This window comes from Mesorhizobium sp. J428 (assembly GCF_024699925.1).
In the GTDB taxonomy this organism is placed as follows: Bacteria; Pseudomonadota; Alphaproteobacteria; order Rhizobiales; family Rhizobiaceae; genus Mesorhizobium_A.
The window spans coordinates 556,448-614,118 of the sequence record NZ_JAJOMX010000001.1; the positions used below are offsets into that span (position 1 = coordinate 556,448).

Annotated in this window: 45 protein-coding genes and 6 pseudogenes (2 of these 51 running past the window's edge); 20 read left to right on the forward strand and 31 right to left on the reverse strand. The window is 65.0% G+C overall.

Going from position 1 to position 57,671, the window contains the following annotated elements:
• The 6 genes from LRS09_RS02895 to LRS09_RS02920 form a co-directional block, all read right to left on the reverse strand.
• Positions 1-212, reverse strand: the start of a protein-coding gene (locus LRS09_RS02895; protein ID WP_257804147.1) for a fumarylacetoacetate hydrolase family protein. The gene continues 640 nt to the left of window position 1, outside the view; the window shows 212 of its 852 coding nt (coding positions 1-212); its start codon is at positions 210-212; its stop codon lies off the left edge, out of view.
• Between the two features lie 44 nt (positions 213-256).
• Complete coding sequence (locus LRS09_RS02900; RefSeq protein ID WP_257804149.1) at positions 257-1,237, reverse strand: VOC family protein; 981 nt, start codon at positions 1,235-1,237, stop codon at positions 257-259.
• 57 nt (positions 1,238-1,294) lie between these two features.
• Entirely contained in the window at positions 1,295-2,308 is a 1,014-nt protein-coding gene (locus tag LRS09_RS02905; RefSeq protein ID WP_257804150.1) for a TRAP transporter substrate-binding protein, read from the reverse strand.
• 97 nt (positions 2,309-2,405) lie between these two features.
• On the reverse strand, positions 2,406-2,690 hold the full coding sequence (locus tag LRS09_RS02910; RefSeq protein WP_257804151.1) for a TRAP transporter large permease subunit: 285 nt from the start codon (positions 2,688-2,690) through the stop codon (positions 2,406-2,408).
• Between the two features lies 1 nt (position 2,691).
• A complete protein-coding gene (locus LRS09_RS02915; protein WP_257804152.1) occupies positions 2,692-3,708 on the reverse strand; it encodes a TRAP transporter large permease in 1,017 nt (338 codons plus the stop codon).
• 26 nt (positions 3,709-3,734) lie between these two features.
• Positions 3,735-4,274: a TRAP transporter small permease gene (locus LRS09_RS02920; protein ID WP_257804153.1), complete on the reverse strand. Its 540-nt coding sequence runs from the start codon at positions 4,272-4,274 to the stop codon at positions 3,735-3,737.
• Between the two features lie 99 nt (positions 4,275-4,373).
• On the opposite strand from LRS09_RS02920, the gene LRS09_RS02925 reads away from it, so the two are divergent.
• Positions 4,374-5,171, forward strand: coding sequence for a helix-turn-helix domain-containing protein (locus tag LRS09_RS02925; RefSeq protein ID WP_257804154.1), 798 nt, complete (start codon positions 4,374-4,376; stop codon positions 5,169-5,171).
• On the opposite strand, the gene LRS09_RS02930 is transcribed toward LRS09_RS02925, so the two are convergent.
• From LRS09_RS02930 to LRS09_RS02950, 5 genes are all read right to left on the reverse strand, one after another.
• Positions 5,090-5,890 (reverse strand): FAD-dependent monooxygenase, encoded by an 801-nt coding sequence (locus tag LRS09_RS02930; RefSeq protein ID WP_257804155.1) that lies wholly within the window; start codon positions 5,888-5,890, stop codon positions 5,090-5,092. The genes LRS09_RS02925 and LRS09_RS02930 overlap by 82 nt on opposite strands.
• Positions 5,781-6,401 (reverse strand): FAD-dependent monooxygenase, encoded by a 621-nt coding sequence (locus LRS09_RS02935; protein WP_257804156.1) that lies wholly within the window; start codon positions 6,399-6,401, stop codon positions 5,781-5,783. Before LRS09_RS02935 ends, LRS09_RS02930 begins: the two co-directional genes overlap by 110 nt.
• Positions 6,373-6,699 (reverse strand): FAD-dependent monooxygenase, encoded by a 327-nt coding sequence (locus LRS09_RS02940; RefSeq protein ID WP_257804157.1) that lies wholly within the window; start codon positions 6,697-6,699, stop codon positions 6,373-6,375. The genes LRS09_RS02935 and LRS09_RS02940 overlap by 29 nt, the downstream gene beginning before the upstream one ends.
• Positions 6,700-7,236: 537 nt before the next feature.
• A complete protein-coding gene (locus LRS09_RS02945) occupies positions 7,237-7,752 on the reverse strand; it encodes a hypothetical protein (protein ID WP_257804159.1) in 516 nt (171 codons plus the stop codon).
• Between the two features lie 67 nt (positions 7,753-7,819).
• Positions 7,820-8,419 (reverse strand): TetR/AcrR family transcriptional regulator, encoded by a 600-nt coding sequence (locus LRS09_RS02950; protein ID WP_257804160.1) that lies wholly within the window; start codon positions 8,417-8,419, stop codon positions 7,820-7,822.
• A 178-nt stretch (positions 8,420-8,597) separates the two neighbouring features.
• Between LRS09_RS02950 and LRS09_RS02955 the strand changes: the two are divergent.
• From LRS09_RS02955 to cysG, 13 genes and pseudogenes are all read left to right on the forward strand, one after another.
• Positions 8,598-9,537 (forward strand): annotated as a pseudogene (locus LRS09_RS02955) (LysR family transcriptional regulator).
• 138 nt (positions 9,538-9,675) lie between these two features.
• The gene (locus tag LRS09_RS02960) at positions 9,676-11,574 is read left to right on the forward strand and encodes a bifunctional sugar phosphate isomerase/epimerase/4-hydroxyphenylpyruvate dioxygenase family protein (RefSeq protein WP_257804161.1); all 1,899 of its coding nucleotides are present in this window, start codon (positions 9,676-9,678) and stop codon (positions 11,572-11,574) included.
• 178 nt (positions 11,575-11,752) lie between these two features.
• Positions 11,753-14,135 (forward strand): annotated as a pseudogene (locus LRS09_RS02965) (phosphoketolase).
• Between the two features lie 81 nt (positions 14,136-14,216).
• The gene (locus tag LRS09_RS02970) at positions 14,217-16,022 is read left to right on the forward strand and encodes an acetate/propionate family kinase (protein WP_257804162.1); all 1,806 of its coding nucleotides are present in this window, start codon (positions 14,217-14,219) and stop codon (positions 16,020-16,022) included.
• Between the two features lie 55 nt (positions 16,023-16,077).
• Complete coding sequence (locus LRS09_RS02975; protein WP_257804163.1) at positions 16,078-16,677, forward strand: ANTAR domain-containing response regulator; 600 nt, start codon at positions 16,078-16,080, stop codon at positions 16,675-16,677.
• 2 nt (positions 16,678-16,679) lie between these two features.
• On the forward strand, positions 16,680-17,918 hold the full coding sequence (locus LRS09_RS02980; protein ID WP_257804164.1) for a CmpA/NrtA family ABC transporter substrate-binding protein: 1,239 nt from the start codon (positions 16,680-16,682) through the stop codon (positions 17,916-17,918).
• 347 nt (positions 17,919-18,265) lie between these two features.
• Entirely contained in the window at positions 18,266-19,579 is a 1,314-nt protein-coding gene (locus LRS09_RS02985; RefSeq protein WP_257804165.1) for a CmpA/NrtA family ABC transporter substrate-binding protein, read from the forward strand.
• A gap of 60 nt (positions 19,580-19,639) precedes the next feature.
• The gene (gene ntrB / locus LRS09_RS02990; RefSeq protein WP_257804166.1) at positions 19,640-20,533 is read left to right on the forward strand and encodes a nitrate ABC transporter permease; all 894 of its coding nucleotides are present in this window, start codon (positions 19,640-19,642) and stop codon (positions 20,531-20,533) included.
• A 10-nt stretch (positions 20,534-20,543) separates the two neighbouring features.
• A complete protein-coding gene (locus LRS09_RS02995) occupies positions 20,544-21,341 on the forward strand; it encodes an ABC transporter ATP-binding protein (protein ID WP_257804167.1) in 798 nt (265 codons plus the stop codon).
• A gap of 5 nt (positions 21,342-21,346) precedes the next feature.
• Positions 21,347-23,798 (forward strand): annotated as a pseudogene (gene nirB, locus LRS09_RS03000) (nitrite reductase large subunit NirB).
• A gap of 3 nt (positions 23,799-23,801) precedes the next feature.
• Entirely contained in the window at positions 23,802-24,131 is a 330-nt protein-coding gene (nirD, locus tag LRS09_RS03005; protein ID WP_257804168.1) for a nitrite reductase small subunit NirD, read from the forward strand.
• Entirely contained in the window at positions 24,128-26,809 is a 2,682-nt protein-coding gene (locus LRS09_RS03010) for a nitrate reductase (protein ID WP_257804169.1), read from the forward strand. The genes nirD and LRS09_RS03010 overlap by 4 nt, the downstream gene beginning before the upstream one ends.
• Positions 26,781-28,190: pseudogene (cysG, locus tag LRS09_RS03015) on the forward strand (siroheme synthase CysG); the annotation flags it as partial. The gene LRS09_RS03010 and the pseudogene cysG, both read left to right, overlap by 29 nt.
• 159 nt (positions 28,191-28,349) lie before the next feature.
• On the opposite strand, the gene LRS09_RS03020 reads toward cysG, so the two are convergent.
• On the reverse strand, positions 28,350-29,333 hold the full coding sequence (locus LRS09_RS03020) for a zinc-dependent alcohol dehydrogenase family protein (protein ID WP_257804170.1): 984 nt from the start codon (positions 29,331-29,333) through the stop codon (positions 28,350-28,352).
• A 148-nt stretch (positions 29,334-29,481) separates the two neighbouring features.
• Between LRS09_RS03020 and LRS09_RS03025 the strand changes: the two genes are divergently transcribed.
• Both LRS09_RS03025 and LRS09_RS03030 read left to right on the forward strand, forming a co-directional pair.
• Positions 29,482-30,312, forward strand: a complete 831-nt coding sequence (locus LRS09_RS03025; protein ID WP_308240271.1) for a universal stress protein — start codon at positions 29,482-29,484, stop codon at positions 30,310-30,312.
• 98 nt (positions 30,313-30,410) lie between these two features.
• Positions 30,411-31,952, forward strand: a complete 1,542-nt coding sequence (locus LRS09_RS03030; protein WP_257804171.1) for a bifunctional aminoglycoside phosphotransferase/ATP-binding protein — start codon at positions 30,411-30,413, stop codon at positions 31,950-31,952.
• Between the two features lie 19 nt (positions 31,953-31,971).
• On the opposite strand, the gene LRS09_RS03035 is transcribed toward LRS09_RS03030, so the two are convergent.
• From LRS09_RS03035 to LRS09_RS03075, 9 genes and pseudogenes are all read right to left on the reverse strand, one after another.
• Positions 31,972-32,313 (reverse strand): phasin family protein, encoded by a 342-nt coding sequence (locus LRS09_RS03035; RefSeq protein WP_257804172.1) that lies wholly within the window; start codon positions 32,311-32,313, stop codon positions 31,972-31,974.
• 122 nt (positions 32,314-32,435) lie between these two features.
• Positions 32,436-34,119 (reverse strand): annotated as a pseudogene (locus LRS09_RS03040) (PHA/PHB synthase family protein).
• A gap of 191 nt (positions 34,120-34,310) precedes the next feature.
• Positions 34,311-35,237: a nitronate monooxygenase family protein gene (locus LRS09_RS03045; RefSeq protein ID WP_257804173.1), complete on the reverse strand. Its 927-nt coding sequence runs from the start codon at positions 35,235-35,237 to the stop codon at positions 34,311-34,313.
• A 58-nt stretch (positions 35,238-35,295) separates the two neighbouring features.
• A complete protein-coding gene (locus tag LRS09_RS03050; protein WP_257804175.1) occupies positions 35,296-36,462 on the reverse strand; it encodes an ABC transporter substrate-binding protein in 1,167 nt (388 codons plus the stop codon).
• Between the two features lie 26 nt (positions 36,463-36,488).
• Complete coding sequence (locus LRS09_RS03055; protein WP_257804176.1) at positions 36,489-37,535, reverse strand: branched-chain amino acid ABC transporter permease; 1,047 nt, start codon at positions 37,533-37,535, stop codon at positions 36,489-36,491.
• A complete protein-coding gene (locus LRS09_RS03060) occupies positions 37,535-38,407 on the reverse strand; it encodes a branched-chain amino acid ABC transporter permease (protein WP_257804177.1) in 873 nt (290 codons plus the stop codon). The genes LRS09_RS03055 and LRS09_RS03060 overlap by 1 nt, the downstream gene beginning before the upstream one ends.
• Positions 38,407-40,251 (reverse strand): long-chain fatty acid--CoA ligase, encoded by a 1,845-nt coding sequence (locus LRS09_RS03065; RefSeq protein WP_257804178.1) that lies wholly within the window; start codon positions 40,249-40,251, stop codon positions 38,407-38,409. Before LRS09_RS03065 ends, LRS09_RS03060 begins: the two co-directional genes overlap by 1 nt.
• Positions 40,248-41,024, reverse strand: a complete 777-nt coding sequence (locus tag LRS09_RS03070) for an ABC transporter ATP-binding protein (RefSeq protein ID WP_257804179.1) — start codon at positions 41,022-41,024, stop codon at positions 40,248-40,250. Before LRS09_RS03070 ends, LRS09_RS03065 begins: the two co-directional genes overlap by 4 nt.
• Positions 41,021-41,809: an ABC transporter ATP-binding protein gene (locus LRS09_RS03075; RefSeq protein WP_257804180.1), complete on the reverse strand. Its 789-nt coding sequence runs from the start codon at positions 41,807-41,809 to the stop codon at positions 41,021-41,023. The genes LRS09_RS03070 and LRS09_RS03075 overlap by 4 nt, the downstream gene beginning before the upstream one ends.
• A 290-nt stretch (positions 41,810-42,099) precedes the next feature.
• On the opposite strand from LRS09_RS03075, the gene LRS09_RS03080 reads away from it, so the two are divergent.
• The 3 genes from LRS09_RS03080 to LRS09_RS03090 are packed head-to-tail and all read left to right on the forward strand — an operon-like array spanning position 42,100 to position 45,189.
• Positions 42,100-42,912: an enoyl-CoA hydratase/isomerase family protein gene (locus LRS09_RS03080; RefSeq protein ID WP_257804181.1), complete on the forward strand. Its 813-nt coding sequence runs from the start codon at positions 42,100-42,102 to the stop codon at positions 42,910-42,912.
• Positions 42,909-43,610: a TetR/AcrR family transcriptional regulator gene (locus LRS09_RS03085; protein WP_257804182.1), complete on the forward strand. Its 702-nt coding sequence runs from the start codon at positions 42,909-42,911 to the stop codon at positions 43,608-43,610. The genes LRS09_RS03080 and LRS09_RS03085 overlap by 4 nt, the downstream gene beginning before the upstream one ends.
• A gap of 40 nt (positions 43,611-43,650) precedes the next feature.
• Positions 43,651-45,189: a class I adenylate-forming enzyme family protein gene (locus tag LRS09_RS03090; protein WP_257804183.1), complete on the forward strand. Its 1,539-nt coding sequence runs from the start codon at positions 43,651-43,653 to the stop codon at positions 45,187-45,189.
• A 372-nt stretch (positions 45,190-45,561) separates the two neighbouring features.
• Here the strand turns inward: LRS09_RS03090 and LRS09_RS03095 are convergent, their stop codons facing one another.
• From LRS09_RS03095 to LRS09_RS03105, 3 genes are all read right to left on the reverse strand, one after another.
• Positions 45,562-46,374, reverse strand: a complete 813-nt coding sequence (locus tag LRS09_RS03095; RefSeq protein ID WP_257804184.1) for a hypothetical protein — start codon at positions 46,372-46,374, stop codon at positions 45,562-45,564.
• A gap of 381 nt (positions 46,375-46,755) precedes the next feature.
• Positions 46,756-47,571, reverse strand: coding sequence for an SIR2 family protein (locus LRS09_RS03100; protein ID WP_257804186.1), 816 nt, complete (start codon positions 47,569-47,571; stop codon positions 46,756-46,758).
• The gene (locus LRS09_RS03105; protein WP_257804188.1) at positions 47,564-48,112 is read right to left on the reverse strand and encodes a non-canonical purine NTP pyrophosphatase; all 549 of its coding nucleotides are present in this window, start codon (positions 48,110-48,112) and stop codon (positions 47,564-47,566) included. Before LRS09_RS03105 ends, LRS09_RS03100 begins: the two co-directional genes overlap by 8 nt.
• 68 nt (positions 48,113-48,180) lie before the next feature.
• On the opposite strand from LRS09_RS03105, the gene add reads away from it, so the two are divergent.
• The gene (add, locus tag LRS09_RS03110) at positions 48,181-49,092 is read left to right on the forward strand and encodes an adenosine deaminase (protein WP_257804189.1); all 912 of its coding nucleotides are present in this window, start codon (positions 48,181-48,183) and stop codon (positions 49,090-49,092) included.
• Positions 49,093-49,351: 259 nt separating this feature from the next.
• On the opposite strand, the pseudogene LRS09_RS03115 reads toward add, so the two are convergent.
• The 7 genes and pseudogenes from LRS09_RS03115 to LRS09_RS03145 form a co-directional block, all read right to left on the reverse strand.
• Positions 49,352-50,850: pseudogene (locus tag LRS09_RS03115) on the reverse strand (sugar ABC transporter ATP-binding protein).
• Positions 50,847-51,947, reverse strand: a complete 1,101-nt coding sequence (locus LRS09_RS03120; RefSeq protein ID WP_257804190.1) for a strictosidine synthase — start codon at positions 51,945-51,947, stop codon at positions 50,847-50,849. Before LRS09_RS03120 ends, LRS09_RS03115 begins: the two are co-directional and overlap by 4 nt.
• Positions 51,944-53,923: an SMP-30/gluconolactonase/LRE family protein gene (locus LRS09_RS03125; protein ID WP_308240272.1), complete on the reverse strand. Its 1,980-nt coding sequence runs from the start codon at positions 53,921-53,923 to the stop codon at positions 51,944-51,946. Before LRS09_RS03125 ends, LRS09_RS03120 begins: the two co-directional genes overlap by 4 nt.
• A 219-nt stretch (positions 53,924-54,142) precedes the next feature.
• Positions 54,143-55,168, reverse strand: a complete 1,026-nt coding sequence (locus LRS09_RS03130) for a sugar ABC transporter substrate-binding protein (RefSeq protein WP_257804191.1) — start codon at positions 55,166-55,168, stop codon at positions 54,143-54,145.
• Between the two features lie 28 nt (positions 55,169-55,196).
• Positions 55,197-56,168 carry an ABC transporter permease gene (locus tag LRS09_RS03135; RefSeq protein WP_257804192.1) on the reverse strand — a complete coding sequence of 324 codons (972 nt, stop codon included), beginning with the start codon at positions 56,166-56,168 and terminating at the stop codon, positions 55,197-55,199.
• 215 nt (positions 56,169-56,383) lie between these two features.
• Positions 56,384-57,391: a hypothetical protein gene (locus LRS09_RS03140; protein ID WP_257804194.1), complete on the reverse strand. Its 1,008-nt coding sequence runs from the start codon at positions 57,389-57,391 to the stop codon at positions 56,384-56,386.
• Positions 57,388-57,671 carry the 3' portion of a MaoC/PaaZ C-terminal domain-containing protein gene (locus LRS09_RS03145; protein WP_257804196.1) on the reverse strand. The gene runs 163 nt beyond the window's last position, so the window shows 284 of its 447 coding nt (coding positions 164-447); its start codon lies off the right edge, out of view; it ends in the stop codon at positions 57,388-57,390. The genes LRS09_RS03140 and LRS09_RS03145 overlap by 4 nt, the downstream gene beginning before the upstream one ends.

The following is a 57,671-nucleotide window of genomic DNA, read 5'->3' on the forward strand; positions in this document are numbered from 1 at the left end:
TCGATCGGTGGAAACAGCACGACGGTGTCGAGGGGAACCCTGGGAGATGCGGCCGCGGCGGCCGGCAGGGCGGCGAGCGCTCCTGCCGCCAGGGCGGCACGCAGGGTAGGAAATCTGTGCCTGAACGCCTCGCCGACATCCCTGACGGCGCCCCCTTCGACGAGGCCGTAGGACCTGACGCCGCCGTCGGCGACATACGAACTTATACGCATCTGAATGCTCCGGTTTTAGAATAAGGCTCGGGAGGCGGAGAACGTCATTCCTGCCTGACCACACTGTCGAACCAGGCGCAGCCGGTCGATGGATCGGGCGCCCGCATGCCTCGCCGCGCGGCGTCCAGTCTCATGTCGCGCGGGCGTAACCGGTCCGCGGACTCTTCGGGAAGGTAGAGGCGCTCATGGCCCCAGTAGCTTGGCCCGTCGAAGGTCTCGTGAGGTTTCCAGGTGGAAGGGTCGATCATGCGGGCGCCCCAGCCGTGCTCGACGAAGAAGCCGGAGGGGCTGTTGGCATAAAAGCTGATCATGTGATCGTTTGAGTGGCGCCCGAGCGTATAGGCAATTTGACCTTCAGTCTGGTTCGCGAGGTCGTAGCCCTGCCCCACATCGTCCAGGCTGATCAGTTCAACCATGAAATGATGCATTCCCTGACGACCGGTGCCGACCATAGCGAAACTGTGGTGACGGCCGTTGAGGTGGAAGAAGTAGAGTTTGAAGGGCTTCAGTCCATAGTCGGTCACGCGAAAGCCGAGCAGATCGCGATAGAATGGAAGCAGCAGGTCAACGTCGCGCGCGTGAAGCACCGCATGCCCCATTCCGAGAGATCCCGTCTTGAACCCTGAGATCGCCCTGCCCGGCAGGAATGGGTCACTCGCTATGGAGGGTCCGCAAAAGACCTCGATGCGATTGCCCTCGGGGTCGGAGAAAGAGATCAGCCGGATGACTTGGCGCTGGTCCGCCAGGATCATGGGCTCCAGGGTGACACTGACACCCGCGTTCTCCAGCCTCGAAGCCAGCAAATCCAGTGCTTCCGCCGAAGCGACCTCCCAGCCCATGAAACCGAGCCCCTCACCGGCGTCGTCGGTAACGACGAGCCGCTGCTTGCGGTCGTCCATCCGAAAGGCTCGCACACCTGCGCCGGCATCAACCTGCTGCATTCCAAGCAGGTTCGTAGCGAACGATTGCCATTCCGGGGTCCGCGTGGAGCGGATTCCGATATAGCCGAGGGAAGCAAGGGTCATGATTGCAGCCCGATCCTAGAGAGGGGCACCGCGCTCCATGGCGCGGTGCCATGCCGATCACCGCACAGCGGCCTTGTGTGCGGCGATAGCTGCGGAGAACGCGTCGTAGAGAGCCTGGCCGTCGGGATTCTGGGCGATCCAGTCGGCCTGGGCAACGCTGACTGCGTCCCTCCATTGGGTCAAGAGCGCCTCGTCGGGGTCAAGGATCTTGACCTTGGAGCTGGCCGCGATGCGTGCGCGCGTTTCTTCCATCGACTTGTCGAACAGCTCGCCGAACCGCTTGGAGAACGCAGCACCCGAGAACTTGTCGAGGGCCGCCCTAGCCTCCTCGGAAAGCGACTCGTACTTTGCCTTGTTCATGACCACCAGCATGGGCGTGGCCCCAAGCGGAACGGTGTTGTAGTTTGTGATCACATCCGCCATTCGGAATGTCTCAACGGCGCCCCATTGCGTCAGCGTGCCCACAATGAGACCCTTGCTGATGCTGTCGGCGATCGAAGGGCCCGTAATGCCACCGACTGGCACCGCGCCGATCGCCTTGATGGCGGTCAGCATCGTTGGCCCGGGGGCCCGGAAATTCACGCCCTGCAGATCAGACGGCTTTTCGACAGGCCGTGTCGCAGCGACGAAGTTGGGGAAGGACGTAAAGATACCGAGCACCTTCAGCTTATTGTAGTCGCCCTTCAACAATCCCTTTTCGTACATGTCCCACATTGCGGCCGAACCGGCGCTCGCGTTGGGAACCAGGAACGGCAATTCAGCAACGGTGCCCTCCTGGAACCTACCCGGCGAATAGCCGGGGATGACCCAGGCAATATCGGCGACGCCTTGTTCCACAAGCTGGAGCTGCTGAGCTGGATCTCGACCCAGTGACCCTCCCGCGAAAATCTGAACGTTCAGAGCGCCGTTGGACGCATCCGTAACGTCCTTTGCCCAGGGTGTGAGGATCTGCTTCGTGACCATGGCCACGGGAGGTTCAAAACTGGAGAAGCGTAGGGTTTCCGCAGAAACGACGTTGGTCGCGACAAAAATCGCCGCAGCCGCTGCCAGTAGACGAGGCATAAGTTTCATCGAAATCCTCCCTGGGTGATGAATGAACCGATGCTAGCTGGCACAGGATGCCCGGGCACGGCGGTTCCCGGTTTCGTCCATCTGATGGACATCACTCTCACCGGATCATCTGCGGCAGCCAGAGGGTGATTTCCGGGAACAGGGTCAGCAAGGTAAGGCGCGCGAATTCGGCGCAAAGAAACGGAAGGATGCCGACGTAAATTGTCCTCAGCGGCACCGATTTGTACATGGAATGGAGAACCATGACGTTTATACCGATCGGCGGAGCCAGCATGCCGATGCCGATGACGACGACGTTGATGATGCCCCACCAGACGAGATCGTAGCCGAACGACAGCACAAGGGGCACGACCATCGGCAGCGTGATCACCATGGCAGCCACTTCATCGAAGAAAGCCCCAAGGAAGATATACAGAACCAGTAGAGTGAAGATGATCGCCTGCGGGGGATGCTGGTAGTTGCGTGATTGCCGACACCAGGAAGGCGGCAGCGCCGGTCACTGCCATGAAGTAGGAGAAGATCGTCGCGCCGAAGACCATGACGTAGATCATCGCCGTGCCAGCGCTGGCTTCGGCGAGCACCTTGATGAAGCGCTGCCATCCGAGCCTGCGTCTGACCAGCGCGAACAGGAAGGCCACCATAACGCCGATAGCCGCGGCTTCATTGACCGTGAATATCCCGGAGTAGATGCCGCCGATCACCACCGCGAAAAGGATGTAGACTCCCCAGGCCTGCTTCACGGCCAGCCACCGCTCCATGGCGGTTGCTCGAGTTCCCCGCGGACCCGCTTCCGGGCTGATCATCAGCTTTACTTGTATCGCGACGACATAGAAGACGATCGCCATGATGGCGGGCACCACACCTGCGGCGAACAGGTCGAGGACCGACTGTTCCGTCAGGACGGCGTAGAGGATCATCATGCTGGAGGGAGGCACGATGATGCCGAGCGTGCCTCCTGCGGCAACAGACCCCGCAGCAAGATCCTCCCTGTAACCACGCGAGAGCATTTCAGGCATTGCCACCCGGCCGAATGTCGCCGTCGTGGCTACGCCGGAGCCGCAGATCGCACCGAAGCCGCCACTTGCGACGATCGTCGTCGTAGCCAGACCGCCCCGACGGTGCCCGATGAGGGCGTAGGCAAGATTGTAGACGTCGGATGCAAGGCCGCCTGCGGCAGCGAGGCTGCCCATCAGCATGAACAGTGGGATGACCGCGAGGTCGAGGTTCGCCATCGCCGATGCCGGTTCACTGGCCATCAGGGTCAGGGCTGGGCCCCATCCTGCGATCTGGGCGAACCCGACCATACCGACCAAGGCCATGGCGACGCCGATGGGGACGTGGAGGAGGATGAGGCCCATCATTGCGATGAACCCGAAAAGGGCAAGCAGCAGCGGGTCCATGACCACGTCCTCGCGATAAATCGAGATCAGAGGTGAGCGTCGGTGGCGACTGGGTCATCGTCTGGTTCCAGTGGACCATTGCCGCGCATCAGCGCTGCCAGATCGGCTAGGAACACGACCAGCTGTACGACGGCTGCGAGGAACATCATCACGCTCGCTGCCGTCCACCAGGGCCATACTGGCCATGCCAGCACCCATGTGCGGTCGCCGTTCGTACGCAAGCTGGCAGCATAGGGCACGAATTGCCAGGCAACGAGGACGATGAAAATCAGCGTAATGAGGCTCGCAAAGGCGCTCAGTGCGCTCTTTGCCCGACCACCCGCCAGAGATCCGAACACCTCTACGGAGATGTTCTGCTTCATAGAGAGATTGGCGGGGATGCTTGCTGAGATCACCACCGCCATGACGACCGCACTGATATCGTTTACGCCCTGGATGGGCGCTCCAGCCAACCAGCGCAGGAGCACATCAAGTGATGTCATGACTGCGAGCCCAAGCAAGCCGGCGAAACCGAGGAGGGCAAGTGTCTGGGATGCGGCACGAAGGCGCGCTTCAACCGATTTCAACGATGTTCCTCCCGTTGCCCCGAAAGGCGCGGGGTGAACTTGACGTGCGGAGGGTTGATTGCAATGTGGGTCCCCAAACTGTCCATCACGCGAACAGGGGTGGCTGCCATTTCGAACTTCGGAACAGTGCGTTCGCTGCAACGCGGTCTGGCAATCCTCCAGGCCGTGAACCGGCAAAATGGAGTGAAGGCTGCGGATGTCGCCAAAATGGCTGGGGTCCCACGCCCGACAGCCTATAGGTTGCTCGAAACCCTTGAGGGCCTCGGTTTCGTGGTCCGCGGTCAGTCCGGAGACATGTGGCGCCCTACCCTGCAGACCAAGTCCTTGAGTTCGGGCTTCAGGGACAAGGACTGGGTTGCTCAGATCGCCGTGCCGCAGATGATGAAATTGGGCCGTAAACTGTTATGGCCTCTTGATCTGGTCACGTTCCGCAACTTCCGAATGGAGATTCGGGAGTCCACACACAACATAAGTCCCTTTTCCGTCGACCACGGCATGGTCGGCCGAGGCCTGCCCGTTCTCGACACAGCAGGCGGTCGGGCATATCTGGCCTACCTGCCCGATGCCGAAAGGGAACAGGTCCTGCAGGCTCTGCGGGCGGAACTCGGCGAGGAGAAGGTCGGCTTCCACGAGGACGGTCCGCTGGAATTCATCCTCGATCGGACGCGCCAGCTCGGTCTCGGTTATCGGATGCGGGGCTTCAACGAACGTACCATGAGCATCTCTGCGCCGGTGATGGCCGAACATCGCCCCGTCGCGTGCCTGACCATGATCTGGATCGGGTCCGCGTTGAGGTTTGAAGACGCGGTGCGCACTCACGGAGATTCGCTCAAGGCCACCGCACGTTCGATTGCCGACGAACTCGCCAGGTTGTCCCTCGAGAACAACGACCTGTAGCGGCTCAGGCCGCCCACCAGTTCCTCGGGATCGAAGCTCGCCGCACAGTAGCGGTCCGGACGGACCAGCATGACCTGATCGCGATGCGTGAGGAGCGGCCGGGCAGACGGATCCTTCCGCATCCACGGAACGGAGCTGTCGAGATGCACATGCGCCATTGGTAGACCGAGCATCTCGTGACTGACGCCAGTTGCGACTGCCCTGGCCGCGGGTGACTGGGTGATGAGTGAAAATCCCGGCCCCAACTTCTCGTCCAGGAGAACGGTCCCTTGACCCGTCGGAACTCGCGGTTGGGGTATCATCTCGCCGACGAGTGACGCCTCGAAACAGGGGGCATCCAGATCGAGGAACAGGCCCGCACCATATCGTGGCCGAGGTTTGAACCTCATCTGGATCAGGTAGTCCCGGACGTTCGGATATGGTCCCAGTGCAGCGAGCAGGAGTTCCCTGAACCGCAGCTGTTCGGCATCGGCCGGCATTACGAAATTGCCCATGGTGACTGCGACCAGGATCATGTCCCATGCCGGCTTGCGCCGCTCGAGTTCGTAGCTGTCCAGGATCGCCGCTTCGGCGCCGCCCTTCACCGCGATTGCGACCTTCCAGGCTACGTTATGGGCGTCGCGGAGGCCCGCATTCATCCCTTGTCCGGCAAAGGGCGGGGTGAGATGTGCCGCGTCTCCAAGGAGGAGGATCCGCCCGGACCTGAACCTGTCGGCCATCCGAGCGTGGAAAGTACACGGTCTTACGCAGAACCTTGGAGCTATCGTAGTCCCGGAAAGGTTTTAGCAGGTCGGCGAGGAAGCTGTCCGCGAGCACGTCTTCCCGCTTTTCGCCAGGCAGCAGCATGAACTCGTATCGACGTCCTCCATTCGGCGCGGGCACGCTGACCGTCGGCCGGATGGAGCTGCAATAGAACTTCGAGAATCTGGAAGGATCTGGATCTTCGATCATGTCGAGAACGATCCAGTCTTGCATGTAGGTGTTGCCCGACATGCCGATACCAAGGCTCTCGCGGATCGGACTCCTTCCGCCATCGCACGCGAGAACCCATTCGGTTCTGATCTGGTGCTGCCTCCCGCTTTCGTCGGTGACGTTCACGACCGGTTCGCCGCTCACCTCCGAAACGAGCGTGACGTCCGAGGCGAAGAACAAACAGCCCGGTGCCTGTTCTTCCAGCCGCTGACGTAGAGCCAGCTCAAGCTCAGGCTGGTAAATGCTGTCTCTTGGCAAAGCCGTAGGTTTCGGGACCCGCGCCGGTCTCGGCGATGCAGTTGCCCGCATCATCGAGATACTTGGATCCGACCGCCTTCATCGTATGCGCGACGTAACTCCTATCCAGCCCGAAGACCTGGAGGGTTCGCGCGCCTTCGTCATCCAGAACGATGGCGCGCGGCAGATTCATCGGTCCCGGTTCGCGGTCAAGCACGACGAAATTCACGCCATAGGCCGCCAGAAGATTGGCCACCGTCAATCCCGTTGGGCCCGCACCGACGATCACGACCTGGGTGCGGGAGGGGTAAGTTGGCATGCCGCCGTGCTCCTTGTTCCAACAACTGCCGCAGATGAAAATACGGCGCGGTCTATGAAGTCTACGCGCTCGGCTGGGCCGTCCGGTGCACGGACAACGCGCGATCGACGCCGTTACGGGGTCAGGTACAAGCTAATGCGAAGGCCGGGTCCAAGGGATAGGATCCGCGCAACCTCTTCAAATCCTACGAGGCTTCGACGCCGATAGCTGGAGTAAGAACAGGGTTCTACGGTGCGACGCTGATAATCCAGCTTATGCGTGCAAATCGCGGCAAGCCACCGTGTACGGAACCAGCCATGGCGACGATCTAGGCGACACGACAGGCATCAGAAGCCCATCCCGTTGAGGCCGATCGGCCGGGACCTGCATCACGAAAGACGGTCGCAGCTACAAGGTCGCATGGCGAACGATCGTCGTCAGGCTTCGGCCATCTGATCGCCGACTACATTGAGGCCATGCACCAAATGATGCGCGAAGAACTGCAGCGGCGTCACGGCGACCATGTTGCCGTGACGCTGCATTCTCTTCCTACCTATTTCATTCGGCAGACGCCTTGCCCATCGCGGCTTTCGCCACGAGCTTGCCCTGACTGCGCAAATGAATGATTTGGGCGAGCAGTCCAACGATGAGAAGCACAAGCAGACTCGCCTGCGCCCCCAGGAGAAGTGGCGAATTCAGATCGGTGACGAACGGGTGTCCGTCTGGAACACGACGCAGGATTTCCGTCACGGTCGGCACCATCAGCAGAAACGCGGTCAGGCTGAGGAAGATTGTTTCAAGGTATTTGCCCGCGCGTCCAAAACCTGCGACGCGGTCAACACCGTATCCGAGGATCAGAAATAGGATCGTCACCAAGCCGATGACGTAGCTCACCGGCTGGTGCGCGACAAGGAGCGCCGTCGCCCCGCCGAATAGCATGAAAACGAAATAGGCGACCCCTGTGGCTGACCGAGGCACGATCCGCCCGTGCCGCGCAAACATATATGCAGCCAGCGGAATGGCTGGCAGGCTACCGAGCGTGTGCACCCAACCAAGTGCTGAAATTCCAAACATGCGTTTTATCCTTTCTACTAGAAGGTAGGTATTTGTGACGAACGTCGCGGAGCCATCACAGCCATGACTATCTGGCATCCAAGGCCGGAACCGGGGTAAGTCGCGCCAACAGGGAACTGGTCACGGCACTGAATATCTTCGGATCGCCATAAGCTCGCGCCGAAAGTATCGCGCCGTGAACCGTAGCCATGAACGCTTCGGCCTCGGCACGAGGGGTATTCGCCAGTCTAAGTTGGCCGCGCTGCGCGCCGCGCTCCATCACGGATGTCAGCCATTCCGAGAGGGAGCGGAAATGCGCCCGAACTTCCAAGCCAACTTCCTCGGGCAGCACCGGGAGTTGGCTCGCCAACAGCGCGCAGACGCAAAACGAAGTGCTGGCATCAGGGATGCAGGCCTCCCAGTATCCAACGTAGAGCCGAAGCTGATCGAACGGATCGGATACCTGAAGTTCGAGTTGTGCCAGCCCCTCTTCGGCTTCTTTCCGATATCGTGCAACCAGCGTTCGGACCAGATCGACCTTGCTTGGGAAATGGTGATGGATGCTCGCCTTGCGGATCCCGACCACCTCCGCGATGTCGGCATAGCTGAATCCGTTGTAGCCGCCTGCGACGATTAGAGAACGCGCGCAAGCAAGGATGTCGTCGGAGGTGGTGGATAAGTTGCTCATGCTGCTACCTACCTTCTGGTAGGAAGGTTGTCAAGCTCGGCCGCCGATGGGTCAGGGCTGCAACAGCTTTCTCTCAGGTGAGGTCGCGGCAAAGATGCAGGCGCTGGGCGTTCACAGCTCTTGCCGCTAGTCGGCGTGGCGGGTTGCGTCTGTCGCGGCAATGGTGGCAGCGTAAGCCATGCTCACGCTTCGCCAGATCGAGGTCATTCGCGCCATCATGGTGACGGGCAGCATCGCGGGTGCTGCCCGTCTGCTCAACGTCGCCGCACCCGGCATCAGCCGGCTGATGAAGTATTCCGAAGACAGCCTTGGGATCCGGCTGTTCGACCGCCGCGCGGGGCGCTACGTGCCGACGCCGCAGGCGCGCGACATCTTCGACCTGCTCGACACCGTCCACCGCAAGATCGAGGACCTGCAGTCGGCCGTCGAGGGACTCGGGCGCGGCAAGAGCCAGGAACTCCGCATCGCCTCCGTCCCCAGCATCGCCAACGTGATGCTGCCGCGGGCGATCGCGGCGCTGCGCAAACGCTATCCCGACCTCGGTCTCGACATCGGCATCCTCAAGATCGAGGAGGCGATCGACTACCTGCTGCTCGGCCGCGGCGAGGCGGTGGCGATGTCGTCGCGCTTCGACCATCCGCTGATCGAGTTCGAGCCGCTGGCGAGCGGCCGTCTCGTCTGCATCGTTCCGGAAGGCAGCGCGCTTGCAGGGCGGTCCAGGATTACGCCGGCGGAGATGGCGCAGCACCCGCTGATCGGCATCAACCCGAAGGACCCTTACGGTGCGATCATGGCGGCGATATTCGCCGATGCCGGCGTCAACTACCGCACGAACGTCAAGGCGCGCTTCGGCACCACTGTCTGCTCGCTGGTGGCCGCGGGCCTTGGCATCGCGATCATCGACGAGTTCACCGTCGCCCATGGCAGCTGTACCCGGCCTGAGGAGCATCGAGATCGACGCCGAGAGCACTTTCCAGACCTACGTCGCGCGTCGTCGCGACGTGCCCCTGTCCGCCTTCGCCGAGCGCTTCATCGAGCTTCTGCGCGCGGAGATGAACTCGGTCCATCCCGTCGCCGCGCCGGTGCCAAGCGTTCGAAAGGCGACAAGGCGATCGTAACATCATGTTACGCATCTCGCAGGTATTGATACGCGAAGCATGAACCGCCCGGCGCTATGAATCCCGCACCGGTTCGACGGGGGCGCTCTTGGCGCCCGCATGCCGAACGGAAATCCGGCTCGAGGGGAGGCGACGGCCATGAAGACGTCCATCGCGACAGTTTCCATCAGCGGCGACCTGCGGGAAAAGCTCGCGGCGATCGCGGGAGCGGGATTCGACGGCGTCGAGATTTTCGAGAACGATTTCCTGGCCTTCGACGGATCACCCGCGGAGGTGGGACGCATGGTGCGCGACCACGGGCTCGAGATCACGCTGCTCCAGCCTTTCCGCGACTTCGAGGGCCTGCCCGAGCCGCAGCGCAGCCGCGCCTTCGATCGCGCGGAGCGGAAGTTCGACCTCATGCAGGAGCTCGGCACCGACCTGATCCTGGTCTGCTCCTCGGTCTCGCAGGCCGCGCTCGGCGGCATCGACCGGGCGGCTTCGGATTTCCGGGAGCTCGGCGAGCGCGCGGCGAAACGCGGGCTGCGCGTCGGCTACGAGGCGCTCGCCTGGGGCCGGCATGTCAGCGACCACCGTGACGCGTGGGAGATCGTGCGCCGCGCCGACCATCCTAATGTCGGGCTTATCCTCGATTCCTTCCATACGCTGGCGCGCAAGATCGATGTCGGCTCGATCCGTTCGATCCCCGGCGATCGCATCTTTATCGTCCAGCTTGCCGACGCACCGCTGATCGAGATGGACCTGCTCTACTGGAGCCGGCATTTCCGCAACATGCCGGGCGAAGGCGACCTGCCGGTGGTCGACTTCATGCGCGCCGTCGCCGCCACAGGCTATGATGGGCCGATCTCGCTCGAAATCTTCAACGACCAGTTCCGCGGCGGCTCTCCCAAGTCGATCTCGGTCGACGGCCGCCGCTCACTGGTCAACCTCATGGACCAGGTCCGCCGCGCCGAACCCGCCCTCCAGATCAGGGTGCCGGAAATGCCGGACCGTATCGCGGTCGAAGGCGTCGAGTTCATCGAATTCGCGGCGAACGAGCAGGAAGCTGCCGAACTCGGTAAGGCACTCGCATCAATAGGGTTCAGCCTGGCAGCGAAGCACCGCACGAAGGATGTGACGCTCTGGCGCCAGGGTCGGGCGGGGGGCGGCATCAACCTCGTCGTCAACACCGAGCAGGAGGGCTTCGCGCACTCCTCCTACCTTATCCACGGCACCAACGCATACGCCGTCGGGCTTCGAGTTGCGGACGCAGCCGCGACGGTAGCCCGCGCACGCGCGCTGGGCGCCGAGACCTTCGAGCAGAAGCGCGGCCCCGGCGAACTGCCGATCCCGGCGATCCGCGGCGTCGGCGGCGGCGTCATTTATTTCATCGACGGCGCGCTGGCCAATGTCTGGGACGTCGAGTTCGAGCCGGTCGCCTCTGCCGCGGTCGCAGACGCCGGGCTGACCCGGATCGACCATGTCGCGCAGACGATGAACTACGAGGAAATGCTCACTTGGATCCTCTTCTACACTTCGATCTTCCGCGCCGCAAAGGCGCCCATGGTCGACGTGGTCGATCCCGCAGGCCTGGTGCGCAGCCAGGCGATCGAGGGGGAAGGCGGAGCGCTGCGCCTCACACTCAACGGCGCGGAGAACCGCAGGACGCTCGCCGGCCATTTTATCGCAGAGAGCTTCGGCTCCTCGGTCCAGCATCTCGCCTTCGCCACCGACGACATCTTCGCCTCCTCGGCAAGGCTAGACGCCCTCGGCTTCTCCCGGCTCGAGATAACTCCCAACTATTACGACGACCTCGAAGCCCGCTTCGGCCTCGAACCCGACTTCGCCGATCGACTCAAGGCGGCCAACATCCTCTACGACCGCGACGCGACCGGAGGCGAGTATTTCCAGCTCTACAGCCCGGCGATCGGCGAAGGCTTCTTCTTCGAGATTGTCGAACGGCGCGGCGGCTATGGCGGCTACGGCGCGCCCAATGCCCCGTTCCGCATCGCCGCGCAAAAGCGGCATATCCGCCCGGCCGGCATGCCGAGGGTCTGACTGCCCGGCACGTGGTGCCTGGCCTTCCGCGATTACGGACGGCCGGGTTTGATTTGCGTCATTGCCCTGTCACGCATGAGCGACGATTTTCACGGAAGCGGCCGGTCGGATGAAGTCGGCCGCGGAGGCAAAGGGTTGTCGTCAGCCCCTCCTGCCCTATCGTCGGCAGTGGGGCCGCATGCACAGGGAGACGCTGGTGGCGCTGGACAGGACTACACTCGAGCTCATGGACCGCTACTGGCGGGCGGCCAATTACGTCTCGGTCGGCCAGATCTACCTGCTCGACAATCCTCTGCTGCGCGAACCGCTGGCCGCGTGGGACGTCAAGCCGCGGCTGCTCGGCCACTGGGGCACGACACCCGGCCTCAACTTCATCTACGTCCACCTCAACCGCATCATCAAGGAACGCCACCTCGACGTGCTCTATGTCTGTGGCCCCGGCCATGGCGGGCCGGCAATGGTCGCCAACACCTATCTCGAAGGCACCTACAGCGAGATCTATCCTGAAATCGGCCAGGACGAGGAAGGTTTGCGCCGGCTGTTCAAGCAGTTCTCGTTCCCCGGCGGCGTGCCGAGCCACGTCGCACCTGAGACGCCCGGCTCGATCCATGAGGGCGGCGAACTCGGCTATGCGCTCGTCCACGCCTTTGGCGCGGCCTTCGACAATCCCGACCTCGTGGTCGCCTGCGTCGTCGGCGACGGCGAAGCCGAGACCGGCCCCCTGGCCGCGGCCTGGCACTCCAACAAGTTCCTCAACCCGAAGGTCGACGGCGCGGTGCTGCCGATCCTGCACCTCAACGGCTACAAGATCGCCAACCCGACGCTGCTTGCGCGGATGGACGACGCGGAATTGCGCGACCTCTTCTCCGGCTACGGCTACGAGCCGTTTTTCGTCGAGGGCCACGAGCCCTTCCCCATGCACGAGGCGATGGCGGCCACCTTCGACACCGCCTTCGACCGCATCAGGGAGATCCAACGCGCGGCCCGCCAGCCGGGCGCGGCCGCGACACGGCCACGCTGGCCGATGATCGTGCTGCGCAGTCCGAAAGGCTGGACCGGCCCGAAGGAGGTCGACGGCAAGAAGGTCGAGGACTTCTGGCGCTCGCACCAGGTGCCCGTCGCCAATGCGCGCGGCGACGCGGCGCACCGCAGGGTTCTGGAAGACTGGATGCTGAGCTACCGCCCGGGCGAGCTGTTCGACGGCGCCGGCCGGCTGCTGCCGGAGATTGCAGCACTCGCACCGGAGGGAAACAAGCGCATGGGTGCCCTGCCCCATGCCAATGGCGGACTCCTGAAGCAGGATCTCGTCCTGCCCGACTGGAAGAGCCTCGCGATCGACGTGCCACAGCCCGGCGGTCCGACCGCCGAGACGACCCGCTTCATGGGGGCCTATCTGCGCGAGGTGATCCGCCTGAACGTGGAAACGAAGAACTTCCGCCTGATGGGGCCGGACGAGACGGCCTCGAACCGGCTCGACGCCGTCTTCGAAGCCACCAATCGCGTCTGGATGGAGCGCATCGAGCCTTATGATGTCCAGCTCGCGCCGGAAGGCCGCGTGATGGAGGTTCTGTCGGAGCATCTGTGCCAGGGCTGGCTGGAGGGCTATTTGCTCACCGGCCGCCATGGCCTGTTCTCCTGCTACGAGGCCTTCATCCATATCGTCGATTCGATGGTGAACCAGCACGCCAAATGGCTGAAGACCTCGTCTGAACTGCCCTGGCGCAAGCCGATCGCCTCGCTCAACTACCTGCTCACCTCGCATGTCTGGCGCCAGGACCATAACGGCTTCAGCCACCAGGATCCGGGCTTCGCCGACTTCGTCGCCAACAAGAAGGCCGACACGGTGCGGCTATATTTCCCGCCAGACGCCAACACGCTCCTGTGGGTCACCGACCACTGCTTGCGCACCTGGAACCGCATCAACGTCATCACCGCCGGCAAGCAGCCGCAGCCGCAATGGCTGACCGCCAACGAGGCAGAGGCACATTGCCGGGCCGGCGCCGGCGTCTGGGACTGGGCCTGCACCTGCCCCGCCGGCGAGGAGCCCGACGTGGTGATGGCCTGCGCGGGCGACGTATCCGACGCTTGAGACCCTTGCCGCGGTGGACCTGCTGCGCACCGCCATCCCCGAGCTGAAGATCCGCGTTGTCAACGTCGTCGACCTGATGACGCTGCAGTCTCATACGGAACATCCGCACGGCTTCACCGACGCGAAATTCGACGCGCTGTTCACCAAGGATCGCCCGGTGATCTTCGCCTATCACGGCTATCCTTATCTCATCCATCGCCTCACCTACCGGCGGACCAACCACGACAATCTCCACGTTCACGGCTTCCGCGAGGAGGGAACGACCACCACACCCTTCGATATGGCAGTGATGAACGAGCTCGACCGCTACCATCTGGCGCTCGCTGCGATCCGTCGCCTCCCTGGCTTCGCCGGGCGGGCGGAAGCGGCCGTCACGGCGATCGAGCGCAAGCTCGCAGCGCACCATGATTATGTGCGCCAGCACGGCGAGGACATGCCGGAGATCCGCGATTGGCAGTGGCCGTCGAAATGAGCCGACGCGCCCCGGGCTTGACGTGCCGCCCCGCGTCGGGGAAATCGGCATTGTCGATCCCTCGACCCGAAGCGGAACCTCATGCACATCCTCGTCTTCAACGCCGGCAGTTCGAGCCTCAAATTCAGCGTGTTCCGCGCCGGGCGCGAAGAGGCTGAGGAACTGCTCAAAGGCTCCTACGAGCGATTTCGCGGTGGCGAGTGCGACTTCCGCTTCCGCCACGGCGAGACGGACGAACGTGGAACCGCCCCGATCGCCAATATCGATCAGGCGGTGGAGGCGATCCCGGCCGTCCTCGAACGCTTCGGCCTGACCGCGCTCGATGCGGTCGGCCATCGGGTGGTGCACGGCGGCGCGCGATTCTCGGCCGCTGTCGTTCTCGACGATGCGATCGTCGCCGAGATCGATGCGCTCACCCCGCTCGCCCCGCTGCACAACCCCGCCAATCTGGGCGCGATCCGTCTCTGCCGCAGGCTCTGGCCGGACGTGCCGCAGGTCGCCGTCTTCGACACCGCCTTCCACGCCACCAACCCGCCTTTCGCGACCACCTATGCGGTGCCGAAGCAGTGGCGCGATGCGGGACTGCGTCGCTACGGCTTCCATGGCACCTCGCACAAATACGTCGCGCTGCACGCCGCGCAGGAAATCGGCGTTCCCGCCTCTGACCTCCAGATCGTCAGCGTGCATCTCGGCAACGGCGCCAGCGTCTGCGCGGTCAACCGCGGCAAGAGCATGGACAGCTCCATGGGCATGACGCCGCTCGAAGGCCTCGTCATGGGCACCCGCTCGGGTGATGTCGATCCCGGCGCCTTCGGCTTTCTCGGCCGGCGGTTCGGCCTGTCGACACAGGAGATCGAAACCGCGTTGAACAACGACAGCGGGCTGAAGGGCCTCACCGGCTCGTCCGACATGCGCGACCTGGAGGACCGGGCGGCCAAGGGCGACCTCGACGCGCAGCTCGCCATCGAGATCTTCACCTACCGCGCGCGCAAATATGTCGGGGCCTATGCCGCCGCCATGGGCGGGCTGGACGCGGTCGTATTCACCGGCGGCATCGGCGAAAACTCCCCCTCGATGCGGCGGCGCATCTGCGACGGGCTGGAGTTCATGGGGCTCAGGCTCGACCACGACCGCAACCAGTCGGTCGATCTTTCGAACCGCGCCGCTCCGCAGATCCAGGCCTACGGCTCGCGCGTGCGCATCTTCGTCACCGAGACGGCCGAGCAGCTGATGATCGCGCGAGAGACGGCCGCGGCACTGTCGCTGCCCGCCCCCGTCAACGAAGAGATCCCGGTCGCCGTCTCCGCCCGCCACGTCCATCTCTCGGCTTCCGCGGTCGAGACCCTGTTCGGCCCCGGCTACCAGCTCACGCCTGCCAAGCCGCTGCGACAGCCCGGCCAGTGGGCGGCAGCCGAACGTGTCGCGCTTTCGGGGCCGAAGGGCCGACTGGAGCGGGTCGCGATCCTCGGCCCCTTGCGTCCGCGCACGCAGATCGAGGTGTCGCGCACCGACAGCTTCGCGCTCGGCATCGACGCGCCGGTGCGCGAGAGCGGCAAGCTCGACGGCACGCCGGTCGTGACCATCGCCGGCCCCGCGGGCAATCTGGTCACCGACGGGCTGATCATCGCCGCGCGCCACATCCACACGAATCCGGCGGATGCCGCCCGCCTTGGCCTGGAGGACGGCGAATATGTCGACGTGCGCATCGGCGATGCCGATCGCGGCCTCACCTTCGCCCGTACGCTGGTGCGGGTTGGCGCGAATTCCTTCACCGAGATGCACATCGACACAGACGAGGGCAATGCCGCGGGCATAGGCGTCGGCGACGGTGAGGAAGGCGAGATTCTCCAGGAGGCTGCCACGGTGCGCAGCCACTCGCCCGGTTGATCCGGTCTCCAGTTTGCCGCATTGCACAAATCGCGACGCCGGTCAGAATGCCGTCATGAGTTCAGCCCCCCTCAAGATCCTGGTCATCGACGAGAACCGCATTCGCGCGGCGATCATCGAGGAAGGCCTGCGCGAGACGGGCTATGCGCATGTGACGATCGTCCACGACGTCAACGGCATCGCGCGCCGGATCGCCGAGGTCGAGCCGGACGTGATCGTGATCGACCTGGAGAACCCCAACCGCGACATGCTGGAGAACATGTTCCAGCTCTCGCGCGCAGTGAAGCGGCCGATCGCGATGTTCGTCGACCGATCCGACACGGCTTCCATCGAGGCAGCCGTGGACGCTGGCGTCTCGGCCTACATCATCGACGGGCTGCGCAAGGAGCGCGTCAAGCCGATCCTGCAGATGGCGATCAGCCGCTTCAACGCCTTCTCGCGCATGGCGCGCGAGCTGGAAGAGGCGCGCGGCGAGCTCGAGGGTCGCAAGGTGATCGATCGGGCAAAGGGAATACTGATGAAGTCGCGGGGGCTCTCCGAGGAGGAGGCCTATACGCTCCTGCGCAAGACGGCGATGAACCAGAACCGCAAGCTGGCCGACGTGGCGCAGAGTCTCGTCACTGCGGCCGACCTGCTCGGGCCGGGAGGCCTCTAGGAATGGCGGACTACGAGATCAATGCCGGTTTCATGCCGCTGTTCGACAGCGCCGTGCTGGTGAGCGCCCGCGAGATCGGCTTCGCGGCGCGGGAGGGCATCGACCTGAAGCTCTCGCGAGAAACCTCCTGGGCCAACATCCGCGACCGCATTGCGATCGGCCATTTCGACGTTGCGCACATGCTGGGGCCGATGCCTCTCGCCTGCAATCTCGGCCTCACGCCGCTCGCCTCAGACACGATCGTGCCCTTCTCGCTGGGACTCGGCGGCAATTGCGTCACAGTCTCGAACGCCGTCTGGGACGGCATGACGGCGCATGGCGCACATCCGGACCTCGACCCGACCCGCAACGGAACGGCGCTCCGCGACTTGATCCGCGCCCGCGCCGCCGCAGGCGAGGCGCCGCTGCGCTTTGCCGTCACCCACCCGCATTCGGGGCACAATTACGAGCTGCGCTACTGGCTCGCCGGTTGCGGCATCGATCCGTCGCGTGAGGTCGAGATCGTCATCGTCCCGCCGCCGTTCATGGCCGATGCGCTGGCCGCGGGGCGCATCGACGGCTATTGCGTCGGCGAGCCCTGGAACAGCGTCTCTGTCGTGGCCGGCACCGGCCATATCGCCACGGTAAAGGCAGCCATCTGGCGCGCCAGCCCCGAAAAGGTGCTCGGCGTGCGCAAGTCCTGGGCGCGCGACCATCCGGACGCCCTGTCCGCCCTGCTGCGGGCTCTCCATCATGCGGCACGCTGGTGCCAGGACCCGGCCAATCACCGCGAGCTGACGGCGCTGATGGCGCAGCCCACCTTCCTCGGCCAGCCCGCCGAGATCCAGATGCGGGCACTGACGGGCCAGCTTGATGTCGGCGACGGGGTGCTGCGGCGGGTCGACGACTTCTTCCTCCCCTTCGACAAGGCGGCGAATTTCCCGTGGAAGAGCCATGCGCTGTGGTTCTACACCCAGATGGTGCGCTGGGGCGACGTCCGGCACACGCCGGCCAATGCCGCGATCGCGCGCGACTGCTACCGTCCCGACCTCTACCGCGCGGCGCTTAAGCCGCTCGGCGTCGCCCTGCCCGGCGCCAACGCCAAGGTGGAGGGCGCGCTGACCTCCGCGACGCCCGTCGGCTCTGCCGGCGCCAGCCTTGTGCTCGGTCCGGACGGCTTTTTCGACGGGCGGATCTTCGACCCCGATATGCTCGACGCCTATATCGAGGCCCAGGCTTCCGGTCTTCAGGCGGCAGACTGAAGTCATCCGAACCGGAGCGCGTTGCACACAAATTGTGCAACGCAAAATGGCTGATTGCCGTTCAGACAGTCAGTCTATCGTCGGTCGCCTCCCGCGCGGCCGCGCGTAAATCACTGAACTTCCAGCAAAAGCACTTCGGCAGCTAGACTGGCACGCTTCGTGCTTCCCTTATTGCGAGGCCGAAAGGCCACGAAATCGGCGTCCAAGGACGGGCGCCCCAAGGCAAAGCTGCCGATCAGGACTTCGCGCTCCCGGATGGACGGACGCGAGGATCTGGCCGGCAGCTTTTCTTTTTTCCGCATCCCGCAACCGCGCCGCCTCCCAGGCCGCAAGCACCGGAGACCGATATGACTGCAAGCCAGACCCCGAAGAAGACCTTCGCGCCAAGCCGCCGCCGGTTTCTGAAGGACGTCGCCGCAACAACCGCCCTTCTCGTCGCCGCGCGTCAGCTGCTGCCGCACGGCGCCTTCGCCGCCGCTGCCGGACCCGAAGTGACCGGCACCAAACTCGGCTTCATCGCCTTGACCGATTCCGCCCCGCTGATCATCGCCAAGGAGAAGGGCCTTTTCGACAAATACGGCCTGCCCGACATGGAAGTGCTGAAGCAGGCGTCCTGGGGCGCCACGCGCGACAACATGGCGCTCGGCACCGCAAATGGTGGCATCGACGGCGGTCACATCCTGCGCCCCAAGGTGCATCTCTATTCGTCCGGCGCGGTGATGCAGAACAAGCAGCCGCTGCCGATGTACACCCTGATCAACCTCAACGAGGATTGCCAGGCGATCTCGGTCGCGCAGGAATATGCCGAGACAGGCGTGCAGAAGGATGCTGGCGCGCTGAAGGAGGCGTTCGCCAAGAAGAAGGCCGCCGGCAAGGCGGCAAGCGTCGCCATGACCTTCCCGGGCGGCACGCACGATCTGTGGATGCGTTACTGGCTTGCGGCCGGCGGCATCGACCCCGACAAGGACGTCGAGCTGATCACCGTTCCCCCTCCGCAGATGGTGGCGAACATGAAGGTCGGCAATATGGATGCATTCTGCGTCGGCGAGCCGTGGAACGAGCAGCTCGTGCACCAGAAGATCGGCTTCACCGCGCTCACCACCGGCGAGCTGTGGTTCCGCCATCCCGAGAAGATCCTCGGCATGCGCGCCGACTTCGTCGACAAGAACCCCAAGGCCGCGCTCGCCATCATGATGGCCACCATGGAAGCCCAGCAGTGGTGCGACAAGATGGAGAACAAGCAGGAGATGGCCGAGATCATCGGCAAGCGGCAGTGGTATAATGTGCCGGTGCCCGACATCATCGGCCGCATCAAGGGCGACATCAATTACGGCAACAGCAGAACTGCCCAGGGCACGAACCTCTTGATGAAGTTCTGGGGCGAGAAGGGCGAGACGTCCTATCCCTGGAAGAGCCTCGACACCTGGTTCATGACCGAGAACATCCGCTGGGGCAAATTCTCCGGCACGACGGACGTCAAGAAGATGGTCGACGCGACCAACCGCTCCGACCTCTGGCTGGAAGCCGCGAAGGCGCTTGGCCTCACCGATCTTCCCTCAGGCGACAGCCGCGGCACCGAGACCTTCTTCGACGGCAAGGTGTTCGATCCCGCCAATCCGTCAGCCTATCTCGACAGCCTCGCCATCAAGGCGATGGTCTGACGCCAGCGGCCGGCGGCCCGCCCGCCGGCCTCCGTTCCCGACCCGGACAGAGGTGAACCCATGTCACTGCCCGCCGCCAAGAGCGACACCGTCGTCGCCGGCCCCTTCAAGAAACGCTCCGCAGCGATCGTGCCGCTCGCGGTCGAGCCTCGGCACTTCGACCTGCGCGGTCTCGCGATCAAGGTCGCGCAGGCGGTCCTGCCGCCGCTCGTCGTGCTCGCGATCCTCCTCGGCCTCTGGCAGATCGCCTTCTCGGATCCGGGTTCCTCGCTGCCGCCACCCTCGGAAGTGTGGGCGCAGAGCAAAGAGCTGATCGTCAGCCCATTCTTCGAATATGGCGACCAGGACATCGGCCTCGGCTGGCGCGTGCTGGTTTCGCTGGAGCGCGTGGCTTACGGCTTCGGGCTGGCGGCCATCGTGGGCGTACTCGTCGGCGCGCTGATCGGCCAGTCGGTCTGGGCAATGCGCGGCCTTGATCCGATCTTCCAGGTGCTGCGCACCGTGCCGCCGCTCGCTTGGCTGCCGCTGTCGCTCGCCGCCTTCCTCGATTCCCGTCCGTCGGCGATCTTCGTGATCTTCATCACCTCGATCTGGCCGGTGATCATCAACACGGCGGTCGGCATCCGCAACATCCCGCAGGACTACCGCAACGTCGCGCAGGTGCTGCGGCTCAACCATGTCGAGTTCTTCTTCAAGATCATGGTGCCGGCCGCCGCACCCTACATCTTCTCCGGCCTCAAGATCGGCGTCGGCCTGTCCTGGCTCGCCATTGTCGCCGCCGAGATGCTGACCGGCGGCGTCGGCATCGGCTTCTTCATCTGGGACGCGTGGAACTCGTCCCGTCTCGCAGACATCATCGTGGCGCTCGTCTATATCGGCCTCGTCGGCTTCATGCTCGACAAGCTGGTCTCGTTCATGGGCGCCGTCGTCACCCGCGGCACCGCGTCGAACTGAGGAGCCAGTCATGACCGCCTATCTCAAGCTCGACCATATCGGCAAATCCTTCACCCGCGGCTCGGCCACGACCGAGGTGCTGCGCGACATCCGCCTCACCATCGACAAGGGCGAATACGTTTCCATCATCGGCCATTCCGGCTGCGGTAAGTCCACGCTGCTCAACCTCGTCGCGGGCCTGACCAAGGTCTCCCAAGGCGCCGTGCTGCTGGAGAACCAGGAGGTCAACACACCGGGGCCGGACCGGGCCGTGGTGTTCCAGAACCACTCGCTGCTGCCCTGGCTTACCGTCTACGAAAACGTCAACCTCGCCGTTTCCAAGGTCTTCGGCCGCACCAAGACCAGAGCCGAGCGTCACGACTGGATCATGGAGAACCTGACGCTGGTGCAGATGGCGCACGCCGTTGACAAACGCCCGGCGGAAATCTCCGGCGGCATGAAGCAGCGTGTCGGCATTGCGCGCGCCCTCGCCATGGAGCCGAAGATCCTGCTGCTGGACGAGCCCTTCGGCGCGCTCGATGCGCTGACCCGCGCCCATCTCCAAGACCAGATGATGGAGATTCACGCCCGGCTCGGCAACACGATCATCATGATCACCCACGATGTCGACGAGGCCGTGCTCCTCTCCGATCGGATCGTGATGATGACCAACGGCCCCGCCGCCAACATCGGCGAGGTGCTCGATGTGCCGCTGGAGCGCCCGCGCAACCGCATCGCGCTGGCATCCGACCGGACCTACCTCAAATGCCGCGAGGCCGTGCTCAAATTCCTCTACGAGCGCCATCGCTTCGTCGAGGCAGCGGAGTGAGCGCCATGGCAGAGAAACTCGTCATCGTCGGCAACGGCATGGCGCCGGGGCGCATGCTGGAGCATCTCTTCGAAGAGGCTCCCGGCCGCTACGACGTCACCATCTTCAATGCCGAGCCGCGCGTGAACTATGACCGCATCATGCTGTCGCCGGTCCTGTCGGGCGAGAAGAGCTACGACGATATCGTCATCCATGGCGACGGATGGTACATCCAGAACGGCGTGACGCTCTACAAGGGCCATAGGATCGTCGCGATCGACCGCGTGGCGAAGACCGTGACGTCCGACCAGGGCGTCACCGAAAGCTATGACCGGCTGGTCATCGCCACAGGCTCCGTGCCCTTCATCATCCCGGTGCACCCGGCAAGGACCTGCCCGGCGTCATCACCTATCGCGACCTCGACGACGTCAACGCCATGCTGCTCGCGGCGCAATCGCGGGCGAAGGCGGTCGTCATCGGCGGCGGACTGCTCGGCCTGGAAGCAGCCGCCGGCCTCAAGGCGCGCGGCATGGAGGTAACGCTGATCCACGTCATGCCGACGCTGATGGAGCGCCAGCTCGATCCGGCCGCCGGTTACCTGCTGCAGAAGGCGATCGAGGCGCGCGGCATCGAAGTGCTGACCAAGGCCAACACCAAGGCGATCGTCGGCGACGGCAAGGTCGAGGGCGTCGAGCTCGCCGACGGCACGTTCATCCCGGCAAGCCTCGTCGTCATGGCGGTCGGCATTCGGCCGAACGTCGCGCTCGCCAAGGAGGCCGGATTGGAGGTCAACCGCGGCATCGTCACCGATGCCCGCATGGCGACCTCAGATCCGGACATCCTCTCGATCGGAGAATGCGCCGAGGTGGGCGGCCATGTCTACGGACTCGTCGCGCCGCTTTACCAGATGGCGCGCGTCGCCGCCGCCAGCCTGGCCGGCGGCTCGGACGACCGCTTCGCCCATTCCGACACGCCGACCAAACTCAAGGTGACCGGCATCGACCTCTATTCGGTCGGCGACTTCGCCGACGGCGACGACCGCGAGGAGATCATCCTGCGCGATGCGTCTGCCGGCATCTACAAGCGCGTCATCCTGCGCGACAACAAGGTGATCGGCACGGTGCTGTTCGGCGAAACCGCCGACGGCTCCTGGTTCGCCGACCTGCAGAAGAAGCAGGCCGACATTTCGGAGATGCGCGACACACTCATCTTCGGCCAGGCCTTCCAGGGGGTGCCGCTGCGGACCCTCTGGCAGCCGTTGCGGCGCTCTCGGATGATGCGGAGATCTGCGGCTGCAACGGCGTCTGCAAGGGCAAGATCGCCGGTGCGATCACCTCGAAGGGCCTGACCAGCCTCGACGACGTGCGCGCCCACACCAAGGCCTCAGCCTCCTGCGGGACCTGCACGCCATTAGTCGAGAAGCTGATGGTGCTCACCCTCGGCGACAGCTACAACCCGGCTGCGATCCAACCGATGTGCACCTGCACTACGCTCGGCCACGACGAAGTGCGCCGCCTGATCAAGGCAAAGAGGCTGAAGACCATCCCCGCCGTCATGCAGGAGCTGGAGTGGAAGACCTCCTGCGGCTGCGCCAAGTGCCGCCCTGCCCTCAACTACTACCTCGTCTGCGACTGGCCGGACGAATATGCCGACGACTACCAGTCGCGCTTCATCAACGAGCGCGTCCACGCCAACATCCAGAAGGACGGCACCTACTCGGTGGTGCCGCGCATGTGGGGCGGCGTCACCTCGGCGCAGGAACTGCGCGCCATCGCCGACGTGGTCGACAAGTTCGCGATCCCGACCGTCAAGGTCACCGGCGGTCAGCGCATCGACATGCTGGGCGTCAAGAAGGAGGATCTGCCGGCTGTCTGGTCCGACCTCGGCAAGGCCGGCTTCGTCTCCGGCCACGCCTACGCCAAGGGCTTGCGCACGGTGAAGACCTGCGTCGGCACCGATTGGTGCCGCTTCGGCACGCAGGATTCGACCGGTCTCGGCATCCGTATCGAGAAATTCATGTGGGGCTCGTGGACGCCGGCCAAGGTCAAGATGGGCGTGTCCGGCTGCCCGCGCAACTGCGCCGAGGCGACCTGCAAGGACGTCGGCGTGATCTGCGTCGACAGCGGCTACGAGATCCACTTCGCTGGCGCGGCCGGTTTGGACATCAAGGGCACGGAAGTGCTCGGCCAGGTCCGCACGGAGGATGAGACGCTCGAGGTTATCGTCGCGCTGACCCAGATGTATCGCGAGCAGGCCCGCTATCTGGAGCGCATCTACAAATGGGCCAAGCGCATCGGCCTGGACGAGATCCGCCGCCAGATCATGGGCGACCCGGAGCGGCGGAAGGCCTATTTCGACCGCTTCGTCTTCTCCCAGAAGTTCGCGCAGGTCGATCCCTGGTCGGAGAGGGTTTCCGGCAAGGACAAGCACGAGTTTCGCCCTATGGCGGCCGTGCCGTTCCAGCAGGCAGCGGAGTAGACGATGGACTGGCTCCAGATCGGACATATCAACGACATTCCGCCGCGCGGGGCGCGCTGCGTGACGACGCCGCAAGGCAAGATCGGCGTCTTCCGCACGGCGGATGACCAGGTCTTTGCGATCGAGGACCACTGCCCCCACAAGGGCGGGCCACTGAGCCAGGGCATCGTCCACGGCACGTCGGTCACCTGCCCGCTGCACAACTGGGTGATCTCGCTGGAGACCGGCCAGGCGCAGGGCGCCGACGAAGGGTCGGTGAGAACGATCCCGCTCAGGCTCATCGACGGCAAAATCCTGATGGCTCTCGGCGCACAGCTCATGGCCGCCGAATGAGCGCATCCGGAGATCCCACGGCGGCCGCGGTGAGGACGACCTGCCCCTATTGCGGGGTAGGTTGCGGCGTGCTGGCGGAGGTTGCCGCGGACGGCTCGGTATCCGTCCGCGGCGACCCGGATCATCCGGCGAATTTCGGCAAGCTCTGCTCGAAGGGCAGTGCGCTCGGCGAGACGACCGGCCTCGACGGCCGGGTGCTGCATCCCGAGATTGGTAGCAGGCAAGCGTCCTGGGACGACGCGCTCGACCTCGTCGCAAAGCGCTTCGCGGACACGATCGCCGCGCACGGTCCGGATTCTGTCGCCTTCTACGTCTCCGGCCAGCTTCTCACTGAGGATTATTACGTCGCCAACAAGCTGATGAAGGGCTTCATCGGCTCCGGCAACATCGACACCAACTCGCGCCTCTGCATGGCCTCGTCCGTCGCCGGCCACCGCCGCGCCTTCGGCGAGGACGTCGTGCCGGGCACCTACGAGGACTTCGAGCAGGCCGATCTCGTCGTGCTGACAGGGTCCAACACCGCCTGGTGCCACCCGATCCTTTACCAGCGCCTGCTTTCGGCCCGCCGCACGCGCGGCACCAAGATCGTCGTCATCGATCCGCGCCGCACCGCGACGGTGGACGAATGCGACCTGCACCTGGCGCTGAAGTCGGGCACGGACGTGCTTCTGTTCAACGGCCTGCTGACCCATCTCGCCCGCGCCAACGCGATCGACCAGAACTATGTGGCAGCATCGACCTCCGGTTTCGCCGAGGCACTGTCCGCCGCGATGGCCGACGCGCCGTCGCCGGCGAGCGTCGCGGCCGCCTGCGGCCTTGCCGACGCCGACGTGCGTCTGTTCTTCCAGCTCTTCGCCGAGACCCAACGCACTGTCACCGTCTACAGCCAGGGCGTCAACCAGTCGTCGCGCGGCACCGACAAGGTCAATGCGATCATCAACTGCCATCTCGCCACGGGCCGGATCGGCAGGCCGGGCGTGGGGCCGTTCTCGGTCACCGGCCAGCCCAACGCAATGGGCGGCCGCGAAGTCGGCGGCCTCGCCAACCAGCTCGCGGCCCATATGGGCTTCGAGAGCCCGGAAGACATCGACCGCGTGGCCCGCTTTTGGCGCGCGCCCAACATTGCCCGCAGACCGGGTCTCAAGGCGGTCGACCTGTTCCGCGCCGTCGGCGACGGACGCGTCAAGGCGCTGTGGGTGATGGGCACCAATCCGGCGGTCTCAATGCCCGACGCCGGCCGCGTGCGCGCCGCGCTTAAGAGCTGCGACTTCGTCGTCGTCTCCGACATCACGCGCACCGACACCACCCGCTATGCCGACGTCTACCTGCCGGCTGCTGGCTGGGGCGAGAAGGACGGCACCGTCACCAATTCCGAGCGCCGCATCTCGCGCCAGCGTGCCTTCCTGGCCCCGTCGGGCGAGGCGCGGCCGGACTGGCGCATTGTCTGCGACGTTGCTCGCCGCATGGGCTTCGGCGACGCCTTCGCCTATGACGGTCCCGCCGCGATCTTCCGCGAGCATGCCGCGCTGTCGGCTTACGAGAACGGCGGTCGGCGCGTCTTCGACCTCGGCGCAATGGCCATGGACGATGCAGCCTACGACGCCTTACGCCCCCGGCATTGGCCTGCTGTGGCGGGGAGCGTCTACCACGACCGCCTCTTCGCCGACGGCCGTTTCCCGACACCCGACGGTCGCGCCCGCTTCATCGCTATCAGGCAGGACCGCCTCGCGCGGCCGGTCGATGCGACCTTCCCAATCGCGCTGAACACCGGCCGGCTGCGCGACCAATGGCACACCATGACCCGCACCGGCCGCGTGCCGAGACTATCCGCCAATGCGCCGGAACCCACGATCGACGTGAGCACAGCCGATGCCGTCACCTATGGCCTGGCCGACGGCGATCTCGCGCGCGTGACCAGCGCGCAGGGGACCGTCCGGGCAAAGGTGCGCGTCACCGACGCGGTACCATCCGGTCAGGCCTTCCTGCCGATGCACTGGAGCGGATCGTTTGCAACCAACGCCGCGGCGGGCTCGGTCTCGACACCCGATGTCGACCCGGTCTCCGGCCAGCCGGAGCTGAAGCACACGCCTGTCCGCATCGCGCGCGAGGAGGTCAACTGGACCGCTGCGCTGCTGACCCGGCGCGACCTGCGCCCCACCGGCTTCGTGCACTGGAGCCGCCGCGCGATCGAGGGCGGCTGGGCCTACAATCTGTGCGGCACGGAAACGCCCGACCAGGGCATCCTGCTGGCACGCTCCCTTCTGCCCGACGTCCGTCCCGAGCATCTCGTGGAATATCGCGATCGCCACGGCCGGACCTATCGCGCCGCCATGCTGGACGAGGCCGGGACATTGGCCGAAGCGCTGTTCGTCGCGCCCACGGGCGAACTGCCGCCGCGCGACTGGCTGCACCTGCTGATCGGCTCCCGCCAGCCGCTCTCCGCCGCCGAGCGCATGGCGCTGCTCTCCGGCCGCTCGCCGGTGCCGGTTGCATCCACCGGACGGATCGTCTGCTCCTGCTTCAATGTCGGCGTCAACCAGATTGCCTCGGCGGTGGCAGCGGGCTGCTCGACCGTCGAAGAGGTCGGCCAAAGCCTCCGCGCCGGCACCAATTGCGGCTCCTGCCGCTCAGAGATAAGGGCCATCATCGATGCAGGTCGTCTGCAGGCAGCCGAGTGACGAAGCCCCGGCGCGCATCAGGCCGCTCGCGGTCCTGCCGGTATTCCTCGACCTCGCGACAAAACGCGCCGTCGTCGCGGGCGGCACGGAGGCGGCCGCCTGGAAGGCCGAGCTGCTTGCCGCGGCCGGCGCTGCGGTCGAGGTCTTCGCTCCGGAGGACCAACTCTCCGACGAGATGCGCCGCATCGCGGAGCGCGAGCCGGGGCTGACCATCCATCTCCGGCGCTGGGAACCGGCCTGCCTGCACGGCGCGGCCGTTGCTTTGGCCGACGCCGAGAGTGACGACGAGGCCCACGCCTTCCGCAACGCCGCCCGGCACGCGGGCGCGGCTTGCAACGTCATCGACAAGCCAGCCTTCTGCGACTTCCAGTTCGGCACCATCGTAAACCGTTCGCCCGTGGTCGTCGGCATCTCGACCTCGGGCGCGGCCCCGATCCTCGGCCAAGCGGTGCGCCGCCGCATCGAGACGCTGTTGCCGCCCTCGCTAGCAGACTGGGCCGCCCTTGCCCGTACAGTCCGCGAGCGGGTGGCGGAGACGCTCACGCCCGGTCCGGCCCGCCGCGCGTTCTGGGAGCGGTTCGTCGACCTCGCCTTCGGCCATGCCCCGTCCGAGGCTGCCGACAGGGATATCACCATGCTGCTACGGTCGTCCCGTGAAGCCCCACGCGGCAAGGTGACCTTCGTCGGCGCGGGACCCGGCGACGCCGAGCTGCTGACGCTCAAGGCCGTGCGTGCGCTGCAGTCGGCCGACGTGATCCTGTTCGATGACCTCGTTTCAGACGAGGTGCTCGAACTCGCCCGCCGGGAAGCGAAGCGCATCCTGGTTGGCAAGCGCGCCGGCCGGCCGAGCTGCAAGCAGAGCGAGATCAACGCACTGATGGTTAAGCTTGCCCGCGCTGGCCGCCACGTCGTCCGGCTCAAATCAGGCGATCCGATGATCTTCGGCCGCGCCGGCGAAGAGATCGCCGAGCTGGAAGCAGCGGATATCGGCTACGAGGCGGTCCCGGGCGTCACCGCAGGGCTCGCGCTCGCCGCGACGCTTGGAGTTTCCCTCACCCATCGCGACATAGCGAAATCCGTCCGCTTCATCACCGGCCATTCGAAGTCAGGCGGCCTGCCGCAGGATGTCGACTGGCGGGCGGCGGCGGACATGTCCGCCACGACGATCTTCTACATGGGCGCCCGCACCGCCGGGCTCATCTCGGAACGACTGATCGCCGAGGGCCTGCCGCCGGAAACACCCGCCTGCGTCGCCGCCAATGTCGGACGGCCGCGCATGCGCCACGCGATGACGACGCTGCGCGACCTCGCCGAGGCAACCAGGAGATTTGACCGCGCCGCGCCGATCCTGATCGGGGTGGGGCAGGTCTTTGCGGATCGAGCTCGCGTCGCGCGGACGGACGCTTTCGGGGGGGCTTGCTGCCATCGCTTGACCGCCATTTCGTCGGACGAGCACCGTGCGGCTACCTCTTCGCAGACAGGCGTTCCTTTTATGGCGCGCTCGAGCGAAAATCGGTGTGCCTTCTCTCAGGTCTGTCGACTACGGCACGAGCACCGCGGCGCCGCTGAGCCGTCCCCGCCGCAGGTCGTCGAGCGCCTCGTTGGCACGTTCGAGTGGATAGGTGGTGGTATGCGTGCGAACGTGTGCTGCGCGGGTCACCGGGAAGAATTCCTCGGCGTCACGGCGCGTCAGATTGGCGACCGACACCAGTTTCCGCTCCTCCCACAGGATCGCATAGGGCATCGGCGGAATGTCGCTCATGTGGATTCCGCCGCAGACGACGCGACCGCCCTTGCGGACGGCCTTCAGTGCGGTGGGAACGAGCTCGCCGACCGGCGCGAAGATGATCGCGGCGTCGAGCGGCACCGGCGGCGCCTCATCCGACCCACCCGCCCAGCTCACGCCAAGGCTGCGCGCGAAGCGCTGCGCTTCGGCGTCGCCCGGCCGGGTGAAGGCGCAGACCTCGCGACCCTGCCAGGCGCAGATCTGGGCGATGATATGGGCGGCGGCACCGAAACCGTAGAGGCCGATGCGCTTGCCTTCTCCCGCGCGCTTTAGCGACCGCCATCCGATGAGCCCGGCGCAGAGAAGCGGGGCCGACGCAACCGGATCGGCATCCGGATCGAGATCGAAGGCGAAATCCGAATCCGCCACGACATGTGTCGCGAAGCCGCCGTCGCGCGTATAGCCGGTGAACAGCGGCGTATCGCAGAGGTTTTCCGAACCGGAGCGGCAATAGGAACACGCGCCGCAGGTATGGCCGAGCCATGGGACGCCGACGCGCCGCCCCAGTCTCGCCGGCTCGACGCCCGGGCCAACGGCATCGACGATGCCGACGATCTCGTGCCCGGGCACCAGCGGCAGCTTCGGATGCGTCAGGTCGCCGTCGATGACATGGAGGTCGGTCCGGCAAACCGCGCAGGCTTCGACCCTGAGCCGAATCTCGCCGACCCCGGGCTTCGGATCCGGCCTCTCGACCGGCACGAGCGGCATGCCAGGCCTTTCGAGCACCAATGCCTTCATAGCGACACTCCGCAGAACCGGTCGACTGGACGCATGGCAGACACCTTCGCCCGTCACACTCCGCCGATCTTTGATCCTGCTCAAGGGAAGAAGGCGCCGTTGTCCGTAAATTGACGGCATCTGCCCACCAGATGGGAGCGCCCTGCCCATGAAGACGATTCTCACCGTCACCAGCCCCGATCTCGACGACACGGATTTGAAGCTGGCCGCCACCCTGTGCGAGGAAAGCGGCGCGCATCTCGCCGTCCTCGTCGTAAAGCTCGCGGCCCCGCCGCCGATCGGCGGCTATGCGGCGATAGTATCAGACGATTGGCTTCAGGAGCGGGAGGCCGATAAGGCGAGACTGACGGAGAGGGCCTTGGCCATCTCCGGCCTGCTGGCGTCCCTGTCGATTTCAGCCGACGTGTCGAGCGAATATGTCGAGGAGCCCTGGGCGGACGACGTCGTCGGCCGGCGCGCCCGCTATGCCGACCTCACGCTCATCGGCCCTCGACTCCTACGCGACGGTATCCTGAAGAGCAAAGTGACAGCAGGCGCCCTGTTCTCGTCCGGCAAGCCGCTGCTGCTCGCGCCGCGCGGCTCGAACCCGACGCTCAGGCCGAGGCGCGTAGTGGTAGGATGGGATTCCAGCCTGGAGGCGTCCAAGGCCGTTGCCGGAGCACTCGACATCCTCACGGCAGCAGAGGACGTCCGCCTGCTGCTGGTCGATCCGGTCGAGGGAGAGAGCGGCCAGGGCGCTGAGCCCGGCGCCGACGCCGCCGCCTATCTCGCGCGACACGGCGTCAGGGTCACCGTCGACCGCCGCCCGAGCCAGGGCCGTTCGGTCGCCATCGTGCTGCGCCAGCATGCGATCGACACTTCGGCCGACCTGCTCGTCATGGGGGCCTACGGCCATTCCAGGTTGCAGGAGCGCATCTTCGGCGGCGTCACGAAATCGATGATCGACGAGCCGGCGCTGCCGATCCTGATGGCGCGCTAGTGCATAGGGACGAACCAGTTCGCGGCAGGCGCGTTCCCCATTGATAGCGCCCGCCACGCGATCTTCGGCTTTGGACCGACAAGCGGAAGGAATAGGCATTGATCACCGACGAGCAGACCGCTGCGGTCGCATTCCTCACCGATCCGTCGACACACGGGCTAACCGGCCCGGTCGAGACCATGGACACGCATATCTCGCACATCGTCCTGGCAGGCGAGCGCGCCTTCAAGATGAAGCGAGCGGTGAAGCTTCCCTATGTCGATTTCTCCACGCCTGCCCTGCGGCTCGCCGCATGCGAGAAGGAAGTCGCGCTCAACTCCGAAACCGCACCCGGCCTCTATCTCGGCGTACAGCGTCTGACGCGGGAGGCTGATGGACACCTCGTCTTCGACGGCAAGGGCGAAGTGGTGGATGCGGTCGTCGAAATGCGGCGTTTCGACCAGTCCGCCCTACTCGACCGGATGGCCGAGGCGGGCAAGCTGACGCCGGCCCTGATGACCGACACCGCGCGGATGATCGTCCGTTTCCACCGCGGCGCACCGGTCGTCCATGCGGGCGGCGGCGCGGCCAACATGGAGGGCGTGCTCGATATCAACCGGGCTGGCTTCGCGACCAGCCATGTCTTCGCACCAGAAGAGGTCGAGCGCTTCGACGCCACCTTCCGCGCAGCGCTCGCACACCATGAGACTCTGCTCGACCGGCGAGAGCAGGCGGGCAAGGTGAGGCGCTGCCACGGCGATCTCCACCTGCGCAATCTCTTCCTCGACCAGGGCGAGCCGTGCCTGTTCGACTGCATCGAGTTCAACGACCAGATCGCGACCGTGGACGTGCTCTACGACCTCGCCTTCCTGCTGATGGACCTGTGGCACCGCGATCTGGCCGAGCTCGCCAACCTGGTGATGAACCGTTACCTGGACGAGGCCGACGACGAGGACGGTTTCGTGCTTCTCCCCTTCTTCATGGCCGTCCGCGCCGCCGTTCGGGCACATGTGACGGCCACACAGATCGAGGAGGGATCAGACGCGGCGAACAGACTGAGAGGCGAGGCGCGGGCCTATTTCGACCTCGCCACGCGCTTGCTAACTCCCCATCCGCCACGCCTCGTCGCCATCGGCGGGCTGAGCGGTACGGGCAAGACGACGGTCGCCGAGGCGCTGGCGCCGTATATCGGACCACCGCCAGGCGCGCGCATCGTCGAGAGCGACCGCATCCGCAAGGCGCTGCACGGCGTCGCCGCCGAGACGCGCCTGCCGGACAAGGCCTACCGGCCGGAAGTATCAGATCGGGTCTATCGCGAGATGGCCTGGCGTGCCGGCCTCATCCTTTCCGAGGGCGGCTCGGTGGTGGCGGATGCCGTCTTTGAGCGGCCAAACGACCGCGTCCGGATCGAGCAGGTCGCCGTCGAGCGAGATATCACCTTCGATGGCGCATGGCTGGAAGCCCCGGCCGACGTGCTCTGGCAAAGGGTCGGCCAGCGCTCCGGCGGTCCCTCCGACGCCACCGTCGACGTCCTGTCCCGCCAGTTGCAACGGGATGCGGGCGAGATCGGCTGGCAAAGGATCGACGCCGCACGCCGGCCAGGACGCATCGTCGCCGACATCCTGTCATTCACGAAAAAGGGCGAGCCCTCGGCCGCATGACCGGGGCTCGCGTCGCCGTTCAGGCAGCCGTCTGCGCGGCCATGTCCCCGGCGATTGTCGCGGCGTCCTTGTGCGCCTGCTTGGCCGCCTCGGAGGCGAGCCTGGAGCCCAGCGAGGCAAGGCGGCTCGCCTCGCCCGCATAGTCGGACGCGGCGTTCTGGGCGAAGGTGCTGAGGATGTCGAAGGCGTCCTTCATCTCCTCGCTCGCGGCGAGTTCCTCGGCCAGTTTTGCATCCTGCTCGTAACGGCGCTTCAGGAAGGCGAGGCCTTCGATCTGGTAGCGCAGCAGCGCGCCGAATGCCTGCGCCTGGATTTGCATTCCCGCCTGGATGGCATTGCGGCCCTCGGCCAGGAACGGCACGGACGGCACTTCGACGGTGGAAGTCGTCTTCTTCGTCGCTATGGTTCGATCTCCGATTGCGTATCGCTTGCAGCCAAGAGGCTAGCGGGGAAAGCCATAGGCGCATTGACCTCGATCAAGCCCTATCGCTGCAGCACATAGGCGCCCGGCGCGTCCTCGAGTGGCGATAGGCCGCGGTCCGGCGCGCCCATCGGTGGCGGCTCGACCCTCGCGGCCTCGGAATGCAGCGCGAGCCACTCGGTCCAAGCCTCCCACCACGAGCCGGGTCGCGCGTCGGCCGATGCCGCCCACTCGTCGGGGCCGATCGACACGCCGTCCGCTTGTTTCGTCGCGATGCGATAGCGCCGGCGCTGCCTGCTCGGCTCGCTGACGATGCCGGCATTGTGGCCGCCGCTGGTGAGCACGAAGGTGAGCTCCGTGTCGGTCAGGTCGTGGATCTTGTAGACGGACCGCCACGGCGCGACATGGTCCCGCTCGGTGCCGACCACGAACATCGGCGCTCTTATGTTCTGGATAGCGGCCGCCCTGCCCTCGACCATCAGGCGTCCCGCCGCCAAGTCGTTGTCGAGATAGAGCTTGCGCAGATATTCAGCATGCATCCTGTAGGGCATGCGGGTCGTGTCGGCGTTCCACGCCATCAGGTCGAACATCGGCTCGCGCTCGCCCATCAGGTAGTTGCGAACCATGCGAGACCAGACGAGGTCGTTGGTCCGCAGCATCTGGAAGGCGCCGGATATCTGGTCGGCGGAGAGATAACCGCGGTCCCACATCATACTTTCAAGCAGATGCAGCTGGTCGTGGTCGATGAACAGCGCCAGTTCCCCGGGCTCCGAAAAGTCCGTCTGTGCGGCGAGCAGCGTGACGGTGGCGAGCCGGTCGTCATGCGCACGCGCCATCGCGGCGGCGCCGATCGAGAGCAGCGTTCCGCCGAGGCGAGTACCCCGCAGCATGAATCCGCTTGTCCGGGACGATTGCCGAGACGGCACCGACGGCGGCCATGAGGCCGAGGCGGCGATAATCGTCCAGGCCGAGGTCCCGGTCCTCGGCAGTCGGATTGCGCCACGAGATACAGAAGACCGTATGGCCTTTCCCCACCAGGTAGCGGATCAGCGAATTGGCCGGCGACAGGTCGAGGATGTAGTATTTCATGATCCAGGCCGGCACGATCAGCACCGGCTCGGCGAACACGTCCGGCGTCGCCGGCGCATACTGGATCAGCTCGATCATGCGGTTGCGGAACACGACCTTACCGGGCGTGACCGCCACGTCCCTGCCGACGACGAAATCCTCCGCGCCGACCGGTGGCTGCCCGTTCACGGTCCGCGTCTGGTCCTCGATCCAGTTGGCGAAGCCCTTCACGAAGTTCATGCCGCCGGTCTCGACCGTGCGGGAGATAATCTCGGGATTCATGAACGGCACATTGGACGGGGAAAACACGTCGAGCATCTGCCGCGCCATGAAGGACACGACATCCTCGTGATGCGGCGACACGCCGGGGTACTCATGCGTGACGTTGTGCCACCACTGCTGCGAAAGCAAAAAGGACTGCGCCCAGATGCCGAAGGGCGGCTTCCGCCACCCCTCTCCCGAGAACCGGTAGTCTCCCGGCAGCGCCTCGATCGCCGCAGGTGCATTCGGATCGGCGACAAGCGCCACGGCATGCGCCAAAAGCCGCATCGACTTGCGGGCCGCCTTATCGGCGAGCTCCAGCCGCTTGCCCGGCGCCGCCATCAGATGCGCCCACCAGTCGAATTGCGCCATCGCGAGGGCCGTCGGCGACAGGCCCGCGCTCATGCGCGCCGTCATCGCCTCTCGTATCCTGTCGATCGCACGAAACGCCTCGCTGCCCAGCTCCTCGCGCGCCGGCACCGGCGGGATCTCTGAAGTCTGAACGGCGGGGCTGGAAACCCTTGTAGTGTCCTTCATGCTGCCAAGGATAGCAGCCCGGACGTGCACGTGGATTGATCTCACTCAATCCCCGAGACGCGGGGGGTGGATCAGGCGAGGAGCGTTGCCGCCGACCGATATTCCGCCTCCAGCCGGTCGACCAGGGCGGCGACATGCGGCAAGTCGTCGATCGCGCCCACGCCCTGCCCGGCCGCCCAGAGGTCGCGCCAGGCCTTGGCGTCGCCTTTCTGCGTGCCGAAGTTCAACGCGTCGGGCGGTGTGAGGTCGTCGGGGTCCTTGCCCGCCGCCGCGAGGCTCGCACGCAGGAAATTGCCCGGCACGCCGCTGACGGCCGGCGTATATACGATGTCGGCGGCCTTCGCATCGAGGATCATCTGCCGCTGCCGTTCGACCGCCATGCTCTCGGCCGTCGCCATGAAACGGGTGCCCATGTAGACCATGTCCGCGCCCATCAGCCGCGCGGCCGCGACCTGGCGCCCGGTCGAGATCGCGCCGCCGAGCAGAAGTGTGCCGTTGAAGATCTGCCGGATCTCGTGCAGCGCCGCAAAAGGGCTGATCGGCCCGGCATGGCCGCCCGCGCCGTAAGTCACCGCGATCAGCCCGTCGACGCCTGCCTCGGCCGCCTTGGCCGCGAACTTCAGGTTCGTCACGTCGTGGAACACCAGCCCGCCATAGGAATGCACCGCCGCGATCAGGTCGCGGTTGAGCCCCAGCGAGGTGATGACCAGCGGCACCTTGCGGTCGATTGTGATGGCAAGGTCCGCCTCCAGGCGCGGATTGGACCTGTGCACGACAAGATTGACGCCGAAGGGCGCGGCATCCGCCGTCAGCCGCCCGGAAATCTCGTCCAGCCAGTCGCGATAGCCGTCGCTGGTGCGCTGGTTGAGCGCCGGGAAGGAGCCGACCGCGCCCGCATTGCATGTGCCGACGACGAGGTCCGGACCGGAGATCAGGAACATCGGAGCGGCGACGACCGGAAGGCGAAGACGCCCGGTCCAGGAAGCGGGAAGAGGCATGGGAGGGTCCTGAAGGAAAAAGAGGCCCGCCGCGAACGGCGGGCCAGTCGGGGTGCTCTCAGTACTGCGTGAAATCCTGCAGGGTCTTGAAGGTCTTCGTCGTGTGGTCGAGCTGGTAGATCTTGAGCGCCGTGCCGGAGAGCTGCTTCTCATTGTCGAAGCTGATGGGTGCTGCCACGCCCTGGGTGTCGAAGTCCTTCAGCCCGCGCAATTGCTCGATCGTACAGGCCCGCGTCAGCTCCTTGCCACAGCGCTTCATGCCTTCGGCCAGCACGTGGAGACCGACATAAGTGATGTAGGTATAGCGGTTGATCGCACCGACCTCTTCCGGCGTGGCGTATTTCTTCGCCTTCTCCATGAAGGCGTCGATCGCGGGGCCGTCGAGCGCGACGTAGTCGGCGACGAGGTAGTCGTAGCCGGCCGGAGCCGACAAGTTGACCGAGGGAGGCATGTCTTCCGACCAGACGCCGGCGACCTGCAGATCCATCGACAGCTTGCGGGCCTCGCCGAGGATGTTGGCCGCGCCGGCGATGATGCCGCCATTTGCGAGCACATTGACGCCCGCCTGTTTCATCTGCGCCATCTCGGCCGCGAAATTGGCGGTGCCCTTCTTGTAGCGGATGCGCAAGCCGTCCTTGACGCCGAATTCCTTGACCGCGCGGTCATAGCCGTCCTCGACGGCCTTGCCGAAGTCGTCGTCCTGGCGGATCACGCCGTAGACCGGGTTCTCCACCTTCATGTTCTCGTGGATGTATTTGAGCTGGCCGTAGAAGGCGTCCGAATAGCTCGCGCCGATGGTGAAGACCGACGGACGGACCGGCTCATAGATCAGCTCGTTCGGAGCGGTGGTGACGACCGTCGGCAGGTTGTTCTCCTCGATCAGCGGCATCATGGCGAGCGCGTTGGCGGTGCCGGAGGTGCCGTTGAGCGCGAAGATGCCGTCGACCTCGATCAGTTTGGTCAGCGCCTGGAACGAGCGTGCAGGCACGTAGCCGTCGTCCTCGGTGATCACCGTGATCTTCCGGCCGTTGACGCCCCCCGCCTCGTTGATCTCGGCCGCGGCGATCTTCGAGCCGACCGACACGGCCTTGCCGATGAACGAGGCCGGACCGGTCATGATGTTCACGTCGCCGATCTTGATCTCGGTGTCGCTGACACCCGGATCCTGGGCGTAGGCCGTCGACGCCAGCAGCGTCGCGGCCAGTGCAAGCAATGTCTTCCTCATGCTCATTCCTCCATTGCGGCCACGCGTCAGTAGGCGAGCGGCCAGTTGCTCCAGTATTTGCGGATGTCACGCCAGAGCCCGATCAGCCCCTCCGGCTTCAGCCGCAGGAAGGCGATGATGACGACGCCGTAGGTGATGCCGCGGATCTCGTAGACATAGGTCGTGTAGAAGCTGGAATTCGTGTCAGCGAAGGTCTCGAAGAACAGCCGGATCGCCTCGGGCAGCAGCGACAGAAAGATCGCGCCGAGGATCGCGCCAGCGATCGAGCCCAGCCCGCCGAGGATGACGATCGCCAGCGCCTCGATCGACAGGATCAGCGCGAAGACATCGATATTGACGAAACGGATCTGCAGCGAGATCAGCGCGCCGGCGATGCCGACGATGAAGGACGAGACCATGAAGGCCAAAAGCTTGTAGCGCACCAGGTCGACGCCCATGACGCGGGCGGCGATGTCGTGGTCGCGGATGGCCATCCAGGCGCGTCCGACGCGCGAGCGCTGGATGTTGAGCGCGGCGAAGACGACGAGAGCGGCGACGGCAAGCGTCGTGTAGTAGAGCGGCTTGCCCTTCTGGATGTCGAAGCCGAACAGCTTCGCGCCCGAGACGAAGATGCCGTTCGGCCCGTGCGTCAGCCATTCAGCATAGAGGATGATGTGGTTGATGATGAAGGCAAAGGCGAGCGTGGTGATCGCGAGGTAGAGACCCTTCAGCCTCAGCGACGGCACGCCGACCAGGATGCTGATCAGCGCGGCCATCACGCCGCCCGCCGGCAGCGACAGCCAGACCGGCCAGCCATGGTCCATCATCAGGATCGCATTGGTATAGGCGCCGACCGCGAGGAAGCCCGCCTGGCCGAGCGAAATCAGCCCCGTCGTGCCCGTCAGCATGTTGAGCCCCACAGCGCCGACGATCGCGATCAGCGTCGAGACGACCAGCGTCACCTGGTAGTTGCCGAGCACGAAGGGTGCGACCAGCGCCAGCGCGAACAGCAGCGCGACGAAAGACCAGACCACCTTGCTGTCGCTAAGCGCGACCAGCTGTCCGGCACGTTCCTTGAAATGTCCTGTCCGCATCAGACGCGCTCGATGTCCCTGGAGCCGAACAGTCCGTAGGGTCGGACCATCAGCACGATGACGATGACGATGAAGCCGGAGATCTCGCGCAGTCCCTGGCCGATATAGCCCTGGAACAGGTTCTCGATCAGGCCGATGACGAGGCCGGCGGCAGCCGAGCCGATGACCGAGTCGAGGCCGCCGAGGATGACCGCCGGGAACGACTTCAGCCCCTGGAACCACAGGTCGGGGGCCAGCTTGAAGTTGGCCGCAAACAGCACGCCGGCCACCGACGCGATCGCCGCCGACAGCATCCAGGCGACCGCATGGATGCGGCTGACGCTTATGCCAACCAGCAGCGCAGCGGTTTCATTGGCTGCCACCGCGCGCATCGCGATGCCCATGCGGCTGAAGCGCAGGAAGGCCCAGCCGGCGAAAGTCAGCACCGCCAATGCGCCGATCAGGTAAAGCTGCGCCGGATAGAACGGCACCGAGCCGACATAGACCACCTCAGTCGAGATGCCCGCGGTGAAGTTGAACGGGTCCGGGCCCCAGATCATGATGGTGACGCCGCGCAGGATAACGGCCAGGCCGACCGTCACCATGACGATGGCGAAGATCGGCTCACCCAGCATCGGCCGGATGAACAACCGCTCCAGCACCAGCCCGATCAGCATCGAGATCGGTATCGTCACCAGCATCAGCGGGAAGAAGGACAGGTTGAAGGTCGAGTAAAGCGTGAACGAGATATAGGCGGTGAGCATCACCAGCTCGCCCTGCGCGAAGTTCACCACGCCCGTCGACTTGAAGATGAGTGCAAAGCCCATCGCGATCAGGCCGTAGGCGGCACCCGAGACGAGGCCGGTGGCGATAAGGAGGAGGAAGAAGTCCATCAGGCCGCGCCTCCGTAGATCGACTGGATTTCGGTGCGGAACTTGTCCTCGATGATCCGCCGGCGCACCTTCATCGTCGCGGTCAGCTCGCCGTCGTCATGGTCGAGTTCCTTGGCGAGAATGACGAACTTGCGTACGTTCTCGACGCGGGCGAAGCGGTCGTTGACCCGCCTGACCTCGCCCGAGATCAGCTCGTTGACCTTCTCGTTCTGCGCCAGCGTGCGGTAGGTCGTGTACTGGATGTTCTGCTGCTGCGCCCACTTGCCGGTGGTCTCGAGATCGATCTGGATCAGCGCCGAGAGGAAGTTGCGGCCGTCGCCGAGCAGGATCGCCTCGCGGATGTAGGGCGAGTCCTTCAGCGCGTTCTCAATCAGCGACGGTGTGATGTTCTTGCCGCCGGAGGTGATCAGGATGTCCTTCTTGCGGTCAAGCACATGGACCTCGCCGCTCTTCTCGATCTCGACGATGTCACCGGTGTGCAGCCAGCCGTCGCTGAAGGCGCGGGAGGTCGCCGTGTCGTCGAAGAGGTAGCCCTTAAAGATGCTGGCGCCCCTGAGCAGCAGCTCACCGTCCTCGTCCACCTTCTGCTCGACGCCCGGGATCAGCGGGCCGGAGCGGCCGAGCGTGGTCGCGCCAGGGCGCTGTGTGTGCGAGACGCCGGCGCTCTCCGTCATACCGTAGATCTGGTAGACCGGCACGCCGAGGATCCAGAAGAACAGCAGCACCTCCGACGAAACGGTCGCGCCACCGCAGAAGCCGTTCTTCACCCGGTTGACGCCGAGGAAGGTGCGCAGGCTGCGGAAGCAGACGAGCGACAGCAGCGCGAACATCGTCCTGTCGCCGAAGCTGGCGAAGGAGCCGCCATTGGCGAGCCGCCGTTCCGCGATCGGCCGGCCGCGCTTCATGCAGGTTTCGTAGACGCGGCGCTGGAAGGCGGTCGTGTCCTTGACCCGGTAGAGCACGCTCTGCTGCATCTTCTCCCAGATGCGCGGCACACCGAGAAAGCCCTTCGGCGCGATTTCGCGCAGGTTCACCACAACGGTGTCGACCGACTCGGCGAAGGATACGGTGCAGCCAGTGACGAGCTGCATCACCGTCGAGAAGCTGCGCTCCGCGACGTGGCAGAGCGGCAGGTAGCAGAGCACCGAATAGGTCTCGCGGCTGAGCCCGTGGATCTGCACCACCTGCGAGGCGGAGTGCAACATATTGCGATGGGTCAGCATCGCGCCCTTCGGCATGCCTGTCGTGCCAGACGTGTAGACGATGATCGCGACGTCGTCCGGCTTGCCGGCAGCGAGGTGCGCGTCGATCGCCGGACCGAGCCTGGCCTCGTTCGCCCGGCCGAGTTCGAGAAGATCGGCAAAGGAGATCAGGCCCGGCTCGCGGTAGTGGCGCATGCCTTTCATGTCTACGCAGACGATGTGCTCCAGGTCCGGCAGGCCGCCGTCCTTGGCCCGCGCCTCCAGCACCTTGTCCGTCTGTTCCTGGTCGCCGCAGACGACGATCCGCGCCTTCGAGTGGCGCACGATATATTGCAGCTCCGGCCAGGGATTGGTCGGATAGATGCCGAGGCAGGCGCCGCCGGCCATCTGGACGCCGAGGTCCGAGAACAGCCATTCCGGACTGTCATCGCCCGCGACAGCAATCCGCTCGCCCTGATTGAAACCCAGCGCATGCAGGCCGATTGCGACGAGACGGGCGCGGTCGAAGTAGTCCTGCCAACTGTAACGGCGCCACAGTCCCTTCTCCTTGACGCGCAATGCGAGGTCCGAGCCGTGGGTCCGGGCGTGATGCTGCAGCACCTGCGGCATCGTCGCGCGCGCGAAATCGATCCCCCCGCTCATGCCGCGCTCCTCTTGGCGCCGAGATAGGCATCGATCACGGCCGGATTGGCCGCGACCTCAGCGGGTGTACCTTCCGCGATCTTGCGGCCGTAATTGACCACGCAGACATGGTCGGAAATGTCCATCACGATCCCCATGTCGTGCTCGACCATGAACACGGTCATGCCGAGTTCGTCCTTCAGGTCGAGGATGAAGCGGGCGATGTCCTCGCGCTCTTCCTGGTTCATGCCGGACACCATCTCGTCGAGCAGCAGGAGCTTGGGCGACACGGCGAGTGCCCGGCCGAGTTCGACGCGCTTCTGCTGGCCGTAGGACAGTGTGCCGACCGGATGGTCGCGGATGTCCTCGATCTCCAGGAAGTCGATGATCTCCTCCACCCGGTCGCGCGCCTTCATCTCCTCGCGGCGCGTCCGGCCCCAGAAGATCGCCGCCGAGATCGGATCGGACCTGAGATGCGTGTGCATGCCGACGAGCAGGTTGTTCACCACCGTCTCATGCTTGAAGACGGCGAGGTTCTGGAACGTCCGCGCGATGCCGAGGCCGGCGAGCGCATGGGTCGGCAGCCGCGTCAGGTCGTTGCCCTCGAACAGGATGCTGCCCAATGTCGGCCGGAACACTGCGCTGATCAGGTTGAACAGCGTCGTCTTGCCGGCGCCGTTCGGGCCGATCAGCGAATAGATTTGCCCCTGCTCGACGGTGAGACCGACATCGTTGACCGCGACGAGACCACCGAACCGCTTCGTCACCCCGTTGAGTTCGAGGAAGGCGCTCACGACAGCCACCTCTTGCGCCGCTTGTAGTGCTTCACGTCGCGCATGCTCTTCCGCTCCCCGCCGGAGAAGCCGAGGTAAAATTCCTGGACGTCGTCATTGGCGCGCAGTTTCTCCGCCGCGCCGTCGAGCACGATGCGCCCGTTCTCGATGATGTAGCCGTAGGAGGCAGTCTGGAGCGCGAGCTGGGCGTTCTGTTCCACCAGAAGCACGGTCATGCCGTTGTCGCGGTTGAGCGACATCACCGCCTCGAAGATCGTCTCGACGATCTGCGGCGCGAGCCCCAGCGACGGCTCGTCGAGCATCAGCAGCCGCGGCCGGCCCATCAGCGCGCGGCCGATCGCGACCATCTGCTGCTCGCCGCCGGACAGGTAGCCGGAAATCTGCGTCCGCCGCTCCTTGACCCGCGGGAACATCTGATAGACTCGCTCCAGCCCCTCGGCCGCCTCGGCGCGGCTGCGGGTGAAGCCGCCCATCAAGAGGTTCTCCTCGACGGTGAGCGTCGCGAACAGCGCCCGTCCCTCCGGCACCTGCAGGATGCCCTTTTCGACGATCGCGCGCGGCGAGCGGCCGGAGATCGGCTCCCCCTCGAGATGGATCGAGCCGCTCATGATCTCGCCGTCCTCCTGGTAGAGCACGCCCGAGATCGCCTTGAGGATGGTCGACTTGCCCGCGCCGTTCGAGCCGAGCAGCGCCACGATCTGCCCTGCTGGCACTTCGAGCGACACGTCGCGCACCGCCTCGATGGCGCGGTCGTAGAGGATCTGGATGTTCTTCAGAGCCAGCATGCGTCAATACCACGCAGCAAATGAACAAGGCTTATCAATGGGCGCTCCACCGCAGCGGACGCGCCTCCGGTCTCGGACGACACGACAGGTCGAGTCACCACGGCCGACCGGATTCGGCACGATCCGGCGAAGAAACCCAGGCATTGAAACTCATCGCGCCCCTCCCGACATCGTCGCCTGTGCTGTTGTCTCGTCTTGCACTTGGCTGCGAAATGATGAATTGTATTCATTAAGAGGATGAACGATCCGGTTTGTCAACGGGCAATTTCGGAATTGCGTGGAGGGGTGGAATGGCGGGAATCGAGATTGCGGCGGAGCTTTCATGGCCAGCTGCGGGTGTGGCGCGCATCAAGCTGACCAGGCGCGACACGCACAACACGCTGACGAGCGAGCTCCTCGAGACGCTCGACCGTCTGTTCGATGAGGCCGCATCCAGCAAGGCGCGGGTGCTGATCGTCACCGGCTCCGGCAAGACCTTCTGCGGCGGCGCCCACATCAAGCTCTTCACCGACCCCGCCTCGCCACTCTATCGCAACGCTCGTGCGATCCGCGACGACTACGTCAAGCCGATCATCAGGGTGTTCAGCCGCCTGCGCGAGGCGCCTTTCGTGACGGTCGCGGCGATCAACGGCTTCGCGCTCGGCGGCGGCTGCGAACTGGCGCTGTCCTGCGACTTCCGGCTGATGGCGGACACTGCGCGTATCGGACTGACCGAAACCCGGCTCGGCGCGCTCGCCGCCGCCGGTGGTGTGCAGTCGCTCGCTCGCGTCGTCGGCCGGGCGAAGGCGCTGGAGATGGCGCTGCTCGGCGACCAGCTGACCGCGGCGGATGCGAAGGCGGCGGGCCTCGCCACGGCCGTCCACCCGGCCGCGGAGCTGGACGATGCGGCGCTTGCCTTCGCCAAAAGGCTATTGCTGTGCAGCCCCATTTCCGTTGCGGAGACCAAACGCGCATTGTGCCGCTGCGAAACGGCAGCTCCGGACGAGGCCGACCGAATCGCCCTCGATGCCGTTCTGGCCGCGTCCGCAGGCGCCGAGTGGTGGGAAGGCATGGCCGCGTTCGCCGAGAGGCGGCCGGCGGCTTTTCGGATGGAGGACGGATGAAGAACGGAACAGCGCGCCGCCAGGTCTTCAGGCTCTCACGCGAACGCCGGGTCGCCGACATCATGGCGGCCGCCCGCGACGTCTTCCGCGAAAAGGGCTACGAGGACGCGCCGATGTCCGACATCGCCGTGCGGGCGAACGTCGTCGAAGGCTCGATCTACCGCTATTTCGAGAACAAGCGCGACCTGCTCGTGAAGGTGATCGAGGACTGGTACGAGGCGATGCTGGCCGACTACGACCAGCAGCTGTCCGGCATCCGCGGCACCCGCAACCGGCTGCGCTTCATGATCTGGCGGCACCTGAAGACGATCCACGAGGAGCCGGCGCTCTGCGACCTGATGTTCCAGTTCCTGCGCACCGGTCGCGACTACAGCCACACCACTGTCTACGAGCTCAACAAGCAGTATACCCGCCGCACGCTCGACATCATCAAGGAGGGCATCGCCGCCGGCGAACTGCGCGGCGACGTGGCGCTGAGACTGGTGCGGGACATGATCTACGGCTGCATCGAGCACCACACCTGGGCCTATCTGCGCGGCGAGGGCCAGTTCGATCCGGACGCGACGGCGGACGCCATCGTCGACCTCGTGCTGAGCGGCCTGCAGATCCGCCGCCTGCCCCAGGCGCCGGACCTTGCCGACCGGCTGGAGCGGGCGATCGACAGGCTGGAGGGCCTGGCCGGCAAGCCGGCCGGCTGACGGCCTGAGACATCACGCGTTGCGCCAGGGAGGAGACCCGATGCAATCGACGAACGAAAGCTGGCGCGACGACATCGCCGCCGCAGGAAAGCTGACCGTCCACGGGCTGTTCCGGGCCTGCGTGCGGCGCGACCCGGAAGCGATCGCGCTCAACACGGCGACGGCGCAGATCACCTATCGCGAGCTGGACCAGCGCGTGCTGCGGCTGGCGGCGGGCCTTGCAGGCCTCGGGATCGCGCGCGGCGAGCGCGTCGCGCTGATCTCGGAGAACCGGCAGGAATATGCCGAGATCGAGCTGGCCGCGGCCTGCCTCGGCGCGATCGTCGCCTGCCAGAACTGGCGGCTGGCACTGAGCGAATTGCAGCACTGCATCGATCTGGTCGAGCCGCGGCTCGTGATTGCCTCGCAGCGCTACGCCGCGACGGCGCGGGGGCTCGATCTGCGCGGACGAAAACTGCTGGTGCTGGAAGAAGACTACGACCGGCTGATCGCCGACATCCCTCCCCTCGCAGAGCTTCCTCATGTCGACCCGGAGGACGGGCTGGTCATCCTCTACACCAGCGGCACGACCGGCCTGCCCAAGGGCGCGCTGATCAGTCACCGCGCCGAAATGGCGCGCAACATGGTGCTGCGCGTCGACATGCATGCGCGCGAGAGCGACGGCTTCATCGCCTGGGCGCCGATGTTCCACATGGGCTCGACCGACCAGGTGCTGGGCGCGCTGATGTCGGGCGCGACGGTGCATGTCGTCGACGGTTTCGATGCGGAACGGATCGTCGACCTGATGGAGGGGAACGAACTCGGCTGGATGCTGCTGATGCCGGGCTCGATCGAGCCGGTGGTCGAGATCCTGCAAAAGACCGGACGGCGGCCGAAAAGCATCCGCGCGGTGGGGGCGATGGCGGACCTGGTGCCGAACCACCTGATCGCCGAACTGTCGCGGCTCGCCGGCGCGCCCTATCTCAACTCGTTCGGCTCCACCGAAACGGGCCTTGCGCCGGCCTCGTCCTGCCTGCTGGCGCCCGGCGTGGTTCCGGAAAAACTGTCGAAGCGCAAGAGCTCGTTCTGCGACGTCAGGCTGGTCGATCCGAACGGCGACGAGGTGCCGGACGGCGAGCCGGGCGAGGCCTCGGTGCGCGGGCCGACCGTCTTTTCCGGCTACTGGAACGCGCCCGAGACCAATGCGCGCGACTTCAAGGGCGGCTGGTTCCGCATGGGCGACCTGTTCCGCCGCAACGGAGACGGCAGCTTCGACTTCGTCGACCGGGCCAAATACATGATCAAGTCGGGCGGCGAGAACATCTATCCGGCCGAGGTCGAGCGGGTGCTGCTCTCCGACCCGCGCGTCAGCGACGCGATCGTGGTGCGGCAGAAGGACGACCGCTGGGGCGAGGTTCCGGTCGCGTTCATTTCGCGCAGCGACGACAGCCTGTCGGAAGGCGACGTCGAGGCACTCTGCCGCCGGGAGCTCGCCGGCTACAAGCGGCCCAAGGCGGTGCACTTCATCGGCTTCGACGATTTCCCGCGCTCGACCACGGGGAAGATTTTGAGGCATGAGATGGAGGCGAAGCTGAAGTAGGGGAGTAGGGGAATAGGGCAGTAAGGCAGTAGGCAGTAGGCAGTAGGCAGTAGGGAATAGCCTCCGTGCTGTGTGAGTTGGAGTCGAGATTGAAGTAGAGCGTGCGGTTGGCGCGGCTGCGCTGCTTTGGGTGCGCCCTCGCCACCGTCATCCTCGGCCTTGTGCCGAGGATCTTCCCACGTTTGTGGCTTTGCGCAGCGGCGCGGCTGACGATCCGGCGGCAGTAGATCCTCGGCACAAGGCCGAGGATAACGATGGTTCTGAGGCGTCTCGACCGGGGAAGTGCCTGGAAAATTTTACTTTTTTCCGCGCGAAGGCGTCGTCCGTGCGGAGGCCACGCGGGCGGAAAAAGGCAGACATCTCCTGCCGGCATCAGGACGTATCGTGCTGCTCCTGCGCCTCACAGGCGAAGTAGTGCAGGTCGCGCAGGACGTCGTCGACCTCGTGCGGGCGGCGCGGCGAGCCGGGGCGGTGCAGGCCGTAGGCGCGGCCGGGGCGCAGCGTCGTCAGCCGGTGGAGCCGTCCGGCCTTGCGGAAGGCATCGCGACGCGCCCGCCAGCGGGCGAGGCGCATGGCCTGTCCCGGCAGGTCCTCGAGCGCGCGGCTGAGTGCTGCGACGCGCCGGCGCAGATATCCGGCCTCGAGCGGATCGTTGCGCGACGGCTCCTGCCGGGGCGCGACGGGAAAGGGTGTGGTCCAGCCGGGAATGAAGACACGCGGCACGCCCGAGGCGCGGATGTGGAACGACGCGGCGGTCGGGTCGGGCAAAGGGTCGAGGAGCGGGAACGAAAGCCGGCCGGATGCCGCCGGCGCGGCGGCGGGTGCTTCGGCCGCGGCGGGTGCGAGTGCCAGGCCGAGGCTGACGGGGATGTGCGCGACCAGCGGCCCGCGCTTGCGCGCGATCGCAGGCAGGGCCGGCGCAGGGGCGACCAGATCGCGGGCGGCGACGATGATCAGCCGCCGCAGGGCGGCCTCGGCCGGACGCAGCAGGCGGAACACGGCACGGTGGGCCCAGCGCGGCAGGGTCGGACGGGGCAGATACCCCTCACCGGCTCCGGCCAGTGCCGCGGACGAGCCATTCCCTGCCGCAAGGGACAGGTCGAGCCCGGCCATGGCGGCGAGCGTGGCGACGATCTCCCGCAAGAGCCTGACATTCCGTTCGATCACCCCGTCCCAATCGATCACCGCCACCTCCTTTCGCGGCAACAGTGTCGCCGCGATGCGCAGGGTGGTGGATGGAAAATTGAATGGCGGATGGCGAATGCCGAGCGGGGCAACGGGTTGGTGGGAGAGCGGGCGGAAATCGATGCACAGGGTGCGCGCATCTCGCCCCTTGCGGGGGAGATAGGGAAGCGCGATCGCCGCGGTTGCGGAACGGTGCGCGCGAGCGCGTGGGGCGTGGTTGGCGGTAGTGGGGTGGGTTGCAGACCGGCAGCTTCCCGACGGCCAGCGGACGAAAGCAGACACGAAGAGTCAACGCCCAAGGCCCAGGAAATCTTCCGCCACAGGTCAATTAAATCATCGTTGATTGGCCACCCCCAATCCAACGAAGCCGGAGTTAGGGCCTCAAGCCAACTTGCTGCGAGCGGAAAGCAGCTTGTCGAACAATTCTTCCAACGCGGTGCCTGGGTTCAGAGAGTCTGAAACGATCGTACGAATGCCGCGGCTTGCCAATACCCGCTCGCGAACCGGGTCCGGCCGAAGCAAAAAAATAAAACAAGGAGGCCGTTGAGCCGCGAACCCGGCTTTCTCCCACATTTTGTGGAGCCGGTAGAGAAGCAAACGCATATTGAGATCGTTTAGGCTGTAGCCGACAAACAGTATGCTGCGGCTCAGAACGTCGGCTCGAAACTTGATATCGAGCGGGGCTTCGAATTGGAGCCGCTCAAAATAATCGGACTCGGTGACAACCAGAGAGTCGTCATCGTCGAAATCTCCGTGAAACTTAACTATCTGTGTAGCGTCGGGCACGGCGTTGGCGACGTCGAGCACCGATTTGATCTTACTAAAGCGCTTGCCTTTGAGTTCATGGACGCGCTCAAGGTTCCGATCGTAGTTTGTCGTGTAGATCAGCGGAAATTCGAGTTCGACGATTTGTTCGTGGATACGCGACCTGAGCAGGACATCGTCGGAAACGTGCCAGCTCCGATCCATCCAACTGCGGAGTTCGCCAATGCTATTTCGTTCGAGTTTATAGAACTCAGCAATTTGCAGATGGTCGGCGCCCTCCGGCACCAAGACTTCCGGATCATAGCCGAGTTCGCTCGCCATGTGGCCGATAAGACTCGACCAACTCGGCAGACCTAAGGGAACCGATAATCCCGCTCCAGCGAACAACACAACTTTCTTTCGAGAGACCAGATCCGCAAGCTCATCAATCATGCCGGCTGTTCTCCAAGTGGGCCGCGAAAGCGTCCAATGCGAGTTTCCTCATCGATATCTCGTTCTTTTTCTCGCCCATCTCTGCAAAGGTCTGCTTATGCCCCTCGGGGATAAAAACGCAGTCCCACTGGAACCGGTCATCGCCTCGAGGTTCCCGCGCGATAGTGCCCTCAATGGCGCCTTCGAAGTGGAATATCTGCTGGCCATTACAAAACCCAATCTGGGTTTTGGCAGTAACCGATCCGCCCCCGAAGAGGCGCGCGACTCGCTCTTTTTTCAGGGTGTCCCAGAACACCTGCGTGAGGCCTCCGGGGAAACCATTCATATCCTGGAGAAATAGGCCAGTCTGCTCCACGAATACAGGGTGACCCAAAAGGTGAAACGCCCGCAACGTTTTGTTGCGCACTATAGCCTGCACATCACCTGACTGTAGTTCGTCGATAGGAAGATGTACGGCAATGAGCTCGACGCCAACGGATTTCAATATAGTGGACGCCTCAGAGATCTTGTGTTCGTTTCTTGACATAAATCTTAAGCGCATGTCCAACTCCAAGCGCGATAGCGCCGACAACCGTCTGCCACGCTTACATATTTGAGAAGAAAGTGTCGATGATCGATTTGCATGTGCACTTGCGTGGCACCCTTACTCCGGCGATGGCTATTACTCTTGCCAAAAGGAATTCAATGAACCTCGACGCGGCTCGATTGGCCGCAAAAGGATTTGGGTGGCAAGACTTCACATCTTTTCTACACGCATACGACCATATCGCGTCAGTCATCGTCACCGCGCAAGACCTCGAGGAGGTCGCCTACGACTATCTTTCTCGGTCCGCACAACTTGGCACGACCTATGTCGAGTTCATGCTGTCGCCGCCTGATCTGATGCGTGCCGGTGTAGCGTTCGAAGATCAGCTCGCCGCATTGTCCGCAGCGCGTCATCGAGCGCTAGAGGCCCACGGCATCGATTGTCGAATGATTGCCACCGCAGTTCGGCATCTGGGGCCGACTGCCGCCATAGAGGCGGCGAGAGTAGCGGTCAGTCGTCGGGACGACATAGTGGTTGGCTTCGGCCTAACTGGCGACGAACGGTTGTTTGCTGCAAGCGATTTCGAAGAAGCGTTCCGGATCGCTCGATCAGAGGGTCTGCGCGCCACGGCTCATGCCGGCGAGCACTTAGGGCCAGATACCATCATTGAGGCTATTGAGGTGCTTGGACTGGAACGTGTAGGGCATGGGATCCGAGCAGTAGAATCGGAGTCGGTCACGCGCCAATTGGCTTCGGAAAAAGTGCCGCTCGAGTTGTGCCTGACGAGTAACCTTGCCTTAAATCTGTATCCCTCGATCAGCAAGCACCCCATTGGTCGATTGGCCGCAGCAGGTTGTGTTATCGTGCTGGGAACAGACGATCCCTCGTTCTTTTCGACCGATATCGCGGCGGAATATAAGTTGGCGGCAAACGTAGGTTTGTCTGCTCTCGACATTACTGCGCAAGCTAACGCGGCATCTTTTCGTGGTATTTGATGTTTGCGGCGGCGATTTCGAAGGCCGGAACGATGCGAATGTCCGCTTTTCGGGATTTGCAAATGGCAGTGCCACGACCGAAATGAGGTCGTAACCAGACACGCGGCCGTTCAGGCGACGGTCCGTCGCTGCTGCCGGGCGTGGCCCAGTGCACTCGGCAGTTCCTCCCTCCACGCTTCGCGTGGTCCCCTGCCGGGGCGAGCCGCTTGTCTCGTCCGTCCTTCGGACCCCTCGCTTCGCAGGGGAGGATTGGCGCTCGTCAATGCACCGCGGCGACATGATCTTCTCCTCGGTCGCCTCCGACGGCGCGAATTCTTCCACCACGCGGCCGGAGCGGCAGACGAGGATGCGGTCGGAGAGATTCATCACTTCGGGGAGGTAGGAGGAGATGACGACGATGGCGAGGCCTTCGTCGGCCAGCCTGTTGATGAAGGCGTGGATCTCGGCGATGGCGCCGACGTCGACGCCGCGGGTCGGCTCGTCGAAGATGATGACCTTCGGCTTCTGCACCAGCGACTTCGAGATCACGACCTTCTGCTGGTTGCCGCCCGACAGTTCGATGACGCGGGCGTTGGCGTTGATCGCCTTGATGTTGAGGGTCTTCGTCCAGTCGGCGGCGAGCGCGCGCATCTCGGCCATGTTGACGACGGAGCTGCTGGTGAGGCCGGCGGCCAGCGCGCCCATGTAGAGGTTTTCGGGGATCGTCATGGTCTCGAAGAAGCCTTCGATCTTGCGGTCCTCGGTGACGTAGACGATGCCGTCCTGCACCGCCTGGCGCGGCACGCGGTAGCGCACCGAGCGGTCGCGCAGCCGGATCTCGCCGCCGTTGAAGAAGTTGCGCTTGACCACACCGGAGATGATCTTGGCGACCTCGGTGCGGCCGGAGCCGATCAGGCCGAACATGCCGGTGATCTGGCCGCTGTAGATCGAGAAGGAGGTGTTGCGCACGATCGCGCCCATCGACACGTTCTGGACGGAGAGCACCTTCTCGCCGACGGCGCGCGGCTCCTCGCCGGCCTCGTGGCGGTAGAGCGAGTTGGACAGCGAGCGGCCGACCATGGCGCGGATGATCTTGTCGCGGTCGAAGTTCTTCGCCGCGTCGCTGGCGACCAGCTCGCCGTCGCGCAGCACGGTGATGCGGTCGGCGATCGCCAGCGCCTCTTCCAGCGCGTGGCTGATGAAGATGATCGACACGCCCGACTTCTTCAGCCGCTCGACCAAAGAGAAGAAATGGCGCTTTTCCTCCGGCGTCAGCGAGGCGGTGGGCTCGTCGAAGATGATGACCTGCACGTTCTTGCGCACCGCGCGCGCGATCTCGACCATCTGCTTGTGGGCGGCGCCGAGGGAGGAGACGAGCGCGGTCGGGTTCACGTTGAAGTTCAGCGACTGCAGGAAGGTCTGCGCGGCGATGTTGAGGCCGCGGATGCGGTTGAACAGGTTCTCGTCGCCGAGATAGAGGTTCTGCGCCACCGTCATCGAGGGCACGAGGCTGGTCTCCTGGAAGACCATGACGACGCCGTGATCGAGCGCCTGCGCCGGGGTGTGGAAGGAGACCGGCGTGCCGTTGAGCAGCATCTCGCCGCTGGTGGCCTGCGTGACGCCGCACATCATCTTGGTCAGCGTCGACTTGCCGGCGCCGTTCTCGCCGAGCAGCGCGTGAACCTCGCCCTTCTGGAGCACGAAGTCGACCTTCGTGACGGCGGGAACGCCGCGATACTCCTTGGTGACCTGCTTCATCTCGATGAGCGGTTGCATCATGCGGCTCCCGAAGACGGTTTCGAACCGGGGCGGACCTCGACGATGGCGTCGCCGCCCTTGCTGGCGACGAGCAGCCTGTCGCCGTCGGGCAGACAAGAGAACACGCCGTGCCGCGTGCCGTCGGCGCGGCTGTGCCAGGAGGCGACGGGGCGGAACGCCTCGTCGAGCCTGACGACGAGGCCGTAGGAACGCGTCGGCGCCCAGGGCTTCAGCATGCCGAGATGCTTCTGCGCGCCGCCCTGCAGCGGCTCGAGGAAGGTGGCCGAGGGCTTGAGCGAGGGGGCGGCCCAGTAGGCCTCGTCGATCTCCTCGATCATGCGCGCGAGGAAGGCCGGCTCGCGCTGCACGAACTCGATGATCTGGTTGCGCGGCGCAAACAGCGCCAGCCAGTAGCCGCCGGCCGGATCGCGGTGGATGCGCGCCGGATAGCCCGGCAGGTCGGCGAGCACGGGCTGCGGCCCGCGGCCTTCGGCGAGCGCGACGAGCCGGTGCTTCCAGCTTTCCGAGACCACCAGGCGGCCGTCCGGCGCGACGACGATGCCGAGCGGCCAGCCGAGGCCGGAGGCGATGCGGGTCTGGCGCGAGCCGTCGGTGGAGATGCGCCACACCGATCCGTCGGTGCGGCGCTCCATCAGGTCGCGCTTCCATTCGGACTGGCTGCGCCTCGAGGAGCCCTGCGCGACGAGCAGTTCGCCGTCCGAAGCGAAGGCGAGCGCGGTGATGCAGCGCATCGGGCCGTCGCCGAGCTCGTCCACCAGCGCGCGGCGGCCGTCGGGCTCGATGACGGCGAGGCCGCCGTCGGCGAGCGCGGCGGCGATGCGGCCCTTAGGCGACGCCGCGAGCGCGGCGATGTCGGAACCGAGGTCGGCCACCGGTTCGGAGCCGTGCGGGGTCAGACGGCGGATCTCGGCGCCGGCGCTGAAGACGACGCCCTTGCCGTCCAGCGCCAGATCGTCCGGCGCGGTGACGGCGAGAACCAGCCCGGCCTCTTCCAGCAGGCGGTTCGGGCGCAGCGCGCCGTCCATCGGCGGCACGGTGACCGCCGCCTCGCCGCTGCCGCGGAAATTGTCCCAGGCCCGTCTGACAGCGCCGATCACGACTTCGTCCCCCAGTAGTCCTCAAGCGACGTCCAGTTCGGATCGGCATCCGGAATCCTGTACTTGCCGACCCGGTTGTTGTAGATGCCGCCGAGATAGAGGAAGCCCTTGTGCTCGCGGATCGAGGTGATCATCGGATGCGCCTCGCCGCCGAGGTCCCACAGCACGTCGAGGATGGTGCCGTCGGCGTCGAACTTGATGACGCAGCCGGTGTTCATGTTCGGGTAGAGCCAGTCGTCGCGGCCGACCTTCTGCACCATGCGGCGGCGGAAGGAGGGCATGCGCAGCGCAAGGTCGAAGACCGGGGCGCGCATGCCGCAGAGCGCGCACCAGTAGGTGCCGTCGGAGGCGCGGTTGATGTTGTCGGGATAGCCCGGCAGGTTGTCGATGACGACTTCCTTCTGGCCCTTCTTCGGCCCGTCGAAATACCAGCGGGTGATGCGGCAGCCCCAGGTCTCGGCGAAGAGCAGCGACTGGCCGCTCTTCTCAACGCAGATGCCGTTGGGAAGCTGCAGGTTCGGCAGCACGGTGCGCGAGGAATTGGTCTTCGGGTCGTAGCAGATGATGCGGCCGTTGCCGCGGCCTTCCAACGCGTCGACCATCCAGTCGTACATCTCGTAGCGGACGGTTGCCTCGGAAAAGTAGACCTTGCCGTCGGGCGCGATGTCGAGGTCATCGGCAAGGCGCAGGCGGGAGTCGTCGACGATCGAGAGCAGCGAGCGGTTGGTCTCGTCGGAGAGTTTCGTGACCTCGCCGGCGGGCGAGATCTTGTAGAGGCCCATGCCGCCGACGCAGGTGTGCAGGTTGCCTTGCGCGTCGAAGGCGAAGCCGAGCGGGTGGCCGCCGATATGGGCGAAGACCTCCCAGCGCGTGTGGTCGGGCGCGAAGAAGCGGATGACGTCGCCGTGGCGCGAGCCACAGTAGAGGTTGTCATCCTTGTCGAAGATGACGTCCTCCGGCCCGTCGAGTTCGCCGAGCCCGATGGCCTCCACGCCGCGCAGCTTGTCGTTCAGCGCATAGGGCGACGCGGAGCCTTCTGCCGTTTCCGGCAGCGGCGGCAGGGCGAAATAGGTCGGCGAGACATAGGCGCGCGCCAGCACCTTGTGACGGTTCTTGACCCAGCGCACGTCGATGGCGACGGCGGCAAGCAGGATCAGGCCGAGGACGAGGGACGAGGTGCCGCTGGTGAGCCCCATGCGGATCAGGCTGTTCTGCACGAGCAGGATGATGATCGCGCCGAGCATCGCCTTGACGATCGAGCCGCGGCCGCCGCCGAGCGAGATGCCGCCGAGCACGGCCGCCGTCAGCATCGTCACCTCGAGGCCCTTGCCGACGTCGGTGCCGGCGCTGGACAGGCGGGCCGCGTAGAAGGTGGCCGCGAGACCGGTCAGGACGCCGGAGAGGACGTAGGTGGCGCAGATGGTGCGCTTGACGCGGATGCCGGCATTGTAGGCGGAGCGGCGCGAACCGCCGACGGCCATGACGTGCCAGCCGAAGCGCATGCGGGTAAGCACCACGTGGCCCACGATGGCGATGACGATCGCCACGACGAGGCTCGACGGGATGCCGAACACCTTGCCGATCGCCATGAACTCCCAGGCGGCCGAGGCATTGAAGCCGCGCATGATCTGCTGGCCGTAGTCGAGCAGCGCCTGGTCGACCACCGCGCGCACGATGATCAGCATCACCAGCGTGGTGAGGAAGGCGCGCATGCCGAGATAGCCGATGAGCACGCCGTTGACGAGGCCGATCAGGCCGCCGAGCAGCATCACGGCCGGGATGCCGATGGCGAGGTTGATCTCCATCGAATTGATGAGCAGCAGCGCCGCGAGGTTGCAGAAGGCGAAGACCGAGCCGACGGTCAGGTCGATGCCGCCCGCCATCATCACGAAGGTGATGCCGACGATGATGATGAGATACTCGCCGTAGATCTGGGCGATGTCGGAGAGGTTCGAGCCGCCGAGGAAGCCGGGCATCGCCACGCTGAAGAAGGCGAAGACCGCGGCCAGGATCGTGACCGGGATCAGCGTGTCGATCCAGCTCTTGGACAGGATCTCGCCGACGAACTTGTCCGGAATACCGGTATCGCCAGCGTGTCCAGGTTTCCGACGACGCCATCTGCACAGTCTCCAATCGCACGTTCGGGAAAGCGACCGGCGCGGCGGGCGCGCCGGTCCGTCAGGCAGGCGTGCTTGTCAGCCGCCGAACGCCTTCATCTCCTCCAGCGTCCAGCAGGACGAGGGGGTGAGATTGTCCTTGGTCAGGATCTTGAGCGGCGTGTAGAGCGCGAAGGGAGCGCTGCCGGGCTTCGGCTTGGTCTGCAGCAGGATCTTGACCGCCGCGTTGAGGTCGCGCGCCTGGCCGGGAACGTCGTAGCTGACATAGGCGTCGAAGCTGCCGTTCTCGATGTTGTCGCAGGCAGCCGCCTTCGAACCGCCGCCCGACGAGACGAAGTAGACCTGATCCTGCATGTTGGCCTCGCGGATAGCGGCGGCCGTGCCGGTGTCCTGGCCGTCCCAGACGCCAAGGATGCCGCACAGGTCCGGGTTCTGCTTCAGCACGGTCGAGGTGATCGCCTGCGCCTTGGCGGGATCGAAGTCGGCCGACTGGCGGGCGACGACCTGGATCTCCGGGTTCTGCGCGAAGACGTCGTCGAAGGCCTGGTTGCCGATGACGATGGTGGGGGTGGCGGCCTGCCCGGTGATGATGGCGACCTTGCCGTTCTTGCCCGAATCCTTGCCGCACGCCTTCACGATGGCCTGGGCCTGCTTGAGGCCGAGATCGTACCAGTCGGCGCCCACATAGGCGTCGCCATTGGTGACCGACTTGAGGTTGACCTGCACGACGTTGATGCCCTCGGCCATCGCCTTCGGCACGATGCGGTTGTAGGCCTGCTGGTCGAGCGGGTGCAGGATCAGCACGTCCGGCTTGTCGGCGATGAAGCCGTTGGCGGCCTGGACGCCGGCCTCGACGTTCCAGTTCGGGTCGCGCACGTCGACGGTGTAGCCGAGCGCCTTGGCCTGGTTCTGCAGGCCGGCATTCCAGCCCTCGGTGAGGTCGAAGCCCATCGACAGCGGCACGAAGGCGACCTTCTTGCCCTTGAGCACGTCGTAATAGCCCTTCGACTGGCCGTCGTCGTAAGGTTCGGAGACGGCGACGCCCGCCGTCATCACCAGCGCCGCGGTCGCGGCGAGCGCTTTGAGAAGCTTCATTCCAGACATGTCATTTTCCTCCACTTGAAATGACGGTTCAGATGTCCCCGTGCTGAGCGGTCTGTTCGTCACGGGGGTTGAGCAGGGTGTCGACCACGATCGCCGCGAGCAGGATGACGCTCTTGAGGATGCTCTGGACGGTGTAGGTCAGGTTCATGATCGTCATGCCGTTGAGCAGGATGCCGATCAGGATGGTGCCGACGATGACGTTGCGGATGCCGCCCTTGCCGCCCGACAGGCCGATGCCGCCCAGCACGACGACGAGGATGACGTCGTAGACCATGGTCGACAGCGCGAGGCGGGTGTTGATCTGCGACAGGGCGGTGGCCATGACGATGCCGGCGATCAGCGCGATGATCGAGATCAGCACATACTGGACGACGATCATCGGCCGGACCGGGATGCCGGTGATGCGCGCGGCGGCGGGGTTGTCGCCCATGCCGTAGATGAAGCGGCCGGGCTTGAGGTAGCGCAGGAACAGCCAGGCGACGAGCGCCACCAACGCGAAGACGATGACCGGCGTCGGCACGCCGAGCACACGCCCGCTGCCGATCGAATAGAACCAGGACGAGCGGTCGCCGCCGACGTAGACGGCCTCGATCGGCACCAGATAGGCCTTGCCGAAGCCGTAGATGGCGATGCCCATGGCAAGCGTGGCGAAGATCGCCGGGATCTCGACATAGGCGATCAGCACGCCGTTGATGATGCCGACGACGATGACGAAGGCGAGCGCGCAGAGCAGCGCCAGCCACAGCGGCAGCCCGTCATTCACGAGCGAGAGCATCCAGGCGACCGAGATCGGCATGGTCGACAGCACCGACAGGTCGATGCCGCGCCCGATGATGGCGATGGCCATGCCGACTCCAAGGATGCCGAGGATCGATACGTTCTGGACGAGCGAGAGCAGGTTGCCCGGATCGAGGAAACCGGGAAGCGCGACCGAGAAAGCGACGAACAGCGCCACCGCGATCACCAGCACGATACGTTCCTGAGAGAGGCCTCTCAACATCGGTGTGGTCTCCTCCCCACCGCACCCATCCAGGCTGCGAGATCTAATGAATGATGTTCACTAATACGCAGAACTGTCAATCAGATTTTCGGTGCCGGTAAAAAGCAAAATGTGCGATAGGCGGCTGATTTTGCAAAAAACAGACAAATTCTGACCTTGATGGGACACTAATGAATTAGGCCCATCAAAATCCGATGCACAGCGTCCGCCAGCCCTCAGAGAGGGTAGCCGACGATCTTTCCGTCCTCGATCCGCTCGATGTATTCGGTCATGCCGTATCCGACCTGATCGCCCCAGGTGAACCGGGTGAAGCCTTCGGCCACGCGGCTCACGAGAACGCCCTCTTCCGTCTTGCGGCGATTGCGCAGCGGCGCGAGCTGGAGGATTTCTCCGTCGATCCTTACCTTGCGCTTCGCCGTCATCACGCCGAGGCGGACGAAGGCGGGATCCTGCTTGCCGGTCCAGTCGGTCTGCACCTCGAGGTCCATCACCTCCTCGTACTCGCCGTCGACGAGCAGCACGCCCTGGCGGCGCACATTGCCGGACTGGTCGGTGATCTTGAGCAGCATGAAGCCGTCGCCGTTCGGGAAATTGGCGAGGAAGAGGCGGTAGAAGTAGATGGCCTGCCAGTAGCGCGGGCCCCAGGAGTGGTCGCGCCAGCCGTGGCCGTCGATCTCCCAGCTCTGGTCGCCGACCTTGATGACGCCCTTGGCGCGGCTGTGCTGGTTGAAGTGGCCAAGCGAGAAGTCGCGGCCGTACATCGTCTGGACCGTGTCGTCGACCGGCTCGCCGCCATGGACGGGCGATTCCGCCACATGCGTCCACGAGGCGTGGCCGGGCAGCCGCGGTCCCTTTGCGAACAGCTCCTGCGGATTGCGCAGATCTTCCGGATTGTCGACGATGATGAGCTCGCCGTCATAGCTCATCGTCACGCTCTTGAGCGGCTCGTTGACGGTATACTTGATGCCGCCGGCCTCATGCCTGTCGTTGCTGGTGATCGCCGGGCGCTGGAACTGGCAGGCGATGCGTCCGTCCGGAAGGTAGAGGCAGACCGAAAGCTCGGCGTAGCCTTCGTTGACGCGGTTGCCGAGACGCATCCAGCCGCCGAACTCGCCCTTCGAGTCGAAGGCATTCGTGTAGACGCTCTCGTTGAAGTTGACCGACGAGTCCGGCTGGTGCGTGAACTCGTGCTCGGGCCGCATGATGTATTTGTCGTCGCTCACTGTCCGGCCTCCGCCTTGTCGTCGAGGCGCACGATGACCTTCATGCGCCCGCGCTGGATCTGCTCGTCCCGCTGGTTCAGGACCTCGAAACCGTAGGTCGCGAGCCCGCGCCCGGGCTTGGAGGTGGGACGCACCTCCTCGACCGTGACCCGTGAGCGGACCGTGTCGCCGATCTTCACCGCGCCTGAAAAATCCCAGCTGATGTTGACGAGGCCGATGACGCGTTCCCCGAACAGGCCGGTATGCGTCGCCATGCCGATCGCCGTCGCCATCGAATGCG

Bases quoted from the DNA above. Each gene is read 5' to 3' on its own strand.
- LRS09_RS03010 (WP_257804169.1), top strand. From the start codon at position 24,128: ATGAGCGCATCCGGAGATCCCACGGCGGCCGCGGTGAGGACGACCTGC.
- LRS09_RS02995 (WP_257804167.1), top strand. From the start codon at position 20,544: ATGACCGCCTATCTCAAGCTCGACCATATCGGCAAATCCTTCACCCGC.
- nirD (WP_257804168.1), top strand. From the start codon at position 23,802: ATGGACTGGCTCCAGATCGGACATATCAACGACATTCCGCCGCGCGGG.
- LRS09_RS02940 (WP_257804157.1), bottom strand. From the start codon at position 6,699: ATGCCAACTTACCCCTCCCGCACCCAGGTCGTGATCGTCGGTGCGGGC.
- LRS09_RS03080 (WP_257804181.1), top strand. From the start codon at position 42,100: ATGGCGGGAATCGAGATTGCGGCGGAGCTTTCATGGCCAGCTGCGGGT.
- LRS09_RS02950 (WP_257804160.1), bottom strand. From the start codon at position 8,419: ATGAGCAACTTATCCACCACCTCCGACGACATCCTTGCTTGCGCGCGT.
- LRS09_RS02930 (WP_257804155.1), bottom strand. From the start codon at position 5,890: ATGGCCGACAGGTTCAGGTCCGGGCGGATCCTCCTCCTTGGAGACGCG.
- ntrB (WP_257804166.1), top strand. From the start codon at position 19,640: ATGTCACTGCCCGCCGCCAAGAGCGACACCGTCGTCGCCGGCCCCTTC.
- LRS09_RS02970 (WP_257804162.1), top strand. From the start codon at position 14,217: ATGCACATCCTCGTCTTCAACGCCGGCAGTTCGAGCCTCAAATTCAGC.
- LRS09_RS03085 (WP_257804182.1), top strand. From the start codon at position 42,909: ATGAAGAACGGAACAGCGCGCCGCCAGGTCTTCAGGCTCTCACGCGAA.
- LRS09_RS03090 (WP_257804183.1), top strand. From the start codon at position 43,651: ATGCAATCGACGAACGAAAGCTGGCGCGACGACATCGCCGCCGCAGGA.
- LRS09_RS03020 (WP_257804170.1), bottom strand. From the start codon at position 29,333: ATGAAGGCATTGGTGCTCGAAAGGCCTGGCATGCCGCTCGTGCCGGTC.
- LRS09_RS03100 (WP_257804186.1), bottom strand. From the start codon at position 47,571: ATGATTGATGAGCTTGCGGATCTGGTCTCTCGAAAGAAAGTTGTGTTG.
- LRS09_RS02985 (WP_257804165.1), top strand. From the start codon at position 18,266: ATGACTGCAAGCCAGACCCCGAAGAAGACCTTCGCGCCAAGCCGCCGC.
- LRS09_RS03045 (WP_257804173.1), bottom strand. From the start codon at position 35,237: ATGCCTCTTCCCGCTTCCTGGACCGGGCGTCTTCGCCTTCCGGTCGTC.
- LRS09_RS02915 (WP_257804152.1), bottom strand. From the start codon at position 3,708: ATGGACCCGCTGCTGCTTGCCCTTTTCGGGTTCATCGCAATGATGGGC.
- LRS09_RS03050 (WP_257804175.1), bottom strand. From the start codon at position 36,462: ATGAGGAAGACATTGCTTGCACTGGCCGCGACGCTGCTGGCGTCGACG.
- LRS09_RS02975 (WP_257804163.1), top strand. From the start codon at position 16,078: ATGAGTTCAGCCCCCCTCAAGATCCTGGTCATCGACGAGAACCGCATT.
- LRS09_RS02945 (WP_257804159.1), bottom strand. From the start codon at position 7,752: ATGTTTGGAATTTCAGCACTTGGTTGGGTGCACACGCTCGGTAGCCTG.
- LRS09_RS02905 (WP_257804150.1), bottom strand. From the start codon at position 2,308: ATGAAACTTATGCCTCGTCTACTGGCAGCGGCTGCGGCGATTTTTGTC.
- LRS09_RS03055 (WP_257804176.1), bottom strand. From the start codon at position 37,535: ATGCGGACAGGACATTTCAAGGAACGTGCCGGACAGCTGGTCGCGCTT.
- LRS09_RS03135 (WP_257804192.1), bottom strand. From the start codon at position 56,168: ATGTTGAGAGGCCTCTCTCAGGAACGTATCGTGCTGGTGATCGCGGTG.
- LRS09_RS03060 (WP_257804177.1), bottom strand. From the start codon at position 38,407: ATGGACTTCTTCCTCCTCCTTATCGCCACCGGCCTCGTCTCGGGTGCC.
- LRS09_RS02900 (WP_257804149.1), bottom strand. From the start codon at position 1,237: ATGACCCTTGCTTCCCTCGGCTATATCGGAATCCGCTCCACGCGGACC.
- LRS09_RS03065 (WP_257804178.1), bottom strand. From the start codon at position 40,251: ATGAGCGGGGGGATCGATTTCGCGCGCGCGACGATGCCGCAGGTGCTG.
- LRS09_RS03125 (WP_308240272.1), bottom strand. From the start codon at position 53,923: ATGCCCGGCTTCCTCGGCGGCTCGAACCTCTCCGACATCGCCCAGATC.
- LRS09_RS03075 (WP_257804180.1), bottom strand. From the start codon at position 41,809: ATGCTGGCTCTGAAGAACATCCAGATCCTCTACGACCGCGCCATCGAG.
- LRS09_RS03130 (WP_257804191.1), bottom strand. From the start codon at position 55,168: ATGTCTGGAATGAAGCTTCTCAAAGCGCTCGCCGCGACCGCGGCGCTG.
- LRS09_RS03025 (WP_308240271.1), top strand. From the start codon at position 29,482: ATGAAGACGATTCTCACCGTCACCAGCCCCGATCTCGACGACACGGAT.
- LRS09_RS02960 (WP_257804161.1), top strand. From the start codon at position 9,676: ATGAAGACGTCCATCGCGACAGTTTCCATCAGCGGCGACCTGCGGGAA.
- LRS09_RS02980 (WP_257804164.1), top strand. From the start codon at position 16,680: ATGGCGGACTACGAGATCAATGCCGGTTTCATGCCGCTGTTCGACAGC.
- add (WP_257804189.1), top strand. From the start codon at position 48,181: ATGATCGATTTGCATGTGCACTTGCGTGGCACCCTTACTCCGGCGATG.
- LRS09_RS03105 (WP_257804188.1), bottom strand. From the start codon at position 48,112: ATGCGCTTAAGATTTATGTCAAGAAACGAACACAAGATCTCTGAGGCG.